Origin of the sequence: Streptomyces sp. NPDC056479 (genome assembly GCF_042795335.1) — a bacterium.
Classification (GTDB): Bacteria; Actinomycetota; Actinomycetes; order Streptomycetales; family Streptomycetaceae; genus Streptomyces.
In genome coordinates this window covers 406702-463532 of the sequence record NZ_JBHTRZ010000002.1, presented here as the reverse complement: position 1 = coordinate 463532, position 56831 = coordinate 406702, and the positions used below count along the sequence as shown (strand labels likewise).

The following is a 56831-nucleotide window of genomic DNA, read 5'->3' as shown; positions in this document are numbered from 1 at the left end:
GACCGTCGGCCGTACCAAGGCCGAGAAGGAGCCGTTCAGCGCGCCCTGGCAGGACAACGCGTTGCAGATCTCCAAGGCCCTCGGCAAGGCTGACGAGGGCGAGAAGATGATCTCGGATGTGCAGGAGCAGCTCGACGCCGCCAAGAAGGCACACCCCGAGTTCGGGAAGGAGACGGCCGTCTCCCTGTCCTGGTACGAGAACTCGGTGGCGCCGTTCACCTCGACCGACGTGCGCGGACGGCTGGTGTCGGGCATCGGCTTCAAGTACCGGACCGAGATCGACAAGGTCGCCGACGGCAGCTTCTACACCAAGCTCTCGCCCGAGCGCATCGACCTGGTCGACGTCGACCGCATCTTCGTGATCAACGACAAGGCGGACACGGAGGCGCTGAAGAAGTTCAAGCTGTTCACCAACCTGGACGCGGTCAAGAACGGCAAGGTGTCGTACCTGCTGGACAGTGAGGGCCCTGCGGTCGGCGCGGCCATCTCCCAGGGCACGCTGCTCTCCATGCCGTACGCGATCGACGAACTCGTCAAGTCGGCTGGCTAGGTGTGAGCGCCACCGACACGCGCGTCGCCCCGGCGACCCTGCGCACGGCGACCGGACGCGAGGCCACCCGATGGGTCGCGGCGCACTGCCGCGAAGTGCCCTGGCTGACGGTCGCCACCGTGCTCACCACGGTCGCGGGGGCGGCGCTCCAGGTCCTGCCCCTGCTCCTGCTCGGCCGTGTGGTCGACGGGGTGGTGGAGGGCAGGGCGCGCTCCATCCTGGTCACGATCGGGGCGTTGATGGTGGCCGCCGCACTGCTCGGCGCGGCGGCCACCGCGGTGTCGACATACCTCATCGGGCGGCTGGGCGCGGATCTGCTCGCGCGGCTGCGCGAAGGCGCCGTCCGGGCCGTGCTCGGGATGCCGAGCGCCCGGATCGAGCAGGTCGGCAGGGGAGATGTGCTGTCCAGGGTCGGAGACGACGTGGCCGTCATCTCCAAGGGCATCCGTACGGCCATCCCCACGGTGTTCTCGGCGGGGGTGCTGGTCGTCATCGCGACGGTCGGCATGTTCGGCCTGGACTGGCGGCTCGGCCTGGCCGGCGCCGGCGCGCTGCCCGCCTACGCGCTGGCCCTGCGCTGGTATCTGCCCCGGTCCGCCCCGCTCTACCAGAAGCAGCGGGCCGCCCAGGCCGACCGCGCGCAGGCGCTGATCAGCGGCCTGAACGGCATCGACACGGTCCGGGCGTACCGCTTGGAGGGTGCCGTCCGCGAGAAGGTCACCGAGGAGTCGTGGCGGGTGCGCGAGCTCGGGATCGAGGTCTTCCGGTTCTTCGGCCGGTTCGTCGGCCGGGAGAACCGCGCCGAGTTCATCGGGCTGACCCTGATCCTCATGGTCGGATACGCCCTGCTGGAGACCGATGCCGCCAGCCTGGGCGAGGTGTCGGCGGCGCCGCTGCTGTTCCACCGGCTGTTCGTCCCCCTCGGCGCCATCATGTTCACCTTCGACGAGGCACAGAAGTCGGGCGCGAGCCTGACCCGCCTGGTCGGAGTGCTGGAGGAGCCCACGGAGGAGCGACTCGTCGGCGACACGGCCGTAGCGGCGGCTCGCGCCGGGTCGTACCCGGTGGCGGTCGATGGCCTGACGTTCCGTTACCCCGGCGGCGAGGAGCCGGTTCTGCGGGACGTCACCCTGACGATCCCGGCCGGCGGTTCGCTCGCGCTGGTGGGGGCGACGGGTGCGGGCAAGACGACCCTTGCCGCGCTGATCGCGGGCATCGGGACCCCGGAGGCCGGGTCGGTGCGTGTCGGGTCGACCGACCTCGCCGGACTGGACGAGGCCGGGGCGCGTGCCCTGGTGAGCATCCTGACCCAGGAGACCCATGTCTTCTCCGGGCCACTCGCCGACGACCTGCGGCTAGCCGCGCCGGACGCGACCGACGACGGGCTGATGGACGCGCTGCGCACGGTAGGCGCCGACGGCTGGGTCGAGGCGCTGCCCGACGGGCTGAACACCCCGGTCGGTGAGGGCGGTGAGCGCCTGGACGTCACCAAGGTCGCCCAGATCGCCCTGGCCCGGCTGGTGCTGGCCCGGTCGCCGGTCGTGGTGCTCGACGAGTCGACGGCGGAGGCGGGCAGCGAGGGCGCCGCCGAACTGGACCGGGCCGTGCTGGCGGCCTGTTCGGGCCGGACCACGCTGTTCGTGGCGCACCGGCTGACCCAGGCGATGGCGGCGGACCGGATCGCGGTGCTGGACGCGGGACGCGTGGTCGAGCAGGGAACGCACGAGGAACTGGTGGCTCTGGGCGGCCGGTACGCACGACTGTGGCGGGCCTGGCGAGAGGGCAGTTGAGCAACCTCTGATCTGAGTTGGGCCGACTTTCGTACGGTGGAAGGAACGCGGAGTCTTCGATGATGGAACCGAGCGCTCGTCACGTACTGCTGTCCCCCGAGCAACTGGCCGCCGTACGCAGGCGCATCGGCGACCATTCCGACCGGACCGTCGCCGCAGCGTGCGCCATCGGGCTGTCGTACTGGGCGACCGGTCTGGGGCCCGACGGTATCGACCTCACGCCCGGCACCCTGTTCACCGAGGTTCTCGGATGGGTCGACAACGGCGGTGACGGGCCCGGTGGTTGGGAGGTCGGGGAGGACGGCCGGGCCATCGCCGTCCCGGAGCCGGTGGCGCCCACCGACGCCCAGCTCGCGCTGGACGATCTGGCCGACTTCCCGGACCGGCCTCTCGGGACGATCGGCCCGTCGAGTGTCGCCGCGAGGCTCGAGGCCCTGGCCGGGTGGAACGACACCGAGGCCAACCGGGTGCGCCCGACCATCGTCGAGCTGTTCCGCGAGCAGGCCCGGATCCGACCGGACGCGGTCGCCGTCGTCGACGAGCGCCGGTCGCTGACGTACCGGCAGGCGGACGAGCTGTCCGGTCAGTTGGCCCACCATCTGGTCGCACGCGGACTCGCCGCCGAACAGGTCGTCGGTATCTCGCTCGGCCGCTCCGCCGACATGGTGATCGGACTCCTCGCCGTGCTCCGGGCGGGCTGTGCGTTCGTACCGCTCGATCCGCAGTGGCCCGCCGCGCGACGGGCCGTCGTCGTCGAGGACGCGCGGGTCGTGCTGCAGCTCAACGACTCGGGGGAGCACGACTCCGATGAACCGCAGGCCGTGGCCGTGGACTTGGGCGACTGGCGGTTCGGCTCCTACGCCACCGAGGGACCCCAGGTCTCCGTCCTGGGCGACGCCCTGGCGTACGTGATCTTCACGTCCGGGTCGACCGGGCGGCCCAAGGGCGCGATGATCCGGCACGAGGCGATCAGCGAGCGTCTGCTGTGGCAGGTCAACGAGATCCTGCGCTTCGGCCACGACGACGCGTCGCTGTTCAAGGCGCCGTTGTCCTTCGACATATCCATCAACGAGATCTTCCTGCCGCTGGTGAGCGGCGCCCGGCTGGTCGTCCTGCGGCCCGGCGGCGAACGCGACCCGCACCACCTGCTGAGCGTGATCGCCGAGCGGCGCGTCACCTTCACGTACCTGGTGTCGTCCATGCTGGACGTGCTGCTGGAGATGGCGGCCGACTCCGGGAAGCTGGACAGCCTGCGGCACGTGTGGTGCGGCGGCGAGGTGCTGACCCCGGAGCTGTACGAGCGGTTCCGCACCAAGCTCGACATCCCCATGTACCACGGCTACGGCCCCGCCGAGACGACGATCGGCGTCTCGCACGTCATCTACCGCGGCGCGGCGGAACGCCTGTCGACGTCCATCGGCAAGGCCAACCCCAACACCCAGCTGTACGTACTCGACGACGAGCTGCGCCCGGTCCCGGTCGGCGTCGGCGGCGAACTCTACGTAGGCGGATTCCTCCTGGGGCGCGGATATGTCGGCGCGCCCGGCCTGACGGCTTCCCGGTTCGTCGCCAACCCCTTCGCCGACGACGGCTCCCGGCTGTACCGCACCGGTGACCTGGCGCGATACGCCCCCGACGGTTCGCTGGACTTCCTCGGCCGAGCCGACAACCAGATCAAGATCCGCGGAATGCGGCTGGAGATCGAGGACGTCGAGGTCGGTCTCGCGGAGCACCCCGGCGTACGGCACACCTGCGTCGTGGCGAAGAAGAACACGGCGGGCGGCACCTACCTCGTGGGGTACGTGATACCGGCCGCCGGGAGAGAGGACCTGCGAGCCGACGAGGTCAAGGCGTGGGCCGGCGAGCACATGGTCGAGTACATGGTGCCCGCGCACATCGTCGTCATGACGGAATTCCCGCTCACCGCGAACGGCAAGCTCGATCGGAACGCCCTGCCGGAGCCGGTGGTCGCAGCGGGTTCGCTGACACAGCCCACGACCGAGAAGGAGCGCGCGGTCTGCGCCGCGGTCGCGGCGGTGCTGCGGCTCGAAGAGGTGGGTGTCGACCAGGACTTCTTCCAGCTCGGCGGCGACAGCATCCTCGCGATCTCGCTGCTGAGCGCGCTGCGTGACGCCGGGCTCTACGTCACGGCACGGCAGATCTTCACCAACAGCACCGTGGGGGCGCTGGCGGCGGTGGCGAGCCGTGAGGACACCTCCACGGTGGACCGCCGTGATGTCGCGACCGGTTCCGTCGTGGGCTCGCCCATCGTGCAGTGGCTCGGCGAGACCACGGACGCGATCGACGGCTTCGTGCAGTCGGTGGTCCTCAACACCCCGGCGGACCTGACCGCCGACGCCCTCGACGAGATCCTCTCCGCCGTGGTCCGGCGGCACGACATGCTGCGCGCCAGACTGGTGCGCGGCGAGCGCTGGAGCTTCGACATACCGGGGGCCGACGAGGCCGTCGCCGGGTGGCAGGAGAGCGACCGGCCCCTCGACGCGTGCGTCGCACTCGCCACCGACGGGCTGGACCCGGCGTCCGGAGCGATGCTGCGGGCCGTCTGGCGCCGCGGGGCACGGCAGCTGGTCCTGGTCGCCCACCACGTGGTGATCGACGGCGTGTCCTGGCGGGTCCTGATGGAGGACCTGGCCACGGCGTGGCGGCAGTTCACCGCGGGAGGGCCGATCGAGCTGCCCCCGGCGGGCACGTCCTTTCGGCGCTGGACGCAGTTGCTGGAGCGTGCCGCCTTCGACGCGGACAGCTCCTACTACTGGCGTGCCCTGCCGGGAGAGGACGAGCAGCTCGGCAGGCGCCCGCTCTCCGCGGCCGACACCGTCGCGCGGGAGCGGATACGGACCGTCTCGGTCGGCCCCGACGTCACGGCCGCGCTGCTGGGTGAGATCCCCGCCAAGTTCCACACGGGCGTCAACGACGTCCTGCTGACCGCGCTCGCCGTCGCCCTCGCCCGCCTGCGCCGGGACCTCGGACAGACGCAGACCTTCGCGCACATCGAACTCGAAGGCCACGGCCGCGAAGGACAGTTCGTGGTGGGCTCCGCCGGCTTCGACCCGGAACTGTCGCGGACCGTGGGCTGGTTCACCACCCTCTTCCCGGTGACCGTGGACCCCGGCGCGGCGCCCGACTTCACGGCGCCGGGGTACCTGGCCGCCGCGCTCAAGGCGGTCAAGGAAGACCTCGCGCAAGTGCCGGACAACGGCGTCTCCTACGGCGCTCTGCGCTATCTGACCCAGACAGCGTTCGACGCGCCCGCACCGCAGGTCCTCTTCAACTACCTCGGCCGTTTCGACGCGGGCGCTGCGGGCGACTGGCAACTCGCGGGCACAACAGGTCAGTTGGGTGAAAAGCGCGACCCGAGGATGCGTCTGCCGCGCGCCTTGGAGTTCAACGCCATCGCCGAGCCGGGACCCGCCTCCACCGGCGAGTACGAACTGGTCACCAACATCTCCTGGCCCGACGGCATGTTCACCGACGAGGACATCACGACCCTCGGCGAGTACTTCCGAACGGCCCTCACCGGCCTGGCCACGCTCGACGAGGGCGGCCACTCTCCCAGCGACTTCGCCCTGGTGCCGCTCACCCAGGCCGATGTCGACGACCTGGACGGCCCGGCACTGCGGCACATCCTGCCGTTGACCCCGTTGCAGGAGGGCCTGTACTTCCACTCCGTCTTCGACGACGACTCCGCGGGCGCCTACGTCGAGCAGCAACTCCTGACGCTGGACGGCGACGTGGACGCCGACCGGCTCGCGGCCGCGGCCACCCGACTGCTCGTGCTGTACCCGAACCTGGCCGCGCGGTTCGTGGCCCTCGCCGACGGTCGCGTGGTCTCCGTACTGGACAGCGCCGTGCGGGCGCCCTTCACCACACTGCACCGCCCCGGCATCACCGACGCCGAGATACGCGACTACGCCGAGAGTGACCGCCGAGCCGGGTTCGACCTCGCCACCGGCCCGCTCATGCGGTACACGCTCATCGACGCGGGCTCACGGCACGTCCTGGTGCAGACCGTGCACCACATCATCGCCGACGGCTGGTCGGTGCCGCCGATGCTCCGCGCCCTGCTGGCCGAGTACCACGCGCCCGGGACCGTGTTCCCGGTCGGCGGCTTCCCCGACTACGTCGGCTGGCTCGCAGGGCGCGACGACGACGAGAGTGACCGCGTCTGGGGTGAGCAACTCGCCGAGCTGCCCGGCCCCACGCTGGTCGCCGAGGGGCATACCCCGTCCGACCGGTTCACCGACATCGCCGTGGAGCCGGAGGCCGACATCGACGCCGCCGCCCGGTCCGCCGGCGTGCCGCTGAGCGTCGCCGTGCACAGCGCCTGGGCGGTGACCCTGGGCGGCATCCTGCACGGCACGGACGTCGTGTTCGGCTCCACGGTGTCCGGCCGCGATGCCGAGGTGCCCGGCATCGAGGACATGGTGGGGCTGTTCATCAACACGATTCCCGTGCGGGCCGGTTGGGCCCCCACGACCACGGCGGGCGCCCTGCTCGCCTCGGTGCGGGAACACCAGAGCGCGGTGCTGGCGCACCAGCACGTCTCACTGGCGGGGATCGGCCGTCAGACCGGCTCCGGCTCCCTCTTCGACACACTGGTCGTCTTCGACGTCGCGACCGATGTCGACGGTCTGCGGCGGCCCGGCGACACGCTGGTCATCTCGGAGATCATGAACGAGGGTGCCCCGCACTACCCGTTGACGCTGGTGGTGGAACGCGCGCTCGACGGCCGTCCGCGCTTCAACCTGATCTACGACGGTGAGCTGCTGCGGGAGACGACCGCCCAGGCGATCCTGCGCACGTTCTCCTCGACCCTCACCGGCCTGCTCACCCGCCCGGACACCCTGGTCGACGACCTTGCGCCCGAGAGCGACCGGCTTCCCGCGCGGATCACTCCGACGACCCTGGGCGAACTGTTCGACGCCGCCGCACACCGTGACCCGGCGGCCACCGCCGTCACCCAGTGCGCCCTCGACGGCGGCACCCGGTCCCTGACATACGGCGAACTGGCCGCAGCGAGAGACCAGTTGGCCTCGGCCCTGCGCGCGGCCGGGGTCGGGCCGGGCAAGCGGGTCGCCGTCGCGGTGCCGCGCTCCGTCGAGCAGGTCGTCGCCCTGGTCGCAATCGTCAGCGCGGGCGGCGCGTACGTGCCGCTGGACCTGGCGTACCCGGACGAACGGCTGGAGTACATCCTCGCCGACGCCGCTCCGCAGGTCGTCCTCGTCGACCGTGAACAGCGGGACCGCTTCACGGGGCTGCTGGCCAGGGCAGGTGTGCCGGCCCGGGTGCTCGTGCGGGGAGACGAGCCGCCGGCCGGCGACGTCGGGGACGCCACGGCGCCCGAGGTGAGTTGGCACGACCCGGCCTACGTCATCTACACGTCCGGCTCCACCGGCCGGCCCAAGGGCGTCGTGGTCCCGCACTCCAGCGTGGTCACGCTGCTCGCCAACACCCAGCCCGACATGGACTTCGGCCCGCACGACGTGTGGGTCCAGTTCCACTCCTTCTCCTTCGACTTCGCGGTCTGGGAGCTGTGGGGAGCGCTCGCGTACGGCGGTGGGCTGCTGGTGCCGGAGTACGGGCTGACCCGTTCCCCGGTCGACTTCCACCGGCTGGTCCGCGAGCGCGGGGTGACCGTGCTCAACCAGACGCCGTCCGCGTTCTACCAGTTCATCGAGGCCGACCGGCACGCCGGAGAACCGCTCCCCGCACTGCGTCGGATCATCTTCGGCGGCGAGGCACTGGAGCTGGGGCGCCTGCGCGGCTGGGTCGAGCGGCACGGCACCGGCTCGCCCGAACTGGTCAACATGTACGGCATCACCGAGACCACCGTCCATGTCACCCACCGGGTGCTGACCGACGAGGACTTCGCACACGGCGACGACGTCAGCCCGATCGGCGGCCCCATACCCGGCCTGGTCACCTACCTGCTCGACGACCGGCTCCGGCCCGTACCGCCGGGGCGTGAGGGCGCCATCTACGTCGCAGGCGACCAGGTGTCCCTCGGCTACCTGGGCAGGCCGGGGCTCACCGCGGGCCGGTTCGTGGCGAACCCCTTCGCGGGCGACGGCTCCCGCATGTACCACACCGGTGACCTCGCCCGCCGCACGCTCGACGGTGAGCTGGAGTTCACCGGACGGGCCGACGACCAGGTGCAACTCAAAGGGTTCAGGGTCGAGTTGGGCGAGGTGGAGTCCGCGGTCAGGGAACTCGACGGCGTGGTCGACGTGGCCGTAACCGTGGCGGACAGCGGCGATCACCTGGTCGCGCACGTCGTGGGCGCGCTGTCGGGCGACTTCACCGAGCTGCTGTCCCGGAAGCTGCCGGTGCACATGGTGCCGGGCCGGGTGCTGCCCCTCGACGCACTGCCGCTGACGGTCAACGGCAAGCTGGACCGCAAAGCCTTGATCGAGCGTGCGGCCGCGCCTCATAGGGGCGCGGGGAACTGCGCGACCAGCCATGAGGCACCCGCGGGTGGAACCGTCGCCCTAGCCGCACTCATCGGCGTCTTCACTCAGACGCTGCCCGTCCCCGAAGCGGACGCCGACACCGACTTCTTCCGCGCCGGAGGCGACAGCATCATCGCCATCACGGTCGTGAACAGGGCCCGAACACTCGGCCTGCCCATCGCGCCCCGCGACGTGTTCCTGCTCAGGACCCCCCGCGCGCTCGCCGATCACCTCGCGGCGAGCGCCCCGCAGGCCGCCGCGCCCCCTGCCGCCCGCCGCGAGGACGGCCCGCTGCCCCCGACCCCGATCATCCTGCGCCAGCGCGAACTGGGCGGATCCCTCACCCGGTTCGCCCAGGCCAGGACACTGCCCGCCCCCGAGGGCACCGACTTCGCCGACGCCCGGCGCGCCGCGAACGCCGTGGTCGCCACGCATCCGGCACTCCGGCTGCGCCTGCGCGTCGAGCACGGGGTCTGGGCCCTGCGCACCGAACCGGCCCGCGGGGTCACCGTCGTCAGGCCGGACACGACCGACGCCACGACGGCGGCGAACGAGGCCGCCGGACGCCTCGACCCCGAGTCCGGGGAGGTCATCGCGTTCTCGTGGCTGGAGGCGACCCGAACCCTGGTGGTCACCGTCCACCACCTCGCCGTCGACTCCGTGTCCTGGCTGGTCCTGCTGGACGACCTGGCCACCGCCCTGCGCGGGGAGCCCCTCGCACCGCCGACCACGTCCTACGCCGAGTACGCCGAAGCGCTGACGCTCCGGTCGGCCCACGCGATCGACGGCCTCGGGCACTGGATCACCACGCTTCAGGCGCCCGCGCTGCTGCCCGCCGTCGACGGGCTGCGCGAGACCACGGTCGTCCTCCCGCCCGAGGTGAGCGACCTCGTCACCCGCACCGCGCCCGCCGCACTCGGCGTCGGACTCACCGAGTTGCTGTGCGGCGCTCTGCGCACGGCGCTGACCCGTATCCAGTCGACGCCCACCGATCTCGCGATCGAGCTGGAGCGACACGGCCGGGTCCCGGCCCTCGACCACCACGACTACACCCGCACCGTCGGCTGGTTCACCTCCATCGCGCCCGTACGGCTCACCGCGCACACCGACCCCGTCGCGGCGGCCCGCGAGATCGCCGACCGGCAGCCGGACGAGCGCGCTCACGTCGCGTACGGCCAACTCCGGTACCTCGACCCGCAGACGGCCCCGCTGCTCACCGCCCGCCCGCAGGTGCTGTTCAACTACCTCGGCCGGGGCAGCGAATCCCAGGCGCTGCACATCACGGGCGGCGACCAGGGCAGCCCGTATGCCGTCGAGGTCAACGCATGGCTCGACGAGGCCACGGGGAGCCTGCACGCGGCCTTCACCCTCGCCGAGGGCATCCCCTACGAGATAACCGACCACTGGCACGGCGCACTGGAACGCATCGCGGACGCCTCCGCGACGGCCGAGCGCACCGCGCCCGTCACCCCGCTCCAACGCGGTCTGTTCTTCCAGGCCCAGATGGCGGGTTCGGCGGGACACTACGTCGCCCAGAGCTGGTTCACCTTCGACCGGCGACTGGACACCGATGCGCTGGCCGAGGCGATGGCGTACGTGATCGCCCGGCACCCGGTCGTAGGTGCCGGCTTCACCACCGACGACGACGGCAACCCGGTCCAGACCCTCGCCGCGGGCCGCCGCGTCGGCGTCCGGACGATCGCCCTGTCCACGGACGCGGAGGTCGACGCCCTGCGCGCCCGCGACCGCGACACGGGATTCGATCCCGGCGAGCCGCCGCTGATCAGGATGACGGTGGTGCGGCTGCCCGACGACCGCGACGGCCTGCTGCTGAGCTACCACCTGCTGCTGTGGGACGGCTGGTCCCGCGAGATCGTGCTGAGGGAGCTGTTCGACGCCTATCAGGCCGTCCTCGCGGGCGAGTTCCCGGCACCGACTCCGGCCACCCCGAGCTTCGAGGAGCACGCCCGGGCGCTCGACGCCAAGGACCCCGCCGTATCGGAACGTTTCTGGGCGGACCAGCTGGCCGGCCTCCCCGGCCCGACGCTGCTGGCCGGACCGGCGCCCGCCCTCTCGGACGACCTGCCACTCGCGCTCGTGCACACCCTGTCCGCCGAGCAGTCGGACCTGCTGAGGGAAGCTGCCAGGGCGCACGGCGTCACTCTGAACTCGCTGCTGACGGGGGCCTTCGGCCTGCTGCTGGGCGCCCGCACGGGCCGCAGTGACGCCGTGTTCGGTGTGACCGTCTCCGGCCGGGAGGGCGAGGGGCTGGCCGACATCGTCGGCGTGCTGCTCAACACCGTGCCCATGTGGACCCGGGCGAGGCCCGACGACACCGTCCGTGAGTACCTCTCGGCCGTGCAGGCCGCCAGGGTCGCGGCGATGGAGCACGAGCACATGGGGCTCGGTGAGATCCAGCGGGCCAGCGGGCACGACACGCTGTTCGACAACCTGTTCGTGCTCCAGAACTTCCTGGACATGGACGCGTTCGCCGAGATGAACGCCCGGCACGGCATCACCTCGGTGAAGGCAGACGACTCCACCCACTATCCGTTCACGTGGGTCGTCACGCCCGGCGACCGGCTCACGGTCAAGCTGGAGTACCGCGACGAGGACACCGGCAAGGCCCGTCGTCTCCTCGACGACTACCTGCGCGTACTCGAAGACCTGGCCCGGGCGACCGGACCGGTCGGCGCATTGCGGGGGCTGGGGTCGCAGCCCGCGCCGGGCGAGCGTACGGACGTCGGCACGGACACCGTGGTCGACCGGTTCGACCAGGCCGCGGACCGTGACCCGCAGCGGGTGGCGCTGGTCGCCCATGGCTCGGCCATGACCTTCGCCGAACTGCGGGACCGCAGCCGTGCGGTCGCGGGGGTGCTCGCCGCGCGCGGCATCGGCCCCGAGACGACCGTGGGGCTCGCGATCCCGCGCTCCCTCGACTGGATCGCGGCGCTGTTCGCCGTCCTGCGCGTCGGCGCCGCGTATGTGCCGCTGGAGCTGGACCATCCGGACGAGCGGATCGCCGCGATCGTCGAGGACGCCCGCCCGGACGTGATCCTCACCGTGAGCGCCGTTTCTCCGCGCCTGACGGGCGAGTTGCTCGAGTTGGACCGTCCGCTGCCGGACGCCGAGCCGTTCGTGACGTTCACGCCGGACGACCCGCACCGGCTGCGGCATCCCGCGTACACGATCTACACCTCCGGATCGACCGGGAAGCCCAAGGGCGTGGTGACCGAGTACGCCGGGCTCACCAACATGCTGATCAACCATCAGCGCCGGATCTTCGAACCGGTGCTGGCGGAGCACGGGCACCGGGTCTTCCGGATCGCCCACACCGTGTCGTTCGCGTTCGACATGTCGTGGGAGGAACTGCTGTGGCTCGCCGACGGGCATGAAGTGCACATCTGCGACGAGGAGTTGCGACGCGACGCGCCCCGCCTGGTCGAGTACTGCCTGGAGCACGCCATCGACGTCATCAACGTGACGCCGACCTACGCCCAGCAACTGGTCGCCGAGGGTCTGTTGGACAACCCCGGTCGGCGTCCGCCGCTGGTGCTCCTGGGCGGCGAGGCCGTCACCCCGACGCTGTGGCAGCGACTCGCCGAGACCGGGGGAACCGTCGGCTACAACCTGTACGGACCGACCGAGTACACCATCAACACCCTGGGCGTCGGCACCTTCGAGTGCGAGGACCCGGTGGTGGGGGTGGCCATCGACAACACCGACGTGTACGTGCTGGACCCGTGGCTACGGCCCCTGCCGGACGGCGTCCCCGGCGAGCTGTACGTCTCGGGCATCGGCATCGCGCGCGGCTATCTCGGGCAGCCCGCCCAGACCGCGCACCGCTTCGTCGCCTGCCCCTTCGGCGAACCCGGCGAGCGCATGTACCGCACCGGGGACCTGGTGCTCCGGCGGTCCGACGGGAACCTGATGTACCTGGGCCGCACCGATCAGCAGGTCAAGATCCGCGGTCACCGGGTCGAACTCGGCGAGGTCGAGGCGGTGTTCGCGGCGCACCCGGCGGTGCGCTTCGTCGCCGCGGTCGCCCAGCCCGACCCCCAGGTCGACGGCGCGTACCGGCTGGCCGCCTACCTCGTGCTGGACGGCGCGGATCTGGCGGAGGTGGCCGCCGAGGTGGGCGCCGGGCTGCCGGACTTCCTGCGCCCGACGCACTACGCTCAGGTCGACGGCATCCCGCTCACGGTGAACGGGAAGGCTGACACGAAGGCCTTGCCGGAGGCCAAGCCGCTCGGCGCGCTGACCACGGCGGGGGAGCGCCCTCCCGTGACCGAGACCGAGACCGTGGTGTGCGAGTACTTCGCCGAGGCACTGGACCTGGACGACGACGAGGTGAGCGCGGTGAGCGACTTCGTGTCCCTGGGAGGCCACTCCATGCTGGCGGTGCGTCTCATCGGACTGCTCCGCCGCGAGTACGGTCCGGTGATCACGATCCGAGACCTGTTCACCCTGCGAACCCCGGAAGCGATTGCCCGCCACCTCGATGACCACTCCTGACACGCAGCGGCCCCGCCCGGGGTCCTACATCCTCCGGACCGCTCTGCGCCGCAACCGCGCCGCCATGGCCTGGGGCACCGTCCTCATGGGCCTGTACCAGGCCGGCGAGACCGCCTTCCCGATCGCGCTGGGACTCATCGTCGAGCACACGATGCAGAACCGGAGCCTCGGCTCGCTCGGCCTGTCCATCGCCGCGCTGGCCGTGATCATCACGACCGTCTCGTTGTCGTGGCGGTTCGGGATGCGCGTCCTGCAGAAGGCCAACACGACCGAGGCGCACCGCTGGCGGGTGAAGGTCGCGGCCTGCGGCCTTCAGCCGGTGGCCAGGGACGTCGACCTCAAGTCCGGCGAGATACTGACGATCGCCACCGAGGACGCCGACCAGACCGCCGACATCATCGAGGTGGTGCCGCTGCTGATCAGCTCGCTGGTCGCGGTGGTCGTCGCGGCAGTCGCGCTGGGCCTCGCCGACATCCGGCTCGGTCTGCTGGTGATCGTGGGCACCGTCGCGATCATGTCGATCCTGAGCGTGCTGTCCAGGCGGATCGGCTCCAGCACCCAGGAGCAGCAGGCCCGGGTGGCGCGGGCGGGTGCCAAGGTCGCCGACCTGATCACAGGCCTGCGTCCGCTGCACGGCTTCGGCGGCAACCACGCGGCGTTCCGGTCCTATCGGAACGTCAGCACGGAGGCGAAGCTCCAGGCGATCACGGTCGCCAAGGTCAACGGCGCGTACGCGGGCGCCGCGCTGGCCCTCAACGCGGTCCTCGCCGGCGCCGTGACCCTGACGGCGGGCTGGCTGGCCTTCGACGGGCAGATCAACATCGGGGAACTCGTCATGGCCGTGGGGCTGGCGCAGTTCATCATGGAGCCGCTCAGACTGTTCTCGGAGATGCCGAAGTACGTGATGATGGCGCGCGCCTCGGCCGAGCGGATGGCGCTGGTCCTGACCGCGCCGCCGGTCACGACGCCGGGGCCGGAATTCCCGGTCGCGGGCGGCGACCTGGAGCTCGACAGCGTCCGATACGGAACGTTGCGGGACCTGAAGTTCCGGGTGTCCGCCGGGGAGTTCGTGGCGATCGCCGCCTACCAGCCGCGCGTGGCGGCCGACCTCGCGTCGGTCCTGGCCGTGAACGTCCCGTCCGACGCGTACGAGGGAGCGGTGCGGGTCAGCGGGCGGGAGCTCGCGGACCTGTCGATCGACGCGGTCCGCGCGCACATGCTGGTGAACCCGTACGACGGCGAGATCTTCGCGGGCACCCTCCGCACGAACATCGACCCGTCCGGCACCAGCCGGTCGGTCCCCGAGGCCGTCGATGCGTCCATGCTGACGGACGTCGTCGCCCTTCACCGCGACGGACTCGACTACGGCGTCCGCGACCGCGGCGCGAACCTCTCGGGCGGACAACGGCAACGGCTGTCCCTGGCCCGGGCGTTGGCGGCCGACAGCGACGTCCTGGTCCTGCACGACCCGACGACCGCCGTCGACGCGGTCACCGAACAGCTCATCGCGCGCAACGTCGCGAAGCTGCGCCGGGGCCGCACCACCGTCGTGATCACCAGCAGCCCGGCCCTCCTGGACGCCGCCGACCGGGTCCTCGTACTCGACGACGGGGTCGTCACGGCCGAGGACACGCATCGGAACCTGCTCGCCACCGACGAGGACTACCGTCTGGCGGTGGCTCGGTGACGCGCCCCGTCGGCAGCACACATCGCCAACTGGTCGGCCATCCGCGTGAACGGCTCGACGGGATCGGTACGATGCCGGCTCACCGCCGCCGGGGCGGAATCTGCGTTGCCGAGGGGACTCGCCGCCCACGATGCTGAGGCCATGAGGCACTCCGTATGCGGCTGAGGCTGCAGCAGTTCCGGCCCAGGATCGGGCCGCACGAACACCGTGTCGTCCAGCCGCGCCAGCCCCTCCGTCACACTTCCCTGCGCCCCCCCGAGCCCATCGGCCTGCTGCTCGGCGACCACGACGGGCTGAACCGGCTCGCGGGCCTGCTCTCCTTCGCCGCCTACTCCCGGCACACGATCGTCCATGTACCTCTGCGCGACGGCCTCCCGCCCGACGAGGGCGTTGGCGAACCGGTCGACCTCGTGGTGGCCCACCACACGCTCGGCCTACGCCCCAGCAAGTGGCCCGAGTTGCGGCGCAAGCTGGTGAACGGCACTTCGCTGACCGTCCGCACCGACGAGGCACGCACCGCCCGGGACGCCGCCGCCTGGCGAGAACACTGGGAGCGGCCCGACTCCCGGGACGGGCTGCGGCACGCCACCCACGCCCGAACCTTCTTCTTGTTCGGCAGCAGGGACGTCTTCGCAGAGACGGCTGCGTGCTTCGCCTACGCGGCGGGCTGGGGCCCGCAACACAAGCGTGTCGTCGAAGGACGCTCGGCGTTGATGACAGCGCTCCCGACGCTGGTCCAGGAACCCGGCGGCGGGCACCCCCTTGAGGTGCTGATCTGCTTCAAGTCGTATCCGCCCTACGCCCACTTCAGGCGCCCTGGCGCCGAGTCGCGCCTGGGCGCCGAGTGAATCGTCACCCTGCCCCCGGCTGAGCGCCCAATGCCCAGGCGACACCCCTGAGCAGTGCGTGCCGCCAGCCCGCCCGGTCGTGGCCCGACGCCGACCTTGAGATCCGTACGGTCGCGCCGGCCTGCTCGGTCAGGGCCTCGGCCAGCTCGCAGTGGGGCAGCATCCGCTTCTCGTGTTCCCCCACGTCGAACGCGATCCGTAGCCCGGACAGGTCGGGACGCTGTTCCCGCAGGCGCGCGGCGACGGCTCCGCCGACCGGTCCGCCCAGGGGGTCGGCCGAGGGATCGGCCGGGTCGATGGCGGCGGGCGTCCACCAGAACGACCCCGACTGGCAGGCGACACGGGAGACCAGATCCGGGAACTCCAGCGCCGCGTACATGGCGCTCAGTCCGCCAAGGCTCTGACCCGCGACCACCAACCGGTCCAGGTCGGCGGGTACTCCGGAGTCCCTCACCAGCGGCAGCAGCTCGTCCCGGACCGCTTCCCACAGTTCGGGCCTGCACGTGAACTCTGCGGCCCTGTCCTTGGCCGGGAGGAAGACGAGCGTGACCGGGGGCAACTCGCCACTGGCGACGGCCGAGTCGAACGCGGTCATGGCAGGGTGCAGGTACAGCCAGTCGTCCCCGTCGAGCAGCAGGACCACCGGTCCACCGCCCCCGGCCGGGTGGACGCGTACGGTACGGCGCCCGCCGAGCCGCTCACTGGCCCAGCGGATCCGGGTGCGGGGGAGGGGCAGGACGTCGGCGGCGCCGATGACGGGCCAGTGGGGCTGTGCCGGGGCGTCCGGGGTCGCCGCGATGGACCGGTCGGCGCCCGCACCGACCGGGTTGAGCGGGTCGGCGTACGCCGCGTCGCCCACGAGGAACTGGTACGTCACCCGCAGCCGCGCGGGCATGCGGACTTCGGCGTACCAGCAGTCAGTGTCGCCCCAGCGGCGCAGGGGTACCGAATCCGACCAGCTCTCGAAGCCGATGCTCGCCGCTTCGGCCCCGCGCCGGAGGAAGAGGGTCATCCAGCCGCCGTCGTCGGCGGGCACCGACGCGGGTGCCCCTGCCGCCGCCCAGAATTCGTCGGTGCCGGGTTTGCCGGGCATTCCGAACTCGGCGAAGGCGTTCTCCATGTCGGCCGTGACCGGGCGCATGAACGTCTCCTTGTGACGGGGAAGCGACGACGGCTAAGCTCCTGTCAATTAGGCCAGGCTAACCTAATGTTGCCGTTCCGAGGAGGCACTCACCATGAGCACCAACCCCTTCGACGACAGCGAAGGCCGTTTCCTGGTCCTTGTGAACGACGAGGGCCAGTACTCCCTTTGGCCTTCCTTCGCGGCGGTGCCCGGCGGGTGGAGGATCGTCGTCGACGAGAACACCCGGGAGGCGTGCCTGGAGTACATCGAGGCCCACTGGACCGACCTGCGCCCCCGGTCCCTCTCGGTGTCCATGGACGGCTGACCTCAATGCCTGAAGCCACCCCGCCTCACTCCGGGAGCTCAAGGCGGACTTCGTAGCCGCCGTCGGCCGTGGGTCCGGAGGTGATGGTGCCACCGAGGAGCTCGGCGCGCTGGCGCAGTCCGACCAGGCCGTGGCGGGAGCCGGGCAGGCCGAGCGGGGGCCGGGTGGGAGCGGTGTTGGTGACGGTGGCGTGCACGGTGCCGTCGGCGTGCTGGACGCGAATGGTCGTTCTGGCCCCTGGGGCATGTTTGCGCACATTGGTCAGCGCCTCCTGCACCGTACGGAACACGGCACGCTGGAGGGGCGGCGCCAGGCCGTCGGGCAGGTCGGTGTCCAACTTGGCATCGAGGCCGCTGTCGACCACCAGCCGTTGCAGATCGGCGAGGGACGGTTGCGGGGTGAGCTCCGTCGGGCGGCTCCCTGAGGCGCGCAGCACGCTCACCATGTGCCGCAGCTCGTCGAGAGTGCGCACGCTGAGCCGCCGGATCGCGGACGCCGTCTCCCGGGCCTCCGCGTCACGGCTGCGCATCTGCAGCGCCCCGGCCTGCACGGCGATCAGGCTGACCTGATGGGAGACCACGTCGTGCATCTCCCGGGCGAGCTGTGTGCGTTCCTTGGCCAGTACCGTCTGCGTGATGAGCTGCTGCTCACGCTCGCGCACCTTGGAGATCTCGGCCAGCCGAAGCGACAGGTCACGTCGGGCCTGGACGAGCTGGCCGAGGAAGACGGGTGCGACCGCTTCCGCCAGGCTGTAGCTGACCGTGATGAGGGTGGAAGAGGTGTCCGGAAGATCGGCGAACTCCGGTGACGGCCAGGACCAGACGGTGATGTTGCAAACGGTGAACACGGCGGCGCAGAACCCCAGCAAGGTGCGGTGGCGGCTGAGGGAGGCCAGCGTGTACAGCGCGGCCAGCGAGGCGAACACGGCGTCGGTGACCAGGACGCCGGGCAGCGTGAGGGCAAAGGTCGTCAGCGGCAGCCGACGGCGCAGCGTCAGTGCGAAGGCGCCGAGCAGCGCACAGGCCAGAGCCGGTCGCTCGTCGCCCTGAACATTGACCCAGACGTCCAGCAGCGACACTCCGACCAGAGCAACGTCGATCAGCGGGGCGGGCACGCGGCGTGATCTCATCAGCCCTCCCGTTCTCCCGGCTGCCGGAGCAGACCCGCGCGTTCGGCGAGCAGGGCGGCTTGGACCCGGCTGCCCACCTCCAGCTTGTTGAGCACGGTGCTCACGTGATCCTTGACCGTGCCGGTGCTCAGGTGCATCCGCAGGCCGATGTCGGCATTGGACAGTCCCTCGGCGATGAGGACCAGGACTCCGCGCTCGCGCTCGGTCAGCCGGGTGACCGCCTGGACGGCGGGTTCCAGGTGGCTGTGGTCCAGATAGCCGTCCACGACGGTGCGGGTGACCGAGGACGACAGCACGGCACCGCCGTCGGCCAATGTGTGCACCAGATGGGGCAGCTGCTGGGGATCGGTGTCCTTGAGCAGGAAGCCGGCGGCCCCAGAACGCAGCGCTGCCGCCACGTACTCGTCCATGTCGAAAGTCGTGAGCATGGCCACCACCGGTGGATCCGGCAGTCGACGCAGATCGGCCAGAACGGTGAGACCGTCGACGTCCGGCATGCGGATGTCGAGCAGCACCACATCGGGACGTGACTGCCGAACGGCGTGGACGGCCTGTCCGCCGGGGACGGCCGCCACGACCTCGATGTCGTCCGCGCTGTTCAGAATGTGCTGGAAGCCCGTACGGATCAGGGCTTCGTCGTCGACCACCAGTACCCGGATCACTTGTGTTCCACCCCGTCGTCGGACCGACGCCGGATTCCCACGACGTCCTGCGCGACTTTTAGGTTACTTTGAGGCGTTTACCGGCACATAGCGGGGGAAGTACCGCCGATCGGCGGGGTGGCTCCGGACGATCGACGGGTGCCATGCGGCACGTGCGCTGCGGATGCTGAGGCACATGACCGGCAACGCATCCTCGGCCCTACCGTCGACGGTGAAACCCGCCCTGGGGCCCGGTCCTCCCGCGGCCGCCCCTGCCCGGGCGCCGTCGGCCGGCCGGCTGATCGGCATCGACCTCGCCCGCGGACTCGCGGTCTTCGGCATGTACGCGACCCACGTCGGCCCCGATCCGTCGGTCGGCGGGCCAGTGGGCTTCCTGTTGGAGCTGGCGCGCGGCCGTTCCTCCGCCCTGTTCGCCGTGCTCGCCGGATTCACCCTCGTCATCATCAGCGGCCGCCCGACCCCACGGACCGGGCGCGCCGGGCGGCAAGCGGCCGGCCGGGTCGTCATCCGGGGCATCGTCCTGATAGCGCTGGGCTTCGCACTGACCGCCCTGGACACCTCGGTCGCCGTGATCCTCTCCTTCTACGGGCTGATCTTCCTCACCGTGCTCCCGCTGTACCGGCTGCGGGCCACGACGCTCGCGGTGATCGCCGCCGCGGGAGCCCTCGTGCTGCCCCAGGTGCTGTACGTCATTCAGCAGTCGATCTACGACGGAACCTGGTCGGACACGGTCATCGCCTGGGATCCACTTGCCCGGATCGGCGACTCGGACGGATTCGTGGAGCTGCTGTTCACCGGCGAGTACCCGGTCCTCACCTGGGCATCGTTCATGATCGCCGGCATGGCGCTGGCCCGGCTCGACCTCATCGATGCCAAGGTCCGCACCCGCCTCGCGCTCACCGGCGGCGCGCTCGTCGTGGCCGGCTACGGCGGCTCCTGGCTGGCCCTGCACCTCGTAGCGCGGGCCCGTACCGTCATCACCGGCGCCACGGACGGGGGTTCGGCATCCTCTGCCTGGTGGTCCGACAGCGTCGGTGACATCACGGACAGCACCCCGCCGGAGTGGCTGCTGGTGGCCGCACCGCACAGCCAGACGACCTTCTCCATCCTCGGCAACACCGGTGTCGCCCTCGCCATCGTGGCGGCCTGCGTCACCGCCGTGCACCGAACACCGCACGTCATGCGCCTGTTGCGACCTGCCGCAGCGGTGGGCATGGTGTCGCTCAGCGCCTACGTGCTGCACATCGTCGCTCTTCGTATCTTCGGCAGTGAGGACGACTCGATGTCCGTTCTGCTGGTGCTGTCCGGCTACATCGCAGGCGCCACGGTGTTCGCCATGCTCTGGACCCGCCTGTTCCGCCGGGGCCCGCTGGAGTACCTCCTGCACATGGCGACCCGGCCGGCCCGCCGCATCAGGTGACGACGTGCGCCAACGCGATGGGCGGGCTGGTGAGTTGAGCCGCGGATACGGCGCTGCGACGACTTGAGGAGAATTGAAACGCGGCGCCCCGCTGGGAACGGGGCGCCCATGCCGCCGGTGGGCTCAGAGGATGAAGACGCTCTGGGCTGTTTCCGTGTGGTACGTCTCGCCCGGGTAGACCAGCCACTCGACCGGCCCGGAGCAGTCCGGTCCGGAGTGGACCTCGGCGATGGCGTCGGTGTAGTTGTCCACCGAGGACGGGTACCGATCGATGGCGTAGCAGCCACTCGGGTTTTCGTATGCGTTGCCGTTGAGTACCAGGACGCCTTCCGCCGCGTACGCCGATCCCGGCACCGTGACCGCCAAGGTCGCGGCGGCCGCCAGCGCCCCCAGGGCCACGGCCATGCGTCGTCGCATCATGTTGAGGTCCCCTCGTAGAGCGGACCGCGCATGATGCGACCCGCCGAGGTCACTCAAGGTATTGGATCGAGTGCTGTACGTATTCAGCGTGCGGAGGCAACCTCTCCGTCGCAGGAGTGCGCCGCCAGGCTTCGGTTGTGACCAAAGCTGGGTTTGCGTCGGGGGCGATGTCGGTCGGGTAGGGCTCCGGGGTGAGGCGCGCGCAACTCACGGGCGGAGAGTCGGAGTTCATCGGACGTCCTGCCCCAGCCGCTCCCTCCGTGAAATTGACCCTTATGAGAAGTTTATGGATTTGGGGATCCGTCCGCGTCCCGGCGTCGAATCAAGTGCATGGATGGTTCCGGCCACAGCCCGCGTCGTTCGCACTCGGTAGCGACCCGAAACCGGTATGCAACGCCGGCCGGTCAGTGCCGGTCGGTGCTTCCTCGGCGGCTTCCAAGGAGCTGAGATGGTGGACAAGCCGGTGGAAATGTTGCCCACCGCTCGGGAGGAGACCACGGTCCTCCTGGACGGTGGCGGTGAACCGACCGCAATCGAGAGAACCCTCGCCGCGGTGCTGGCCGGGGTCGTACGGACCGAACAGGTACCGGTCGACGGTCACTTCTTCAATGACCTCGGTGCCGACTCCCTGGTGATGGCGCACTTCTGCGCGCGCGTCAGGAAGCGGGCGGATCTGCCGTCGGTGTCGATGAAGGACGTCTATCGGCACCCGACGATCAGGAGCCTGGCGACGGCGCTCGTGGATGCCCCGCCCGTTCCCCGGGCGGAGCCGGCGGCCGCGACCCCGGCGGCGGAGCCGGTCCCACCCCCGGCCCAGTCCCCGCCGAGCAGGCGCCAGTACGTCCTGTGCGGCGCCCTGCAACTTCTCGCCTTCCTCGGATACGTCTATCTCCTCGCCCTCGGCACCGCCCGAGGCTACGAGTGGATCTCCGCCGGATCGGGTGCGCTCGACGTGTACCTGCGGTCGGTCCTGTTCGGCGGGGTGGTCTTCCTGGCCCTGTGTGTCCTTCCCGTCCTGGCGAAATGGACCCTGGTCGGCCGGTGGAAGCCCCACCACATCCCCGTCTGGAGCCTTGCGTACGTCCGCTTCTGGATCGTCAAGACGCTGGTGCGGTCGGATCCGATGGTGCTGTTCAGCGGCTCCCCGCTCTACCTGTTCTACCTCAGGGCACTGGGCGCGAAGGTCGGGCGGGGCGCCGTGGTCCTGTCCCGGAACGTGCCCGTATGCACCGACCTGCTCACCATCGGCGACGGCACGGTCATCCGCAAGGACTCGTTCTTCTCCTGCTACCGGGCGCACGCCGGACTCATCCAGCCGGGCCCGGTCACCCTCGGCCGGAACGTGCTGGTCAGTGAGGCCACGGTGCTCGACATCGGCACATCGCTCGGCGACGGGGCGCAGCTCGGGCACGCCTCCTCGCTGCACCGCGGGCAGGCGGTGCCCGAAGGCGAGCACTGGCACGGGTCCCCGGCACAGCGGACCGACGTGGACTACCAGGTGGTGGGGCAGCTGCGCTGCGGTGCGGTGCGCAGAGCCACACACAGCGTTGTGCAACTGCTGCTCGCGCTGGTCGTGTACGTACCCCTGGCGGTCGGCGGCGCGGCCGCACTGCTCGTCGAGGTCCCGCAGCTCAGCACGGCTCTGGAGCCGGGGCCCGCGGTCTTCTCCGACGGGACGTTCTACCTCGAGGCCCTGGCGATGTCCTTCGTGCTCGTCTTCGGCGCCGTGCCCGCAGGTCTCCTCGTCCTGACCGCCGTTCCCCGTCTGCTCAGCCTGGCCATCACACCGGGCAGGACCTACCGTCTCTACAGCTTCCACTTCGAGGTGCACCGGACCATCACGCTCCTGACCAACTGGAAGTTCCTGAAGCGCCTGTTCGGTGACAGCTCCGCGATCGTCCACTACCTGCGAGGCCTCGGGTACGACCTGTCCCGCGTCCAGCAGACCGGGTCGAACTTCGGCACGGAGATGAAGCACGAGACGCCGTATCTCAGCTCCGTCGGGCGCGGCACGATGATCGCGGACGGCCTGTCGATGATGAATGCCGACTTCTCCAGTACCGCGTTCCGCGTGTCCCACGTGTCGATCGGGCCGCGCAACTTCCTCGGCAACAGGATCGCGTACCCCACACGCGGCAGGACCGGCGACAACTGTCTCCTGGCGACGAAGGTGATGGTGCCGGTCGACGGGGAGGTCCGCGAGGGCGTCGGGCTGCTGGGCTCGCCCAGCTTCGAGATTCCGCGTTCGGTCCTGCGGGACAGCACCTTCGACCGGCTCAAGGGCCGTACGGAGCTGCGGCGCGGCCTTGCCGCGAAGAACAGGCACAACGTGGGCACCATGGCGTGGTACCTGCTGACGCGTTGGGTCTATGTCTTCGCCCTCACCCTGCTCGTCACCTTCGCCGCGGAGCTGTACGGGCCGCTCGGCGTGGCGGGGATCATGCTGGCCGACATCCTGGCCGTGCTGTTCACCATCGCGTACTTCGTGCTCGTCGAACGCGTCGTCACAGCGGTCCGTCCCCTGAGGCCGCTGTTCTGCTCGATCTACACCCCGGACTTCTGGCAGCACGAGCGCTACTGGAAGGTGCCGTCGGAGACCTACCTGAAGATGCTCAACGGCACCCCGTTCAAGAACGTCGTCTGGCGGTTGCTGGGGGTGCGGCTCGGCCGCATGGTCTTCGACGACGGCTGCTTTCTGACGGAACGGGCCATGGCCGCCATCGGGGACGGCTGCACGCTCAACCTGGGCAGCGTGGTCCAGTGCCACTCGCAGGAGGACGGCGCCTTCAAGTCCGACCGGATCACGATCGGCTCCGGATGCACCCTCGGGGTCGGCGCCTTCGTGCACTACGGCGTGACGGTCGGCGACGGCGCGGTGCTCGGCCCCGACTCCTTCCTGATGAAGGGAGAGGTGGTCCCACAGGAGGCCTGGTGGGGCGGGAATCCGGCAAGGCCCATCCGCCCGGACAGCGAGGGCGAGGGGAGGCTGGCTCCATGACATCCGTGACATCCATGACCGCGACCGCTGAGGCCGGCCGGGAGTTCTGGCAGGGCGTGCTCACCGCCGGTGGGGTCACCACGGTCCCCCGGTGGACCCTCGACCCGGTAGCCGGCGTCGCCGAGCACGAGACGACGCTGCCCGGCGAACTGACGGACGCGTTGAGCCGCCTGGCGGACGAGCTGGCGGTCCCCCTCCGCTCGGTGTTGCTGGCCGCGCACGCCAAGGTGCTGGCCGCTCTGTCCGGCGAGTACGAGGTCACGACCGGCTACATCGCCGTATCGGCCGGGCGGCCGCTGCCGTGCCGACTGGCCGCCGAACCCGACTCGTGGCGGATGCTGGTGCTTCACGCCCACCGGGCCGAGTCGGAACTGCTGCTGCACAAGGACTTCCCCGTCGAGGCCCTCCGGCGTGAGTTGGGCCTGCCCGGACCGTCCAGCGAGGCCGTGTTCGATCCGATCGGCGACGGCGGCGCACTCGCCGAGAATGCCGTACTGCGGCTGGAGATCCCGCGACGCGGCGATCGGCGCACACTGCGGCTGCGGTACCGGACCGACGCGCTCGACGCGGGCTGCGCCGCGAGGATCGTGGGCTACCACCTCACCGCACTCACGCTGATCGCCGCCGATCCGGACGCCGCGCACGACCGGCAGAGCCTGCTCTCCGCCGAGGAACGCCGCTTCCAGCTCGAAGGACTCGCCGGACCCCGGCGGGAACTGCCCGACCGGCGCTTCCACGAGCTGTTCGAACAACGCGTCAGGACGCACCCGGACGCCGTGGCGGCCGTATGCGGCGACCGGCGGTGGACCTACCGGGAACTCAACGCGCGGGCCAACCGGCTGGGGCGGGCCCTGCTGGCGCGAGGGCTGGGCAGGGAAGGCGTCGTCGCGGTGGTGACGGAGCGGAACCTGGACTGGGCGGCCGCCGTCCTCGCGGTCTTCAAGAGCGGTGGGGCGTATCTGCCCGTCGAGCCGCACTTCCCGGCCGAGCGCATCGCGAACATGCTCACGCGTGCCGGGTGCCGGCTCGTGCTGACCGAGCCGGGCAGCACCACGATGCTCGACCGGGCCCTCGACACGCTGCCCGCGGTCCAGGCGCTCTCCGTCGACGCGGCCTACGCGGAGGGCCACCCGGACTCCGACCTCGGCGTCGGCGTCGCGCAAGACCAGCTCGCCTACATCTACTTCACGTCGGGCTCCACCGGCGAGCCCAAGGGAGCCATGTGCGAGCACGCGGGCATGCTCAACCACCTCTACGCCAAGATCGACGACCTGAGGATCGGGGAGCGGCAGGTGGTCGCCCAGACCGCGCCCCAGTGCTTCGACATCTCCCTGTGGCAACTGGTCTCCGCACTTCTGACCGGTGGGCGGACCCTGCTCGTCGAACAGGACGCGATCCTGGACGTCCCGCGGTTCGTCGACACGATCGCCCGCGGCGGGGTCAACGTGCTCCAGGTCGTGCCGTCGTACCTCGACGCCGTCCTGTCCTACCTGGAGCGGCAGCCACGCGCGCTGCCGGATCTGCGGTGCGTGTCGGTCACCGGCGAGGCGCTGAAAGGGGAGCTCGTACAGCGCTGGTTCGCGGCCGAGCCCGGTGTCGGGCTGGTCAACGCGTACGGCCTGACCGAGACTTCGGACGACACCAACCACGAGGTGATGGGCCGGGCGCCGGACAACGGACGGATCTCGCTCGGCTCGCCCATCGGCAACGTGCACATCTACGTCGTGGACGAGTACCTGTCACCGGTGCCGCTCGGCGCCCCAGGTGCGATCGTCTTCTCCGGGGTCTGCGTCGGCCGTGGCTATGTCAACGACCCCGAGCGCACCCGGCAGTCCTTCATGGCGGATCCGCATCACACGGGCCGACGGCTCTACCGGGGCGGCGACTACGGCCGCTGGACGCCCGGGGGCAAGATGGAGTTCCTCGGCCGCCAGGACACCCAGGTCAAGATCCGCGGATTCCGGATCGAGATCGGCGAGGTCGAGAGCGCCATGCTGCGGGCACCGGGTGTCCGCGACGGCGCGGTGGTGCCCGTCGAGGGGGCCGGCCAGGGCGGGCGCCTGGTGGCCTTCTACTCCGGTCGGAGCCCGCTTGAGGACGGCGTCCTCAGGGACAGGCTGGGCCGGTCGCTGCCCGCGTACATGGTCCCCTCGGAGTTCCACTGGCAGGAGAACCTGCCGGTCACCGCCAACGGCAAGGTCGACAGGAAATCGCTGACCGCGCTCGCCGCACAGTTCGGTGCAGTGGCGCAGAACGTCGGACCCGAAGGCAGCGAACCGGACCTGGCCGAGGAGGGCCGCGACACGCCCCGGACGCCGACCGAACGGCGGCTGGCCGCCTTGTGGGCTCAGGTGCTCGACATACCGGAGCACACGATCCGCCGGCACGACCACTTCTTCGACCGGGGCGGCACCTCTCTCGCGGCGGTGCGGCTCGCGATCGCCCTGGACCGTGCGGTGGACATCAAGGACCTCACGCGCCACCCGGTCCTGGCCGACCTGGCCCGTGTCGTCAACGGCAGATCCCGAGCGGCCGCGCCCTCGGCCTCCGCGGCCGGCGTCGGCCCCGGCCCCCCGGCTTCCTCCTGAACCGCGACCGAAAGGAGACCGAGATGTCGTCCTCGCTCCCCGTGTCGACGCTCGACGCCGACCTGCAGCCCGGCAAACCCCCGATCCTGCGCGCCGACTCCAGCGGTGACGCGGCGAGTTGGGCCGCCGAGCACCGGGACGCGGTGCGCGCCATCGTCGCCGAGCACGGTTCGGTCCTGGTCCGCGGCCTCGGGCTCGGCGACCAGGCAGAGACCGCGGGCGTCTTCCGGCGGCTGGCCGCCGGTCTGATGACCGAGAAGGAGGCTTTCGCACCCCGGCGCACCTACGCCGACGGCGTGTACTCCTCGTCGAAGTGGCCGCCGCACCAGCCGATGTGCATGCACCATGAGCTCAGTTACACCCTGGAATTCCCCGGCCTCATGATGTTCGCCTGCCTCAGTGCCCCCGACGTCGGCGGGGCGACCGCGCTGGCCGACGCACCGACCGTGCTGAACGCGCTGCCCACCGAACTCGTCGAGCGGTTCCTGACGGAGGGCTGGCTGCTCACCCGCAACTACAACGAGGAGATCGGGGCGTCCTTGGCCGATGCCTTCGGCAGCGAGGACCGCGGTGCGGTCGAGAACCACTGCCGGGCGGCCGCCATCGAGTTCGAGTGGCAGCCCGACGGCGGACTGCGGACCTGGCAGCGCCGCAGCGCCGTAGTGCGGCACCCGATCACGGGCCGGCCATGCTGGTTCAACCAGATCGCGTTCCTCAACGAGTGGACGCTGGCCCCCGAGATACGTGAGTACCTGGTGGACGTCTACGGCGCCGACGGGCTGCCGTTCAACACCCGCTACGGGGACGGCGCACCGATCGGCGAGGACACCGTGCAGCTGCTGAACGAGGTCTATCAGTCCCATACCGTGCGCGAGCCATGGCAGTCCGGCGACCTGATGCTCGTCGACAACGTCCGCACCGCCCACAGCAGGGAGCCGTACGAGGGGCCGCGCGAGGTGCTCGTCGCGATGACGGACGCGGTGCGCCTGGCCGACTGCTCGCCGACCGTGGAGGTGATCACCGCATGACCACCACCCATTCGACCACCTGGGAGTCCGCACCCTCCGGGCAGGTCGCCGTGCCACCGTTCGCGGTCGTGTCCGGCGGCCAGGTCCAGCAGGCGCTGCAGGGGCGCGAGAAGCAGATCGTGGAGGTGGTCGAGGACACCTATCGGCTGCACAGCGCCGGTGATTCGGTGAACCCGCCGTCCCACTTCCTGCGCTTCCCCGACCGCCCGTCGTCCCGGATCATCGCCCTGCCCGCCTCGATCGGTGGGGACGCCGGGGTGGACGGCCTGAAGTGGATCTCCAGCTTCCCGCAGAACGTGGCGGCCGGGATCCCCAGGGCCTCGGCGGTGCTCATCCTCAACGACCGCCACACCGGCTACCCGTTCGCCTGCATGGAAGCCTCGATCATCAGTGCCACGAGGACGGCCGCGTCGGCGGCACTGGCGGCGGACACGCTCAGCCGCGGCCGACGGCGCCCGACGCGCATCGGATTCGTCGGGACGGGCCTGATCGCCCGCTACATCCACACCTTCCTGGCCGGTACCGGCTGGTCGTTCGACGCCATCGGCGTACACGACGTGTCCGCCGAGAGCGCGGCCGGTTTCCGCTGCTACCTGGAACAGTCCGGCGCCACCGGCTGGATCGCCGTGCACGACAGCCCAGAGGAGCTGATCCGCCAGAGCGACCTGGTCGTCTTCGCCACGGTCGCCGCCCGGCCGCACGTCCGCGATCCGTCGTGGTTCGCGCACCATCCGCTCGTGCTGCACGTGTCGCTGCGCGACCTGGCTCCGGAGGTCGTGCTCGCCTCGGACAACATCGTCGACGACATCGAGCACTGTCTGCGGGCGGAGACCTCCGTCCACCTGACCGAACGGCTCACGGGCAACCGCGACTTCCTGATGGGCACGCTGGCGGACGTGATGGCCGCCCGCGTGACTCCGTCGGCGGAGCGGACGGTGGTGTTCTCGCCGTTCGGACTCGGGGTGCTCGATCTGGCAGTCGGCAAGTACGTCTACGACGAGGTGGTCGGCTCCGGAGAGCTGCACGTCGTCGACGGCTTCTTCCATGAGCTGCGCCGGTACGGATGAAGACCATCCGGCCGGGCCGTCTTTTCAATCCGCGGAGGCCATCGTGTCAGTCATATCCGCTCCCTACACCTTCAACGAGGAGGATCTCTACGTCGACCTCCAGTCGATACTGGGGCGCAGGCTTTTCCTGAAGTGCGAGGGCTTCAACTTCGCCGGCTCGATCAAGCTGAAGCCCGCCACCGAGATGGTGGAGGCCGCCGAGCAGGTTGGAGTCCTGACTCCGCAGTCGGTCCTGCTCGAGTCCTCTTCGGGGAACATGGGCGTAGCCCTCAGCATGATCGCGGCGAGCAAGGGCTACCGGTTCCTGTGCGTGACGGACTCCCGCTGCAACCTGTCCACCCGGCTGGTGATGGAGGCCCTGGGAGCCCAGGTGCACGTGGTCACCGAGCCGAGCGCCCACGGCGGCTTCCTCCGTGCGCGGCTCGAGTACTGCCGCGCGCTGTCCGACCTCGACGACCGGTATGTGTGGCTCAGCCAGTACACCAACCCGGGCAACTGGAGAGCGCACTACCTCAGGACGGGGCCGGCGATCGCCCGTTCGTTCCCGGGACTGGACGTACTGTTCGTCGGAGCCGGCACCACCGGGACACTGATGGGCTGCGCCCGCTATTTCCGGCAGTGGCACCGGCGGGTCCTCATCGTCGCGGTGGACACCGCCGGCTCGGTGACCTTCGGCGACACCCCGCGCCGCCGCATGCTTCCCGGCCTGGGCATGAGCGTCAGCCCGCCGCTGCTCGACGACTCCTACGTCGACGAGGCGGTGCACGTCGAGGAGGCGGACACCATCCGCGCCTGTCACCACCTGGCCCGACGCGGCTTCCTCTTCGGCGGCTCCACCGGCACCGTCGTCAGCGGCGCCATGCGCTGGCTGGCCGCGCACGACTCGGCCGGCCTCACCGCCGTGGCCATCGCCCCGGACCTGGGAGAGCGTTACCTCGAGACCGTTTACCAGGCCAACTGGGTCCAGGGCCTCTACGGCGAGGACGTGCTCCGCCCGGGCGACTCGGCCAGCACCGACTCCGAGGCCGCCCGCACCGCACCGCCGGTGCCCGCGCCTGGGCCTTGGATGCACCACCGCCACCAGGAGGACGAATCCTGGGCCGGGGACACCACGACCGTAAGCCCGAGCCGGCCGTCACCGGGATCATGGACATCCGAATCCGCCCCCCTGCGGGATGCGGACGACGGCCGGGCCTCGGACACTGTGGAAGAGGGCGGGTGACACCCACCATGACGGATTGGGGCAGACACACAGGCGGGAGAGGGTGTGGCGAAGCGGCAGGCGCCCGGTGCCGGGCACATCGGCACATCCGAGACGGACCGGCTCTTGCTGTCCGTCGCTGCCGGCAGTCAGGACGCCTTCAGTCGGCTGTACGACGCGGCCGTCGGCCCGGTCTACGGCATCGCGTGCCGGGTCCTGCAAGACCCGGCCCGCGCCGAAGAGGTCGCGCAGGAGGTCATGCTCGAGGTCTGGCAGAGCGCCCCGCGCTATCGGCCCGAGAGCGGGCACGCCATGACCTGGATGATGACCATCGCCCACCATCGCGCCGTGGACAGCGTCCGCACCCTGCGGAGGTCCGCTGAACGCGAGCGCGCCGTCTCCCAGCAGGAGTCGACTCTCGCCTTCGACGACGTCGTGGAGACCGTGGAGTCGCTCGGAGAACGCGAACAAGTCCGCTCCTGTCTGAAGGAGCTCACCGCCGAGCTGCGGCAACCGGTAGTGCTCGCGTACTACCAGGGCCTGACCCATACGGAGATCGCTGCGGCGCTGTCCCTGCCGCTCGGCACCGTCAAAGGCCGTCTGCGCAGGGCACTGACCCGCCTGCGGCAATGCCTGGGAGCTCCGCCGTGATCACAGTCGACCCACACGACCTCGCGGGGGCCTATGCGGTGGACGCCCTCACCCAGGAGGAGCGGGAGGCGTTCCGGCGGCACCTCGCGGACTGCCCTGACTGCGCGCGTGAGATCGCACGTCAGCAGGAGGCGGCGGCCTGGCTCGCCCTCGCTGCCGCCCGTACCCCGCCACCGGGGTTGAAAGAACGTGTCCTCGCCGAGGTGGCGCGGACCTCCCAGATTCCGGTGACGCCCCCCGGGCGGGCCGATGAGGGCCGCAACCGACGATCCACGTCACGTCTGCTGCAGCTCGCGCTGGCCGCCAGTGTGGCCGCGGCCGCCGCGCTCGGCGGTCTGGCGGCCTGGCAGCACCAGGAGGAGCGGCAGACACGCCAGGAAGCCGCGACCAATGCCTCCGACATCGCTCGGCTCATCGCGGCCCCCGACACCACATTCGTCAGGAAGGGCGTGGCCTACGGCGGCTCCGGCACCGTCGCGGTTTCACGCCACCTGGACCAGGCCGCCTACTTCTGCCAGGACCTGGCTGCCCTGCCCCCGAACAAGACCTACCAGTTGTGGTACGTCGCCGCCGGGGACGAAGTCCGCTCCGCCGGGCTCATCCCGGGCAAGGCCGCTCTCCAAGCGGTGTCCCTGCCCCCGCCCGGCGCCGCGGCCTCCCTTGCCATCACAGTCGAACCAAGCGCAGGCTCCCCCGAACCCACCTCCAAGCCCCTCGCCACGTGGCTCCTCCCCACGTCCTGATCCCTCCGTACGACTCAGGACGTCTTCGCAGCGGACCGCTTCGTGCTCCTGTTTCTGCCGGTGCCCGTGCTGCTGCGCCGTGGCTTTGCGGGAGCGGTCTTCCGCGTCGTGGCCTTCTCCGTGTCTCCGGCCGTCTGCGACGGCTCTGTCCGGGTCTGCACGGTCGCCCACTTGAACTCGATCTCCAGCTCGATCTCCCCATTGCCGATCTCGACCTCGATCTCGCTGCGAAGGTCGTCGGGGATCCGCAAGCTCAGTGTTCCGGCGCCGAGTTTGAACTCGGCCTCGTCACCTTCCCTCAGCGCATCCGCGAGTGCTGTGAGCTGGTCAGCCGCCTCAAGGCGTGACAGCGAGCGCTTCTGCTCGAACTTGAGGTCCTTCATGGGGGCGCCTCCGCGTTCGGCCGGTCGGGCTACTTCCAATCTCGGCCCACCGGGATCACTCCGCACCTCGGCGTGAGCACCTCCCGTGCGCGAGGCAGGAGGCGGTTCTAGGGTTGATGGAGAGAACCAAACTCACCAGGAGGGCATGCGACATGTCCACTGCATCTCAAACCCCTGTCCTGGACACACTTGCCGCCATGACGGTCGACTCGATCGAGCGATGCGGCATGCCTCCGGACATGCTCATGCTCACTCGGATCGCGGCTCTCGCCGCCTCGGACGCCCCGCCGATCTCGTACGTGGCGCACATCGACCCCGCCCTCAAGGCCGGCATGACCGCCGACCAGCTGCAGGACGTCCTGGTCGCCATCGCGCCCATCGTGGGCACGGCCCGCGTCATGACGGCGGCGGGCAACATCGCCACGGCGCTCGGCATCGCCATCGCCGTCGCCGATGCCGAGATCCAGGCCCAGAGCTGACGGCAAGGTGCGGCTCACGCAGCCGAGTTGAGAGCGGGAACGACCTTCCTACATCTCACCCACCTGCGCCGACACCTCACCCAAGGCCTCGCGGGCGGCTTCCAGCGCCGCCACCCGGTCGGCCGGCACCAGCCCGATGCGGGTCCGCCGGTCGAGCAGGTCGGACTCGTCGAGGGCGCCTTCGTGGCGTACGGCCCACAGGAGTTCGGCGGCGGTGACGGGATGTCCCGGAAGCACGGGCTCGCCCAGCCTGGAATCGCGTGTGCCCAGCGCCTGGATCGCCGGTGCCTCGGTGCCGTAGCGCTGGACCAGACGGCGCGGCGCCCTCAGGGAGCCCAGCGCGTCGGGTGACGCGGCACCGACGAGGGGGAGGGAGGCGGTGGGGGAGGGCCCGGCCGTGAGGCGGTGGGCGGCGACAGCGGTGTCCACGGCGTCCTGCGCCATCCGGCGGTAGGTCGTGAGCTTGCCGCCGACCACCGTGATCACGCCCTCGGACGAGGTGAGGACCGCGTGTCGGCGCGAGATGTCGGAGGTCCGCGGCGCCCCGCCGGAGCTCGCCGTCGACGTGGTGTCGAGCAGGGGGCGCAGGCCCGCGAACGCGCCGACGACGTCCTCGCGTCGGACGGGGACGTCCAGGACGGAGCCGAGGACGTCGAGCAGGAAGCCGATGTCCGTCTCGGGCACCTCGGGGACGTCGGGGATGTCTCCCTCGACGGGCTCGTCGGTGAGGCCGACGTAGACCCGGCCGTCGCCCTGGGGCAGGACCAGGACGAAGCGGTTGGTCTCGCCCGGGACCGGGACGTGCAGTCCCGCGGGCAGCGGGCCCAGGTGCTCGGAGCGCAGGACGAGATGAGTGCCGCGCGAGGGGCGGATCCGGATGCCGTCCACCAGGCCGCCCGCCCAGACGCCGGAGGCGTTGATCACGACGCGGGCCCTGATCTCGCCCTCCTCGCCGGTGAGTCCGTCGCGTATCCGGGCGCCGGACGCGGTCAGTTCCAGCGCCTTGACGCGGGTCAGGATCCGCGCGCCCTGCGCGGCCGCGGTGCGGGCGATCGCCGTCACCAGGCGGGCGTCGTCGGTGAGCCGGCCGTCCCAGGACAGCAGACCGCCGCGCAGGCCCTGGGTGCGCAGGGCGGGGGCGAGATGCCGGGTCTCCACCATGGAGAGGCGGCGCGGCGCGGGCAGGGTGGCGCGGGCCGTGCGGGCCGCCAGGCGCAGGGCGTCACCGGCTCGGAACCCGGCCCGGGCAAGGGTCGACTGGGCACGCGAGACGAGGGGCGTCAGGGGCAGCACGAAGGGCTGGGCCCGCACCAGATGCGGTGCCGTGCGCTCCATCAGCACCCCGCGTTCGACGGCGCTCTCATGCGCCACGTCCAGCTGCGCCGAGGCGAGATAGCGCAGCCCGCCGTGGATGAGCTTGCTGCTGAAGCGCGAGGTGCCGAACGCCAGGTCGTGGGCGTCGATCGCGGCCACCGTCAGCCCCCGGGCGGCGGCGTCCAGTGCGGCTCCGGCGCCCGTCGCGCCCAGCCCGACGACCAGGACGTCCACGGCCGGACCCCCGACGGTCTCGGCCAGTTCGCGCGAGCGCCGGGCCGCGGACAGCGACGATCCGGGAACCGGGGGAGTGGCAGGGGTCATGGCGTGAGGGTCCTCTCCAGGATGCTGCGCAGTTCCGCCAGGAAGGCCTCACTGCTCAGGTCGGCGTCGTCCTCGTCGGTCATGGTCCGCAGGGACAGGGTGAAGGACTGCACGATCAGCAGCAGGGCCCGCGCCTGCCGTTCGACATGCGCGTGACGTACGGATCCGTCCTCGTGCCCCTCCCGCAGGGCTTCGGTGAGCAGGGCGAGGAGGGCCTGCTGACTCGCGCCGCGGCGGTCGAGGACGTACGGGAGCAGCAGTTCCGGATCGACGTCGATGATCTTCATGAAGAGCGGATGGACACGGAAGGCCGCCACACCGGCCACCAGCCCGTCGACGATCAGTGCGCGCGTGGCCGTGCCGGGCCGCCGTTCGGGCATGGCGCCGGTGGCGACCGCGACCCACTCGCGGGTCATCAAGTCACCCACCAGAGAGCGCACATCGGGCCAGCGGCGGTACAGCGTCATCCGGGAGACACCCGCGCGGCGGGCCACGTCGGTCAGCGTCGTACGGCGGACTCCGACGGCCAGGACACAGTCGCGCACCGCGTCCAGCACCGCGTCACTGTCCGAGTGGTTGTGACGAATAGGCGTCATGTGTCACAGTGTAACGCCTGCGGGGCCGACGAGAACACGGCATCGCTCGAATCGACCGGTGAGGACGAGATCCATGGACATGCTGTGGAGCGGCTGGGGCGACCCGGCCAAGGCGGCGCCGCTGCCCGAGACAGTGATCGGCCTGCTGCGCGATCTGCTCGGGGTCAAGCCGCTCACCACCGGGCCGGTCGCCCTGGAGGACATCGCCGTACCCGAGCCGGGACTCGAACCCGCCGTACACCAGGCCCTCTCCGCCGCGGTCGGTGGCGAGGCGCACGTCCGCACCGACGCGGAGAGCCGCATCCGGCACACACGCGGCAAGTCCACCCCCGATCTGCTGCGGATCCGTGAGGGCGAGGTCGACGACATCCCCGCGGCCGTGGTGCTCCCCGCCGGCCACGACGAAGTGCTCGCCGCGCTGCGGGTGTGCGCCGAACACGGCCTGGCCGTGGTGCCGTTCGGCGGTGGCACGTCCGTCGTCGGCGGCCTCGCCCCCGCCCGCCGCGGCCCCTTCGTCGCCCTGGACCTGCGCCGTATGAACCGGCTGCTCGCCCTCGACCCCGTCTCCCGCACCGCCACCCTGCAGCCGGGCCTGCGCGCGCCCGACGCCGAGGCACTGCTGGCCGAACAGGGCTTCACCCTCGGCCACTTCCCCCAGTCCTACGAGTGGGCCAGCATCGGCGGGTTCGCCGCCGCCCGCTCCAGCGGCCAGGCGTCCGCCGGCTACGGCCGCTTCGACGAGATGGTCCTGGGCCTGACCCTTGCCACCCCCGAGGGCACCCTCGACACGGGCCGCGCACCGCGCTCGGCGGCCGGCCCCGACCTGCGGCAGCTCGTGCTCGGCTCGGAGGGCGCGTTCGGCGTCATCACGTCCGTCACCGTGCGGATCCGGCCCGTCCCCGCGACCTGTGTGTACGAGGGCTGGCGCTTCGACTCCTTCGAGGCGGGCTCCGCCGCGCTGCGCCGACTCGCCCAGGACGGCCCGCGACCGACGGTGCTGCGCCTGTCCGACGAGACCGAGACGCTGATCGGCCTCGCCCAGCCCGACGCCATCGGCGCCGGACAGCGGTCCGCGGGATGCATGGCGATCACCGGTTACGAAGGCACCGACGAGGACACGTCGTATCGCAGGGAGCGGGCGGCGGCCGTCCTGCGGGAGTGCGGTGGAACCCCACTGGGCGAGGAGCCGGGCCGGCGCTGGGCGCACGGCCGCTACTCGGCGCCGTACCTCCGGGACTCCCTGCTGGACGCGGGGGCGTTCGTCGAGACGCTGGAGACGGCGGCCTTCTGGTCACGCGTGCCCGAGCTCTACGCCTCCGTGCGCGACGCGCTCACCGGCACGCTCACCGAGGCCGGCACTCCGCCGCTTGTCATGTGCCACATCTCCCACGTCTACGAGAACGGCGCCTCGCTGTACTTCACCGTCGTCTCGGCACAGGGCGACGACCCGCTCCCGCACTGGGAGAAGGCCAAGCACGCCGCCAACGAGGCGATCCTCGCGGCGGGCGGCACGATCAGCCACCATCACGGTGTGGGCACCGACCACCGGGACTGGTACGTCCGCGAGGCGGGCCCTCTGGGCATCGAGGCACTGCGTGCCGTCAAGCGCCGCCTGGACCCGGCCGGACTGCTCAACCCGGGCGTCCTGCTGCCCCTCGACTGACCGGCTCACGCACCTGCGAGTCCGGCTCCCGCACCACTCCCGCTCATCCACCACCCGCCCGCCTCCGGCAGCGCCCCCGTCGGCCTGAAAGGCACACCGATGCGACAGTTCACCGCCATCGTCAACCCCACGGCGGGCGGATCCGCCACAGCGGCCGCACTGCTGGACGTCGCCCGGCCGTTGCGGGAGGCCGGGGCCGACCTGGAGACCCAGTACAGCCGCAGCCTGGTCCACGCCCAGGAACTGGCACGGGACGCCGGAGAGCGGGGCCGGGTGGTGCTGGCCGTCGGCGGCGACGGGATGGCCGGCGGCATCGGCGGCGCCCTCAGCGGCACCGACGTCCTGCTCGGCCTCGTCCCGGCCGGGCGCGGCAACGACTTCGCCCGTGCGCTGAACCTGCCCACCGACCCGACGGCCCTCGCCGAGGTGCTGCTGCACCACGAGCCCCGCAAGGTCGACACCATCGAGGTCGAGTCCGCCGTCCACCAGCGCACGGTGGTACTCGGCAGCGTCTACGCCGGCGTCGACGCACTGGCCAACCGCCACGCCAACAACGCCACCCTGCTGCGCGGCGCGGCCTCCTACTACGCGGGCGGACTGCGCGCCGTCACCACCTGGCGCGCCGCGCGCTACCGGGTCACCGTCGACGGCCAGGAGCACCTGCACACCGGGTACACGGTCGTGGCCGCCAACTCCGGCTACTACGGCTCCGGTCGGCTCATCGCCCCAGAAGCCCGCGTGGACGACGGCCTGCTGGACGTGGTGATGATTCGCGAGGCACCGCGCCGCCTCTTCTTCGCCCTGATGAACGAGCTCAAGACCGGCGCCCACGTCCGGCGCCCCCAGGTACAGATCCTGCGCGGCAAGGAGATCCGTATCGCCGCCGACCGCGAGGTGCCCTACGGCGCCGACGGCGAGGTCGAGGCGACCCTCCCGGTCACCGTCAGAGTCCTGCCTGGAGCCCTGCGCGTACTGAGCTGAGGCCGGCTCACTCCTGCCGCGAGCACGCTCCGGTGTGGTGCCGCCTCATGAGCCTTCCACGGGGATCCGCGGACGGGCAGCCCTGAGCTGGTCGTGGGCGGTGCCGCGATCGGCCTCGTCCTGGATGAGCAGCGAGAGCAGCGCGGCCACCGGCAGTCCGGCCTCGGCGGGGTGCCGCAGCAGCTTGCCGGGCTGGATCCGGTAGGTGTTGGTGCGGCCCTCGCGGACATGGGACAGATAGCCGTCCCGCTCCAGGTCGGAAATGATCTTCTGCACCGCCCGTTCGGTGAGCCGGCAGTGCGCCGCGATCTGCCGGATACGAACGTCCGGATTGTCGGCGATCGTCGCCAGTACGCGGGCGTGGTTGGTCAGGAATGTCCATCCGGTGTGCGGCTCAGGCACTGCATCCATGACCCAAGACTACGACTGAGCGTTCACGTATACAAAAACACGCACTGCATTTCATGTATCTGTTGACGTGTTCGGTGGTTCGGGTCAGTCTTGTACGGAGACGGGGAGCATCTGTGGGAGAGAGGCGGTCATGCCGGAGCTCACGTCCTTCACGCAGCCCTCCGGGGGCGCCGACGACCGTGCGAACACCGCGGGAGCACCGGCGGCGAGGTCGCCGCGCGCGCTGACCACCGCGTTGCGCCCGGACGGCGACCGGGTCGGCGTGAAGGTGTGCGGAGAACTCGACCTCGACACCAGCGAGCGGTTCCGCAGCGCGTTGCGCGAGGCGCTGAGCCGCTCGGTCCGTGGCGTCGATCTGGATCTGGGGGGCGTCTCGTTCTGCGACTGCGCCGCCCTCAACATCCTGCTCGCCCTGCGCCAGCAAGCGTTGAAGCAGGACAAGACCGTGGCCATCCATGTGAGCAGTACGGCGGTCGATCGCCTGCTCGCCCTGACCGGTACACAGGCGCTGTTCGCCGACCCGGACGGGGAGAGTCCGGCGGCCGAGGACACCCGGATCACGGGGGACTTCGACGAGGAACTGCGGATCGAGGTCGCCCAGCTGCGCCGGGCCATGCGGACCCGGCCGACCATCGACCTGGCCCGGGGCGTCCTCATGGCCTCCTTCAACCTGAGTCCCGCGGACGCCTGGACGGTGCTGGTCACGGTCTCTCAGCACACCAACACCAAACTGCACACCCTGGCCGGGGATCTGGTCACGGCGGTGCAGGGCGAGGCGCTGCCGGAAGAGCTGCGCGAGCAACTGTCGACCGCGGTCGCCAAGGTCAACTCGGTGGACGGAGAGTCGCGGTTGCGTTGACCGGCGGCGCGACGGCAGGGTTCGGGGTGTGCCTACCTTGCTGATCGTCCATCACACACCCTCGCCCAACTGCCAGGCGATGCTGGAAGCCGTCGTCTCGGGCGCGACCGCGCCCGAGATCGAGGACGTCGAGGTCGTGCGGCGACCGGCACTGTCGGCCACGGCCTCGGACGTACTGGACGCCGACGGCTACCTCCTCGGCACCCCGGCCAACCTGGGCTACATCTCCGGTGCCCTCAAGCACTTCTTCGACCAGATCTACTACCCGTGCCTGGACGCGACCCGAGGCCGGCCCTTCAGTCACTTCGTGCACGGCGGCAGCGATGTGACCGGCGCCGTGCGAGCGATCGACTCGATCACGACCGGCCTCGCCTGGCGAAGCGCCGCGCAACCCGTGACGGTGACGGGCGAGCCCGGCAAGGCCGACATCGAGGCCTGCTGGGAACTGGGGGCGACGCTCGCCGCCGGTCTGATGGACTGAGCACGGGGCGATCGCCCACGTGAGCAGCGGCTCCGACCTGGATGCTCGGACGAGGTTTACGGAGCTCATAAGATATTTCTGTGAATTCGCGAGGCGGTTGAACACCCTGGGGTCGGCCTCCGTATAGGGGCAAGGGATTTTCATGCCCTGACCGACCACGAGGCGTAGGAGTACTTCCTTGGGACGCAGCACGCGAAGACGCCCAACGGGCGCACGGCGCGCGACTTTTGCAGCGGTCGCGCTGATGTTGGGCGGCGGCGGCCTCGTGGGGGCCAACGTCTATGCCTCGGCGACCGAAGACGGTGGAACGGACTCCGCTGAGACGTTGTCCTCCCCGGCCGGCACCATCGACTGCCCGGACGTCGGCACCAAGCTGACGGCCGTGCCGGACGACGCGAAGGAGGACGTCGCCAAGGAACTCGCTCTCCTGGACCAGCAGATCGCCGACGCCTACCAGCGTTTGACGGAGTCGGCGCAGGCGATCCAGCAGGACGCCGGCTTCGCCGACAACGCGATCATGAACCCGCTCAAGGAGAAGCGCGGCGCGACGATCGAGCGGATCGCCATCGCCGTGGACCGCACCGGCGATCGGCCGGAGGGCCTGGAGGCCCTCGCCGCCTGCACGCTGCGCCCCGCCGAGAGCGCCAGCGGCGACCAGGCGACCGGTGACGAAGGCGGGGACGGCGCCCAGGACAACGGCGGCGACAACCAGGACGACGCCGGCCAGGGCGACCAACAGCAGGGCGACGGCCAGCAGCAGGGCAACGGTGGACAGGCCGGCAACGGTCCCGCGGTCGCGGACTACGTGGACATCAAGTCCGTACAGCCGAACGTCCAGAACCCGGCGCTGACGTCCGACGCCTCCCGCGGCACCTTCGCCACCAGCTGCGGAGTCAACGAGAACGGCCTGTTCAACTCGGACAACGTCATCGTGGCCCCCGGCGTCTCCAACGGTGCCCACCACTTCCACGACTACATCGGCAACCAGTCCAACGACGCCTTCGCGAGCGACGAGGACCTGGCGAACGCCGAGACGAGCTGTGTGAACCAGGGCGACAAGTCCACCTACTACTGGCCCGTGATCCGTCTCCAGAACGGCAGCCAGGAACAGGACGCCAACTCGCCCGGCGGCGGTATCGAGGGCAACGCCGGTGAGATCGTCACTCCCAAGGAAGTGACGCTGAACTTCGTGGGCAGCCCCCGCAGCAAGGTCACCGAGATGCCGCGCCTGCTGCGCATCATCACCGGTGACGCCAAGGCGTTCATCAACGGCACCGCCAACGCCAACGCCTCCTGGAGCTGCACCGGGTTCGAGGACCGGCAGCTGAAGGACAAGTACCCGCTGTGCCCGCAGGGCAGCGACGTGGTGCGCACCTTCAAGTTCCAGAGCTGCTGGGACGGGACGAACATCGACAGCGCCAACCACCGCACCCACGTGGCGTTCGCCGCGGCGGACGGCAGCTGCGCGAACGGCTTCAAGGCCATTCCGCAGCTGGTGCAGCGGATCGTGTACGACGTCGACGCGCCGAGCCTCCAGGACGGCGGCAAGACGACCCCGCTGTTCGCGGTGGACTCCTTCCCGGAGCAGCTGCACAAGCCGGTCACCGACCACGGCGACTTCATCAACGTCTTCAGCGAGGACCTGATGGGCGAGATGGTCGACTGCATCAACGCGGGCCGCGAGTGCGGCGTCGGAGCCGACGAGGGCGACGACCCGGGCCAGGAGGAGCCCACGCAGCCGCCGACCGAGGATCCCACTACTCCGCCGGCCGACGAGGACCCTGAGCCGGGTGACGGAAACGGCAACGGAGGCGGCGAGCAGACGGACCCGCCGGCCAACGAGGACCCGGAGACCGAGGCCCCCGCGACCGAAGAGCCCGGCGACGAGGCGCCCGCGACCGACCCGGCCGACGACGACAAGCCCACCGTGTCGAGCACGGTGGCGCCCAAGTCGGACGGAACCCCGTCGGCCCCCGCGGACAACGATCAGGCACAGGGCGGCTCCGGCGACGACGCGACGCAGCCCGCCGGTGTCGGCGACGACGCCGAGGACAGTCTGGGGACCAAGCCGCAGGCGGTCAGCGGCGACCTGGCCGAGACGGGCACCACGCTGTGGCCGGCCGCGGCCGGTGCCGTCCTCCTCATGGGCGGCCTCCTGCTGCTGATGCGCACCAGGCGCGGCTCCCGACGAGGGTGACGACGCCGCGGAACGGTGCATGACGCGCCGACGTTCCACAGGGGCCCGGACCGGCCTACCCGGTCCGGGCCCCTCGCGTTGACTAGTCCACGATGGCGCCGCAGGAGATGTTGACGTCCGTCGCGGTCAGCGTGCGGGCCCGGTCGGAGGCGACGAAGGCGGCCACGTCGCCCACGTCCGCGAGCGTCGCGCCCCGCCCGAGCTGTGTCGAGGCGACCAAGCCGTCGACGATCGCGTCCCGGCCGGGGAACCCCTCCGGCAGGGTCTCCGGCACGCCGCCGGACTTCAGCGTCACGACGCGGATGCCGTGTGGGCCCAGCTCGATGGCCCACTGGCGGCGCAGCCCCTCCAGCGCGTCCAGCGCGATCTTGAAACCGCCGAGGCCGGGCAGGGTCTGCGGACCGCCGCCGCCGAAGGTGAGGATCACCCCCGCACGGCGGGCGATCATGTGCCGCGCCGCCGCCCGGGTCGTCAGGAACTGCGAGCGCATGGCGGTCACGATGGGCTGGAGGAAGTCCGCCTCCGAGATCTCCATCAGCGGTTTCTGGACATCTCCGTAACCGATGGCGTTGAACGAGGCATCGATCCGCCCCGTCCGGGCGACGACCCCGTCCACGAAGGCGTCCACGGCCGCCGCCTCCCGCGCATCGACCACGGACGTCTCCACCGTCCGGCCGTCGGCGCGCATCTCCTCGGCCAGCTTGTCCAGCGCTGCCGAGCTGCGCGCCGCGAGGAAGACCCGAGCCCCCTCGCGGGCGAATGCGCGCGCCGCCGCCCCGCCGATGGGGCCGCTCGCGCCATACACCACCGCGACCTTGTCCTTGAGCAACATGATCTCGATCTCCGTTCCGATCGGGCTGCCGACCGTCCGGCCACGCGGCGCGGCCCCAGCCCTCATCCGATACGTCGGCGCCGAGACCCGGGATTCGACACGCCCGCGCGGATCACGGCGTCGGGATACCCGCAGGCCGCGCCGGACGGCCGAGGCGCACCGGTACGCCGGGGGAGTACAGGACGCTGACGGGCGCGGCGCTCGGGGCGGGCAGTCCCGCCGCGGTGATCAGGTTCTCCTCGCAGGTCAGCAGCTCGGCCCGGTACAGCGGCCACCGAGGGTGGTGGTTGGGCAGGTACGCCAGCGGCGTGGGCTGGCCGAAGAAGGCGTTGTGCATTCCCCAGCGGGCGGTGAGGAAGTGCTCCAGCTCGGTGGGCTCCTCGATGCGTTCGCCGGTGCGTACGGTGATCCGGCTCGACGCGCCGCGCGGGCCGGGCCAGCGGCGGGAACTCGTGTAGGTGACGGTGTCGCCGTCCGCGCGGACGGTCATCCGGGACCACAGATACGGCAGCCGGAAGCCGACCCGCCCCATCACGACCGGGATCAGCCGTGACGCGTCCATCGACCGGAAGACGACGCCACGCCGCCCGTGCTCGTCCACCGAGTACAGACGCACATTGGTCTCCGGAAACGTCCCGAGATACGGCACGCCGGGCAGCCGCAGCCAGCCGACCCGGTGCATCCGGAACGCGACCAGCCCGACGTAGGTGACGCCGTCGTGCGTGTCCGGCACCGTCCCCCTGGGCAGCAGCCCGGCCACGACCTCCGGTTCGACGGCCCAGTGGATGAAGGCGAGGTCGAGCCACTCCTGGGTGAGGAGCGGGATGGGTATGCGGCGGGGCGCGTCCGGGGTGACAGGAGTGGGTTGCAGCACGAGGACAGGATGACAGAGCCCGCATCCGTCCCGCTGCGGGAGAGCCCCGAGCCCGCCGTCAGCGGTAGCGCGCGGCGATGGCGGCGAGGTACCCGCGCAGCATGAGCCTGGCCTCGTCGAGGATCCCCGGATCGCCCTCGGGGTCCCGGCGGAACGCCTCCTGGGAGAGGGCGTCGGCGGCGAGGACCGCGGCGTGACAGGCACGGGCGAGTGCCTCGTCGTCCCGGACGAGACCGAGGGCGAGCAGGACGCGCCGGATGCCGTCCGCCATCCGGCGCTTGTGCTCCCGGTCCGCCGCGCGGGTCTGCTTGGTGAGGCTGCTGCCGAACCACAGGGCCCTGAATCCGTGCTCGGTGCGGTAGATCGCGGCGTGGGCATCGATGAGTACGCCCACGGGGTCGTCCCACTGCTCGGCCGCCGCGGCGCGGACCAGGTCGTCCATCGTGTCCTCGAGCCGGGCGAAGTAGCCGGCCGCGAGGGCGTCGATGACGGCGTCCCGGTCGGGCAGGTACTGGTACAGCGAGCCGACCGAGACCTTGGCCTCCGCCGCGATCCGGGTCGTCGTCAGCGCCTGGACGCCCTCGCGGACCAGGACGCGTTCCGCGGCCTGAAGGACCCGGGCCAGGCGCGCCTTGCTGCGTGCCTGCTGCGGAGTACGGCGCAGGGGGACCTGCCAGGTGCCGCCGGGCTCCGGCGTGGGGTCGCCCATGGATACGGCCTCCGAACATGAACGTGACATTGTTTCAGGTTTAGGCTAGCGTCGCGCACATGACAGGCTCAAGCTCGGCGCTGGGTCAGGAGCGTGCCGCAGTGGCCGAGGCGTGCCGTCGACTGGGGGCCGAGGGGCTGCTCATCGGTACGGCGGGGAACGTCAGCGTGCGGGTGGAGGACCGTGTCGCGATCACGGCCACCGGCGCGGTACTGGCCGAGCTCTCGCCGGACCAGGTGACCGTGGTCGATCTCGACAGCAAGGTCGTGGCGGGGACGTACCGGCCCACCTCCGAACTGGACCTGCATCTCGGCGTCTACCACCGCTACGGCGCGGGCGCGGTCGTCCACACCCACGCGCCGATGGCCACCGCGCTGTCCTGCGTTCTCGATGAACTGCCCTGCATCCACTACCAGTTGCTGGCTCTGGGCGGCTCGGTGCGCGTGGCGCCGTATGCCACTTTCGGCACACCCGAGCTCGCCGAGTCCGTCCTGACGGCGCTGGAAGGCCGTGGCGCCGCACTGATGGCCAGCCATGGCGCACTCACCCACGCCCCGACACTGAGCAAGGCCGTCGAACACGCGCTGCTGCTGGAGTGGGCGTGTGGTGTGTACCAGCACGCGGCGGCCCTCGGCACGCCCCGGGTTCTCGACGAACACCAGCAACTCGCCGTCATCGAGGCCGCGCTCACCCGGAACTACGGCACCACCCACCCCGTACCACCCGTGCAGGAGGGAAACCGATGAAGGTCGTCACGCTGGGCGTGCACGTGCTGGACGTACTGGTGCGGCCGGTGGAGGCCATACCCGAGGGCCAGGGCGCGACCTTGGTCGAGGACATCAGGATGACCGCCGCCGGGACGGCCGGCGGCACCGCGCTCACCCTCGCCAAGCTCGGAGCCTCGGTGCACAGCGCCGGGGCCATCGGGTCCGACCCCACCGGGGACATGCTGGTCCAGCTGCTGGGCGCGGCCGGCATCGACACCACCCACCTCGTCCGCCGCACGGACACCCCGACCTCCGCGAGCGTCCTGCCCATCCGCCCCAACGGCGACCGCCCCTCGCTCCACCTCCTCGGCGCCAACATCACCTACGGCCCCGACGACGTGCCCTGGGACGCGATCGCCGACGCGGACCACCTCCACCTCGGCGGCCCCGAGCTGATCGGCGTCGACACCGCCACGCGGATCCTGTCGTACGCCAAGGAGCACGGCGCGGCCACCTCGGTGGACCTGCTCGCCCCCGGTGTGCTGGGCAGCTTCGAACAGATCGAATCGGCGCTGCCGTACATCGACCACATGCTGCCCAACGAGGACCAGGTCCTCGGATTCACCGGCGAGCCGGACCTGGTCGCGGGCGCGCACAAGCTGCTCGCCGCCGGGACGGGCCTGGTGGCGGTCACGCGGGGCGGTGACGGCGCCCTGCTGGTGACCCCGGACGGCACCGAGAAGGTCCCCGCCTTCGCGATCGACGTCGTCGACACGACCGGTTGCGGCGACGCCTTCTCGGCCGGCTTCGTACGTGGCATCGGGCTGGGCCGCAGCCCGTACGACTCCGCCGTCCTCGGCTGCGCCGCGGCCGCACTGGTGGCGCAGGGGCTCGGAAGTGATCACGGGGACTTCGACCTCGCGGGCGCGGACGCGTTCGCGGCGACGAACAAGCCGCGCGCCTGATTGCGCCCCCTTCAGTCGTCCCGGTGGCTGACGATGTTGAGGACGTTGCCGTCGGGCGCGCGGACGAGGAAGCGGCGCAGACCCCACGGTTCATCGGTGAGCGGGTGCACGATCTCGTACCCGCGCCGCAGCGCCTCGGCGTACGCCGGGTCGACCCCCGCGCCGACGCGGACCGAGACGGCGGCCGGCTCCGGCGCGGAGGCGTCGCGCGTCACGAGCTGGATCTGCGCCCGCCCGTCAGGTGACTGATAGCGGGCGACCCAGCCCAGGTTCATGGCCTCGTCGCGCAGGCCGAGGTAGCCCATGTAGAACTCGCGTGCGGCCGCGATGTCCGGGACGTAGAGGTTGGCGGTGATGCCGGTGGGTTCCATCGTGACTCCCTTCCGAGCCTGCCTGCCGCTTCCCGACGTTACTGCGTTCCCCCGCCCGCCGAGCGGACCGCCGCGAAGGCCGACGTGGGTCAGTTGAGGGCGTCCTCCATGTCCGTCTGCCAGTAGGTGACGCTCAGCGCGCTGTCGTAGTGGACGCCCTTGGCCGGCAGGGAGGGCGTGGCCGCCGGGCCGCCGTCGCTGTTCGGGGTGCGGCCCTGGAAGCCGACCGCAAGCCTGTGGCCGGTGTTTCCGCCCGTGCCGCTGCCGTCGGCCGCGCTGAGCAGGACGCCCGCGTAACCGGAGGCGCCCGGCTCCAGCATCGTCACGGCCTGCGGCTGGGTGTCCTCGATCGCCTGCGGCACCCACTGCATCTCGTCGAAGCGGAGCACCGGGTAGTACATCAGCGCGCACCGCTTCGAGCCGGTGTTGGTCACGGTGAGCAGCATGTGGTTGAGCGGGCGGGAGACCGGCTGGGCCGTGGTCCTGGTGTTGGACCCGTTGCACATGGTCAGATCCGTTTGGGCGTCGTCGTCCTTCGCACCCTTGCCGGCGCTGCCGCCGGTGTTGCTCTGCGCCGACTTGCCCGGCGCGGCGTTCTGGTCCGACGACTGCGTTGACCCGGTGCCCTGCCCCGATCCGGTGCCCTGTCCGGTCTGCTGCGACGCCTGGTCCTGGGCCGGCTTCGACGCGCTCGTGCTCGGCGACCCGGACTGCGCGGCGCCCTCGTCACGGGTGCCGGAACCGCTGTCGCAGGCGGTGAGGGCGAGGGCGGTGAGGGCGGCGCCGGAGGCGGCGAGCAGGCGGGTGTGGCGGAACGTACGCATGGCTGAATCCTTGTCCGTGCAAAGGAGATGAGTGCATCCGCTCGACCCGTCGAGGGAGCGGCGTGCTTGGATGACCAGAGCTTGATCCGGTTCCCGTCCCAGCCGCCACGCCTTGCGGGCGATCAGGGACGCTGGAACGGCTGGACTGGGTCTGACCTGGAGAAACGCCCGTCCCCTGGAACGGGGGAACGGGACACGGGGGAGGGAGGAACGGTGTCGGAAGGCACTGCGGCGGCCGCGGGGAGCACCGATTTCGCGGCGTTTCTGCGGCAGTTGAAGGACCGCTCGGGGCTCAGCTACGGAGTCCTCGGCAAACGACTGCACATGAGTACGTCGACGCTGCACCGGTACTGCAACGGGGATGCCGTCCCCACCGACTACGCGCCCGTCGAGCGACTGGCCCGGCTGTGCAAGGCCTCGCCGGACGAGCTGATGGAGCTGCATCGGCGGTGGGTGCTGGCGGATGCGTTGCGGGGGAGGAAGGGGGCGGGGGAGGGCACCACCGTCGTGCCGGACGCCCCGGAGGCCGAGTCCGTTCCTGCCGATGCCGCGGAGCCCGTGCCCGCTCCCGCCGACAGCCCGGGTTCCCTACCGCCGACCCCCGCCGTACATCCGCGCCGCCTCCGCAGTCGTACCGCCGTCCTGGCGGGTGTCGGTGCGGCGGTCGTGCTCGGCGCCGTCGCGTTGGCCGTCGGCCTGCCGTCGGACGGGAAGCAGGGGGACGACGGCCGGGGCAGCCCCATCGGTGCCGCCGCCCCGAAGGACGCTTCCGCTCAGCCGACGAAGGACGAGCCGAAGGCCTCGGCGTCCCCCACGAAGGGCGGGACGAACTCCCCGTCCCCCTCCCCGTCACCGACTCCGAAGAAGAGCGAGGGCGGTGCCGGGACCGGAGCAGGCAGCGCCGACAAGCCGGACGCCAAGCCTCCGCTCACCGTCAACACCCGTCCCTACGGCTGGGAACACCCGTGCTCCCAGCACTATCTGATCGACCGGCCGGCGACGGGGGTCGGCCCGCCCCCGGTGGAGCAGGACGCGCCGGGCTGGGTCGGGGCGTACAAGGCCGTGTCGGCCGGGGAACAGTTGGTGACGCTGACCGTTCAGGGCACGGGGCACGAGACGGTGGTCGTCGACAGCCTGAAGGTCCGGGTGGTCGGCAAGGACACGCCCCTGGCGTGGAACGACTATGTGATGGGCGTTGGGTGTGGGGGAAGTGTGCCGACCCGGCCCTTCACCGTGGCGCTCGACGGGGCACGGCCGACCGTCGTTGCCGGAGCCGGGCAGCGGACCTTCCCGTTCAAGGTGAGCGAGTCGGATCCGGAGGTCTTCAAGATCACGGCCGACGCGTCGGCGTACGACGTGACCTGGTATCTGGAGCTCGCCTGGTCCAGCGGTGACCGGCAGGGCACGCTGGTCGTCGACGACGACGGCAAGCCGTTCCGCACGAGTGGCAACAACGGGCGTCCGGCGTACGAGTTCCCACTCGGCGGCCAGAAGTGGCTGAAGTCGATCGGCGGATGACGTTGGGCCCCCGGCGGGCGGTCCGTGCCGACCTTGCCGTCTCCCCGCCCCTCAGACGGACCGCCCCTCGCCCGCCGTCGTCATGTCCTGGCTCCCGACGACGGCGAGCAGTTCCAGACGGGCCGCGCCCTCCGTGCCCGGCGGCGCGGTGAACCACAGCAGCCGCTGATGGCCGTCCTCGCTCAACAGGCTGTGGCAGTCCACCTCGATGACGCCGAGCGTGGGGTGGACGATCCGCTTGTGGTCCGCCCGGCGCACGGCCACGTCACGGGTGTCCCACAGCGCCGCGAACTCCTCACTGGAGTGCCGCAGCCGGGCCACCAGCCGGGCGACGTCGGCGTCCCGGCCGCGCCGGGCGGTCACCGCCCGCAGGTCGGAGACGAACACGACGGAATGGTGGGGGTGGTCCTCGGGCGGATAGATGGAGCGCGAGGCGGGATCGGTGAACCAGCGGTAGAGGAACCCTGTCGTGGCACCGCCCGCCGCGGGGCCGCCGCCCACCGCGTGCGCGCCGAGCAGGGCGACGGCCAACGGGTTCTGCGCCAAGGTCTCGTGCAGCGCGGTGATGACCATGGCGGGTGTCGTCGTGAGCCGGTCGAGGAGGCTGAGCAGGCCGGGCTCGACGTGGGCGGCGGGACCGTGCGCGGCCGGGGGTACGCGGCGGTCCGCGAGGTGGAAGAGATGGTCGCGTTCGTCCCTGGTCAGCCGCAGCGCACGGGCCAGGGCGGCCAGCGTCTGGTCGGAGGGCTGGGCGCCACGGCCGCGCTCCAGCTCCGTGTAGTAGTCCGCGGACAACCCGGCCAGCTGCGCCACCTCCTCACGGCGGAGACCGGGCACACGGCGCCGGGGCCCGGCCGGCAGGCCGACATCGCGGGGCCGGACGCGGGCGCGCCGGGACTTGAGGAACGCGGCGAGTTCGGGAAGGTCCACAGGCCCATCCTGCCTCCGACCGCCCCGCTCACCCAGGGGACGGCAACCCCAGGGTGAGCGCAGCCCTGGTCGGGGGCGTGGCATCGGACGAGGGTTGAGCCCGCAAGCGCCGTATCCCGAACCCGAGCCGAAGGAGCACATCCGTGCCGTTCGCGAACTTCAAGGTCCCCGCCGGGACCCTGACCACCGAGCAGATGACCCAGATCGTCACCACCGCCACGGAGCTGTACGTCGACATCTACGGCGAGCGCGCCCGGGCCACCACCCTGGTGCTCGTCGAGGAGGTCCCCGACGGCGGCTGGGGCATCGGCGGTGACGTCCTGACCCTCGCCAAGCTTCAGCAGGCGCCGGGCAGTTGACCGGCCGGGGAGGCGTCACCCCTGAGACGCCGCACCCGGTGGCTCACGCGGTCGCGAGCGAGACCTCGGTGGCCTTGAACAGGACGGTGACGGCGGAACCCGCGGCCAGGGCGAGATCGGCCACCGCGTCCTTGGTGATCGCGGCGGTCACTTCGCCGCCGTCGACCGAGACCCGCACCGAGGCCATGGCGGCGCCCGTCGCGACCTCGCGCACGGTGCCGGGCAGCCGGTTGCGGATGGACAGGCCCTCCACGGGGCCGGTGGCCAGCGAGACCTCGGTGGCCTTGATCAGGGCGCGCACGGCGGAACCCTCCGCGAGGCCCAGGTCGTTGACCCCGTCGAGCGTGATGGCGGCGGTGACGTCCTGGCCGCCGTCGAGGTGGACCCTGACCGTCGCCATGGCCTCTCCCGGGGTGACGGAGGTGACGGTGCCGGGGATCTGGTTGCGGATGCTCAGGCTCATGGTCGTACGCCTCGCAGATGGTGAGTTTTGCCCCCATCAGGGGTGCTGTGGGACCCACCGTAATCGGGCGGAGTCCTGCCCCGCGGGAACTCAGGCGGGGTACGCGTGTGTCTGGGCCGCCTTGACCGTCGCCCAGACCGTGGCTCCGGGGCGCAGGTCGAGCTCGGCCGCGGCGATGGTCGTGAGGTCGGCGGCCAGGGGCAGTTCGCCGGTGAGGTCGGCGCGGATCTGGTCGCCGTGGGTCTCCAGGCCGGCCACCTCGCAGCGCCACAGGTTGCGGGCGCTGGAGCCGGTGGGGCGATCGCGGTGCAGGGTGACCGCGCCGGGCGGGAACGCGACGAAGACCGGGCCGGTGAGGACCTCGGTGGTCGTGATCGCGGGGCCGCCGTCGATGCGCACCGTGTGCCCCTGCGCCTCGCCCCGGTAGAGGTTCAGGCCGACCAGGTGCGCGATGTAGTCGGTGCGCGGATGGCGGGCGATGTCGGCCGGTGTGCCCTCCTGGACGACGTGGCCGTCCTCGACGACGACCAGCCGGTCGGCCAGCACCATGGCGTCCAGCGGGTCATGGGTGACGAGCACGGCGACCGCCTCGAAGTCGGCCAGATGGTGGCGGAGCTGGGCGCGCACATCGAGGCGGGTGCGGGCGTCGAGGGCGGCGAGCGGTTCGTCGAGGAGCAGCAGGCGCGGGTGGGTGGCCAGGGCGCGGGCGAGGGCCACGCGCTGGGCCTGGCCGCCGGAGAGCTTGCGCGGCTTGCTTGCGGAGTGGTCGGCGAGCCCCATGCGCTCCAGCCATACGGCGGCCTGGGCGCGGGCCTCCGCCTTGGTGGCGCCGTGACAGCGAGGCCCGAAGGCCACGTTGTCCAGCGCGCTGAGGTGGGGGAAGAGCAGGTAGTCCTGGAAGACGACGCCGACGGGGCGGGTCTCTGGGCGCGTACGATCCAACTCCGCGCCGTCCAGTCGGAGATGACCGCCGGACAGGGGAACGAGACCGGCGAGTGCCCGCAGCGCGGTCGTCTTGCCCGCGCCGTTCGGGCCGAGCAGCGCCACGACGTCGCCGGGCGCCGCGTGCAGTGTCACGTCGAGGCGGAAGGAGCCGCGCTCCACCACCAGGCGGGCGTCGAGCCCCGTACCCGTCGGGGCGGGGGCATCGGTGGTGATCTTCTCGAGGTCGGTCATGAGGCGGTCATCCATCGGTCACGCAACCCGGCCAGCACCGCGACCGACACGGCGAGCAGCACGAGGCTGAGGGCGATCGCCGCTTCCGGGTCGTTCTGGAGGGCGAGGTAGACGGCGAGCGGCATGGTCTGGGTACGGCCCGGGAAGTTGCCGGCGAAGGTGATCGTCGCGCCGAACTCGCCGAGCGCCCGCGCCCAGGCGAGCACGGCGCCGGCGGCGATGCCAGGGGCGATGAGCGGCAGGGTGACCCGGCGGAACGCCGTGAAGCGCGAGGCGCCCAGGGTCGTGGCGGCCTCCTCGTAGCGCGGGTCGGCGGCCCGCAGGGTGCCCTCCACGCTGATGACCAGGAACGGCATCGCGACGAACGCCTCAGCCACCACCACACCCGCCGTCGTGAACGGCAGCGTGACCCCGAACCAGTCGTCCAGCCAGCGCCCCACCACGCCGTTGCGGCCCAGCGCCATCAGCAGCGCCACGCCGCCGACGACCGGCGGCAGGACGAGCGGCAGGGTGACCAGGGCCCGGACGATCCCCCGCCCGGGGAACTCGACCCGGGCCAGCAGCCAGGCCAGCGGCACGCCGATCACCAGGCTCACCGCGGTCGCCGCCGTCGCGGAGACCAGGGACAGCTGGAGCGCCTGCCACACCTCGGAACTGGTCAGCAGGTCGGGCATGCTGCGCCAGGGGGCACGGATCAGCAGGGCGACGAGCGGGAGAACCAGGAAGGCCAGGCCGATCAGTGCGGGCAGGAGCAGCGGCAACGGGGCACCCCCGCGCCCTCGAAGAGCTCTGCGGGAGTCCCCGCGGACGCGGCGGCGCCGCGGGCCACCCGTCAGGGTGTCCGCGGCGCCGGCCTTGTCCATGGCGGAGTTCACGGCTTCAGGAACCCGGACTCGGTCAGGACCTTCTGGCCCTCGGGCGACTGCACCAGCGCGATGAACGCCTTGGCCGCGTCGGTGTTCTGCGACTCCTTGAGCAGGGTGATCGGGTAGTCGTTGATGGCGTCGGCCGACTCGGGGAACTCCACGCCCTCCACCTTGTCACCCGCCGCCTTCACATCGGTCTTGTAGACGACCGCCGCGTCGGCCTCCTTCAACACCACCTTGATGAGGGCGGATTTGACATCCTCCTCGTAGGAGACCGGCGTGAGCTTCAGCTTGCTCGCGTCGAGGGCCTTCTGGGCGGCGGCACCGCACGGCACCGTCTTGTCGCACAGCACCACCTTGAGGCCGGACTTGGTGAGGTCCTTGAGCGAAGCGATCTTGTCCGGGTTGCCCGGCAGGGTCGCGATCTCCAGCTGGTTGCGAACGAAGGTCGCGGGCGTGCCCGTAGCGTCCCCGGCATCCGTGACGATCTTCATTGTCTTGGGGCTGGCCGAGGCGAACACGTCGGCGGGCGCGCCGCCCGTGATGCTCGCGGCGAGGGCGTCGCTGCCGCCGAAGCTGAAGGTCACCTTCGTGCCCGGGTGCTCCTTCTCGAACTTCTTGCCGAGCTTCGTGAAGCTCTCCTTGAGCGAGGCCGCCCCGAAGACGATCACCTCGCCGGACAGCTTGTCCGCGGCGGAGGCCGACGCGGAGGAGTCCGAGTTCGTGGCGGAGTCCGACTCGGAGGACGAGCAGGCGCTCAGGGCCAGCAGGGCGGCGGCGCCTGCGCCGGTCACCTTCAGCATCCGGCGGCTCCTGCGCACGGAACGGGTCATCACGGGTCCACTCCCTCTGGTCCTGAACGGACGCACTCTGGTCCGGTACGGACCCTGCTACGGTCTTGCGACCTTGTTCACGGTCCGTCGACGCCCGCGGTCTCGCGGCGTCCACGGCCCTTCGATGTCCTGCGGTCTTTCGACGACCACGTTGGTCGACTTGATCACGGCGGTGGCCGGAACGCCGGGCTCCAACCCGAGCTCCTCAGCCGACTCGCGGCTGACCATCGCCACCACCCGGAACGGCCCGGCCTGGATCTCCACCTGGGCCGACACATCCCCGAGGGTCACCTCGGTGACGATGCCGGAGAGCCGGTTGCGGGCCGAGGAGCCGGTGGACTCCCGTTCGGCCCGGTGCAGCCGCCGGGCGTAGGACGCCAGGGCCGGGCCGGGGATGATGCGGTGGCCCAGCCCGTCGCGTTCGGCGGTGAGTTTCCCGCCGTCCACGAGTCGCCTCACGGTGTCGGCGCTGACTCCGAGTAATGCGGCAGCGTCACCGATCCGGTAGGTGTGCATGCGTCGATGATAATGCCGCAAGTGCGAGGCGAAAGTCTCCTGTCGCATCGCATGAGCCGGATCCTTCATCCACTGGCCTGGCATGTGCGTTTGTACGGGAGTGGTGTTCGGGTACGGTCATCCGGGAGGTGGTAGCCCGTGAGTCAGTCCCTCGCAGCTGCCCGTACGACCGCCGGAGCGGCGGCGGAACTCATCCTCGCCGGAGACCTGGACCGCCCGGCCCGGCTGACGGTGGCCGACCTTCTCGGCTGGGCTCAGCACCGCGCCGAGGTCGCCTTCGAGTGCGCGACCAGCGGCATCCAACGCCACCGCTTCACCGGCCCGCTCCTGCACGACGTCCTCATGGACGCCGGCCCCGCCTTCGACCCCGCCCGCCGCAAGGACCGCCTGCGTTTCCTGATCGCCGTGCGCGGCGCCGACGGCCACCGCGCCCTGCTCTCCTGGGCGGAGATCGACCCGGACTTCGGCCGTGCCCCGGTCCTGCTGGCGGTCACCCTCGACGGCACACCCCTCGACCGCGCCGGCCCTCAGCTCGTCCTGCCCCAGGACCGGTGCGGCGCCCGGTACATCAGCGGTATCGAGGCGATTCAGGTGGACGGCGGGTACAGCGCCTGGAGCTGACCGACCGCGAGCGCCAATTCGCCGACCGCCTCCTGGCCGATGCTGTACCTGGGCACACCGAGGCGCTAGGGGGCCGCGCATGCTGCTGCGCCAGCTGGAGTACCTCGTCGCGCTCGCCCGGGAGCGGCACTTCGCCCGCGCGGCCGCCGCCTGTTACGTCTCCCAGCCGTCGCTGTCCGCCGCGATACGGCGGCTCGAACGCGAACTCGACGTGCCGATCGTGCGGCGGGGGCGCCGGTACGAGGGGCTCACCCCGGAGGGCGAGTTGGTCCTGGCGTGGGCGCACCGCATCCTCGCCGAGCAGGACGCGCTGCGACAGGAGCTGTCGGCGCTGCGCGGAGGTCTGACCGGCACCCTGCGGCTGGGTGTCGTACCCACGGCGCTGCCGGTCGCCTCCCTCCCGACCACCCCTTTCTGCGAGCGCCATCCGCGCGCCGCGGTGGCCCTGGAGTCGCTGTCCTCGGCGCAGATCACGCACGGCCTGGCGGAGTTCGAACTGGGGCGAAGATCGTCGATCGCGACGCGGTCGACCGCGCCCTGCGCAGCGGCCGGTTGGCGGGCTACGCGGGCGACGTCTGGTACCCGCAGCCCGCCCCCGCCGACCACCCCTGGCGCACCATGCCGCACCACGGCATGACCCCGCACATCTCGGGCTCCTCCCTCTCCGCGCAGGCCCGCTACGCCGCAGGCACCCGCGAGATCCTGGAGTCCTGGTTCGCGGGCCGCCCGATCCGTGACGAGTACCTGATCGTGGACGGGGGTGCTCTCGCCGGAACCGGCGCCCTTTCCTACTCGGTCAGCCGGTGACCGTGGGGACCACCGCCCGCCGCGCTCACACGCGGTCGATGTGCACGTTCGTCGACTTCACCCGGGCGGTGGCCTCCATCCCCACTTCCAGTCCCAACTCCTCCACGGCCTCCCGGGTCAGCAGCGACACCAGCCGGTGCGGCCCGGCCTGGATCTCCACCTGCGCCGCCACGTCACCCAGCTTGATCGCGGTGACGATGCCGGGAAAGGCGTTGCGCACCGAGGTGTAGGAGGCGTCCTCCTCGCCGCTGCCGCCCTTGGCCAGCTCGACCGAGAAGGCGGCCAGGTCCTTCCCGTCGATGAGCCGCCTGCCGCCCTCGTCCCGGTGGGTCGCCACCCGCCCCGCGTCCGCCCACCGCCGCGCGGTGTCCGGGCTCACGCCGAGCAGCCGTGCGGCCTGGCCGATCGTGTATGCCTGCATGCAGGCCAAGATAGGTCAGGCGTGGGGGCGGGAAGCACACCAGGCCTGCCTCGTTCGGCTAGCCGTGCAGCTCCCGATACGCCACCACCGCCCCGGGATGCAGCGGCACGGCGCCCGTCGAGATCAGGCTTCGGGCGTCGAGGAACTGCGTGCCCAGGGACGTCGTCGGGACGAGATGGGTGGCGCGGCGCACCAGAACGTCGGTGAGGGCCGCGGCGACGGGGGACGGCAGGTCGGGGCGGCACAGCAGGAGGTTGGCCACGCCGATGGTGGTCACTTCGGGTGTGCCCCGGTATGTGCCCGCCGGCACCGTCACCGCCTCGAGACCCGATCCGTAGCGATCCGTACCGGCGCGCAGACGGGGGAGCAGGTCGGCCAGGGGCAGCAGGCGGATGCCGCGCCGGGTGTCGAGGGCGGAGAGCGTCGGCAGCGGAATGCCGCCCGACACCAGGAGGGCGTCGATCGTCCCGTCCCGCATCGCCCGGGCCGCCCGCGGCAGCAACAGGTGGCGGACGAGGACGTCGGTGCCCGGGGTCAGGCCCGCGGCGCTCAGCAGGCGGTCGCCGAGCACGGCACCGCCGGATGCGGGCGCGCCCAGCGAAACGGTGCGCCCCGCCAGGTCGGCGACGGTGTGGATCGGTGTGTCGGCGCGCACGGCCAGTTGAAGGTAGTTCTCGTAGACCCGGCCGATCGCCCGCAGCGGCACCGGGCGGCCGAACGGTGCCGAGCCCGCGTGCGCGGCCCACGCGATGTCGGCCAGGGCCAGCGCCACCTCGGCCCGGCCCGTCTGCAGCAGCCGTATGTTGGCGACGCTGGCCTCGCTGTTGATCACCTCGCAGGACAGCCGGGGGTAGGCCGCCCGCACCTGGTCGGCGAGCAGTCGCCCGAAGGCGGCGTAGAAGTTGCCGGACTCGCCGGTCGCGATCCGCAGCCTGCCCTGCGGGCCTCGGTCCGCGTGCCGTGCGTCGGCCGTCCCGGCGGCCGCGAGCACTCCGGTGCACGCCGCCGCGAGGGCCGCGCGCAGGGCGGTGCGGCGAGCCGGGCCGGTCATGGCGTACGGCCCTTCGACGAGGGTGGTCGTGGTGTGCGGTCCTTCGCCGAGGGTGCCTCGTCTCCGGCGCGCGGGAGTATGACCTGGACCCGCAGGCCGTGCGGCCGCGCCGACGCGAACTCGACGCGCCCGCCCCGGCCGGCCGCCAACTGCTCGGCGATCGCCAGACCGAGTCCGCTGCCGCGTACGTCCCGGTGGCGCTCCGAACGCCAGAAGCGGGTGCCCGCCTGGCGGAGTTCGGCCGTGACGAGGCCCGGACCGTCGTCCCGTACCTCGAACACCGCGTCCGGGCCGTCGGTGAAGCAGCGAGTGGCGACGCGGGCGCCGCGCCCCGCGTACTTGATCGCGTTGTCGAGCAGGATGTCGGCGACCTGGGCCAGTTCGGCCTCCGAGCAGGCCATGGGGACGCGGGGACCGGGCACGGAGTCGAGGCGGACTCCGGCCTGTTCGGCCACCGGGTGCCACAGCTGTGCCTGGGCGACGGCGACCGTCGTCGCGTCGCAGCACGCTTCCGGCGCGTCCGTCACGGCCAGCTCTCCGGCGCGGTGCTCGGCGTTCGCGAGGGCGAGCAGGTCGTCGAGAAGGAGCTCCATGCGTTCGAGTTCGGCCGTGACGCCTGTGTAGGTGCGAGTGGCGGAGTCGGGCAGGCGGAGCTGGAGGGAGTCGATGCGCAGGCGCAGCGCGGCGAGCGGGTTGCGCAGCTGGTGGGAGGTGTCGGCCACCAGACGGCGCTGCTGTTCCAGCGCGGTGGTCACCGCGTCGGCCATCCGGTTGAAGCCCGTGGCCAGCTGCCGCAGTTCGGGCGGCCCGCCGGCCCGCGCGTGCTCGGCCGGCAACCCGGCCGCCAGCGTGCCGACCGCCCGGTCCAGGTGATGCAGGGGGCGTACGACCCACCGTGTGGCGGCGCGGGCGAGCAGCACGCAGGCCACCGCGAACAGGCCCGCCCCGGCCAGGACCAGCGCCCAGCGCAGCGCGATGTCGTCGGCGGCGGCCCGCACCGAGGCCCGCAGCACCACGGCGCCGGACACCCGGGTGCCGGTGCCCACCGGGCGGGCGAGCAGTGCGGTGCCGCGCGACCAGGGGCG

At 71.3% G+C, this 56831-nt stretch carries 47 protein-coding genes and 2 pseudogenes (2 of these 49 only partly in view); 27 read left to right on the top strand and 22 right to left on the bottom strand.

Annotated features, from left to right (window positions below):
* The 5 genes from ACFQ6S_RS08375 to ACFQ6S_RS08355 form a co-directional block, all read left to right on the top strand.
* A protein-coding gene (locus ACFQ6S_RS08375; protein ID WP_383405079.1) for an iron-siderophore ABC transporter substrate-binding protein crosses the window boundary here: on the top strand, window positions 1–550 show its 3' portion. Its footprint begins 509 nt before the window's first position; the window shows 550 of its 1059 coding nt (coding positions 510–1059); its start codon lies beyond the left edge, outside the window; it ends in the stop codon at window positions 548–550.
* Window positions 551–552: 2 nt separating this feature from the next.
* On the top strand, window positions 553–2340 hold the full coding sequence (locus ACFQ6S_RS08370) for an ABC transporter ATP-binding protein (RefSeq protein WP_383405077.1): 1788 nt from the start codon (window positions 553–555) through the stop codon (window positions 2338–2340).
* 59 nt (window positions 2341–2399) lie between these two features.
* Complete coding sequence (locus ACFQ6S_RS08365; RefSeq protein ID WP_383405075.1) at window positions 2400–13325, top strand: amino acid adenylation domain-containing protein; 10926 nt, start codon at window positions 2400–2402, stop codon at window positions 13323–13325.
* Window positions 13312–15012, top strand: a complete 1701-nt coding sequence (locus ACFQ6S_RS08360) for an ABC transporter ATP-binding protein (RefSeq protein WP_383405073.1) — start codon at window positions 13312–13314, stop codon at window positions 15010–15012. The genes ACFQ6S_RS08365 and ACFQ6S_RS08360 overlap by 14 nt, the downstream gene beginning before the upstream one ends.
* Before the next feature lie 155 nt (window positions 15013–15167).
* Window positions 15168–15860: a hypothetical protein gene (locus tag ACFQ6S_RS08355; RefSeq protein ID WP_383405071.1), complete on the top strand. Its 693-nt coding sequence runs from the start codon at window positions 15168–15170 to the stop codon at window positions 15858–15860.
* 4 nt (window positions 15861–15864) lie between these two features.
* Here ACFQ6S_RS08355 and ACFQ6S_RS08350 read toward each other — a convergent pair whose 3' ends face one another.
* Complete coding sequence (locus ACFQ6S_RS08350; protein ID WP_383405069.1) at window positions 15865–17001, bottom strand: alpha/beta hydrolase-fold protein; 1137 nt, start codon at window positions 16999–17001, stop codon at window positions 15865–15867.
* Window positions 17002–17095: 94 nt separating this feature from the next.
* On the opposite strand from ACFQ6S_RS08350, the gene ACFQ6S_RS08345 reads away from it, so the two are divergent.
* Complete coding sequence (locus ACFQ6S_RS08345) at window positions 17096–17308, top strand: MbtH family protein (protein WP_383405067.1); 213 nt, start codon at window positions 17096–17098, stop codon at window positions 17306–17308.
* A 25-nt stretch (window positions 17309–17333) separates the two neighbouring features.
* Here ACFQ6S_RS08345 and ACFQ6S_RS08340 read toward each other — a convergent pair whose 3' ends face one another.
* A complete protein-coding gene (locus ACFQ6S_RS08340) occupies window positions 17334–18437 on the bottom strand; it encodes a sensor histidine kinase (protein WP_383405065.1) in 1104 nt (367 codons plus the stop codon).
* Window positions 18437–19099, bottom strand: a complete 663-nt coding sequence (locus ACFQ6S_RS08335; protein ID WP_383405063.1) for a response regulator — start codon at window positions 19097–19099, stop codon at window positions 18437–18439. The genes ACFQ6S_RS08340 and ACFQ6S_RS08335 overlap by 1 nt, the downstream gene beginning before the upstream one ends.
* A gap of 175 nt (window positions 19100–19274) precedes the next feature.
* Here ACFQ6S_RS08335 and ACFQ6S_RS08330 point away from each other — a divergent pair, with 175 nt between their 5' ends.
* Window positions 19275–20519: a DUF418 domain-containing protein gene (locus ACFQ6S_RS08330; protein WP_383405061.1), complete on the top strand. Its 1245-nt coding sequence runs from the start codon at window positions 19275–19277 to the stop codon at window positions 20517–20519.
* A 123-nt stretch (window positions 20520–20642) separates the two neighbouring features.
* Here the strand turns inward: ACFQ6S_RS08330 and ACFQ6S_RS08325 are convergent, their stop codons facing one another.
* The gene (locus ACFQ6S_RS08325) at window positions 20643–20939 is read right to left on the bottom strand and encodes a hypothetical protein (protein ID WP_383405059.1); all 297 of its coding nucleotides are present in this window, start codon (window positions 20937–20939) and stop codon (window positions 20643–20645) included.
* A gap of 448 nt (window positions 20940–21387) precedes the next feature.
* Here ACFQ6S_RS08325 and ACFQ6S_RS08320 point away from each other — a divergent pair, with 448 nt between their 5' ends.
* The 7 genes from ACFQ6S_RS08320 to ACFQ6S_RS08290 are packed head-to-tail and all read left to right on the top strand — an operon-like array spanning window position 21388 to window position 31215.
* On the top strand, window positions 21388–23937 hold the full coding sequence (locus tag ACFQ6S_RS08320; RefSeq protein WP_383405057.1) for a Pls/PosA family non-ribosomal peptide synthetase: 2550 nt from the start codon (window positions 21388–21390) through the stop codon (window positions 23935–23937).
* A complete protein-coding gene (locus ACFQ6S_RS08315; RefSeq protein WP_383405055.1) occupies window positions 23934–26525 on the top strand; it encodes an amino acid adenylation domain-containing protein in 2592 nt (863 codons plus the stop codon). Before ACFQ6S_RS08320 ends, ACFQ6S_RS08315 begins: the two co-directional genes overlap by 4 nt.
* 23 nt (window positions 26526–26548) lie before the next feature.
* Window positions 26549–27553 (top strand): TauD/TfdA family dioxygenase, encoded by a 1005-nt coding sequence (locus ACFQ6S_RS08310; protein ID WP_383405053.1) that lies wholly within the window; start codon window positions 26549–26551, stop codon window positions 27551–27553.
* Window positions 27550–28620, top strand: coding sequence for a 2,3-diaminopropionate biosynthesis protein SbnB (sbnB, locus tag ACFQ6S_RS08305; protein WP_383405051.1), 1071 nt, complete (start codon window positions 27550–27552; stop codon window positions 28618–28620). Before ACFQ6S_RS08310 ends, sbnB begins: the two co-directional genes overlap by 4 nt.
* A gap of 43 nt (window positions 28621–28663) precedes the next feature.
* Window positions 28664–29842, top strand: coding sequence for a 2,3-diaminopropionate biosynthesis protein SbnA (sbnA, locus tag ACFQ6S_RS08300; protein ID WP_383405049.1), 1179 nt, complete (start codon window positions 28664–28666; stop codon window positions 29840–29842).
* Between the two features lie 45 nt (window positions 29843–29887).
* On the top strand, window positions 29888–30472 hold the full coding sequence (gene sigK, locus ACFQ6S_RS08295) for an ECF RNA polymerase sigma factor SigK (protein ID WP_383405047.1): 585 nt from the start codon (window positions 29888–29890) through the stop codon (window positions 30470–30472).
* Complete coding sequence (locus ACFQ6S_RS08290; protein ID WP_383405045.1) at window positions 30469–31215, top strand: anti-sigma factor domain-containing protein; 747 nt, start codon at window positions 30469–30471, stop codon at window positions 31213–31215. Before sigK ends, ACFQ6S_RS08290 begins: the two co-directional genes overlap by 4 nt.
* Before the next feature lie 14 nt (window positions 31216–31229).
* Here ACFQ6S_RS08290 and ACFQ6S_RS08285 read toward each other — a convergent pair whose 3' ends face one another.
* On the bottom strand, window positions 31230–31598 hold the full coding sequence (locus ACFQ6S_RS08285) for an amphi-Trp domain-containing protein (RefSeq protein WP_383405043.1): 369 nt from the start codon (window positions 31596–31598) through the stop codon (window positions 31230–31232).
* A 152-nt stretch (window positions 31599–31750) separates the two neighbouring features.
* Here ACFQ6S_RS08285 and ACFQ6S_RS08280 point away from each other — a divergent pair, with 152 nt between their 5' ends.
* Window positions 31751–32077, top strand: a complete 327-nt coding sequence (locus ACFQ6S_RS08280) for a carboxymuconolactone decarboxylase family protein (protein ID WP_383405041.1) — start codon at window positions 31751–31753, stop codon at window positions 32075–32077.
* Between the two features lie 48 nt (window positions 32078–32125).
* Here the strand turns inward: ACFQ6S_RS08280 and ACFQ6S_RS08275 are convergent, their stop codons facing one another.
* The gene (locus tag ACFQ6S_RS08275) at window positions 32126–33715 is read right to left on the bottom strand and encodes a glycerol-3-phosphate dehydrogenase/oxidase (RefSeq protein WP_383405040.1); all 1590 of its coding nucleotides are present in this window, start codon (window positions 33713–33715) and stop codon (window positions 32126–32128) included.
* On the bottom strand, window positions 33712–34311 hold the full coding sequence (locus ACFQ6S_RS08270) for a TetR/AcrR family transcriptional regulator (protein ID WP_383405038.1): 600 nt from the start codon (window positions 34309–34311) through the stop codon (window positions 33712–33714). The genes ACFQ6S_RS08275 and ACFQ6S_RS08270 overlap by 4 nt, the downstream gene beginning before the upstream one ends.
* Before the next feature lie 73 nt (window positions 34312–34384).
* On the opposite strand from ACFQ6S_RS08270, the gene ACFQ6S_RS08265 reads away from it, so the two are divergent.
* Complete coding sequence (locus ACFQ6S_RS08265) at window positions 34385–35974, top strand: FAD-binding oxidoreductase (RefSeq protein ID WP_383405036.1); 1590 nt, start codon at window positions 34385–34387, stop codon at window positions 35972–35974.
* Between the two features lie 99 nt (window positions 35975–36073).
* Window positions 36074–36955 (top strand): YegS/Rv2252/BmrU family lipid kinase, encoded by an 882-nt coding sequence (locus ACFQ6S_RS08260; RefSeq protein WP_383405034.1) that lies wholly within the window; start codon window positions 36074–36076, stop codon window positions 36953–36955.
* A gap of 45 nt (window positions 36956–37000) precedes the next feature.
* On the opposite strand, the gene ACFQ6S_RS08255 is transcribed toward ACFQ6S_RS08260, so the two are convergent.
* Window positions 37001–37366 carry a helix-turn-helix transcriptional regulator gene (locus ACFQ6S_RS08255; protein WP_383405032.1) on the bottom strand — a complete coding sequence of 122 codons (366 nt, stop codon included), beginning with the start codon at window positions 37364–37366 and terminating at the stop codon, window positions 37001–37003.
* 130 nt (window positions 37367–37496) lie between these two features.
* On the opposite strand from ACFQ6S_RS08255, the gene ACFQ6S_RS08250 reads away from it, so the two are divergent.
* The 3 genes from ACFQ6S_RS08250 (at window position 37497) to ACFQ6S_RS08240 (ending at window position 40903) form a co-directional block, all read left to right on the top strand.
* A complete protein-coding gene (locus ACFQ6S_RS08250) occupies window positions 37497–38225 on the top strand; it encodes an ANTAR domain-containing protein (protein WP_383405030.1) in 729 nt (242 codons plus the stop codon).
* A 28-nt stretch (window positions 38226–38253) separates the two neighbouring features.
* On the top strand, window positions 38254–38706 hold the full coding sequence (locus ACFQ6S_RS08245; RefSeq protein WP_383405028.1) for a flavodoxin family protein: 453 nt from the start codon (window positions 38254–38256) through the stop codon (window positions 38704–38706).
* A gap of 244 nt (window positions 38707–38950) precedes the next feature.
* Window positions 38951–40903 carry a DUF1996 domain-containing protein gene (locus ACFQ6S_RS08240; RefSeq protein WP_383405026.1) on the top strand — a complete coding sequence of 651 codons (1953 nt, stop codon included), beginning with the start codon at window positions 38951–38953 and terminating at the stop codon, window positions 40901–40903.
* Between the two features lie 82 nt (window positions 40904–40985).
* On the opposite strand, the gene ACFQ6S_RS08235 is transcribed toward ACFQ6S_RS08240, so the two are convergent.
* The 3 genes from ACFQ6S_RS08235 to ACFQ6S_RS08225 all read right to left on the bottom strand — a co-directional run bounded on the left by ACFQ6S_RS08235 (window position 40986) and on the right by ACFQ6S_RS08225 (window position 43318).
* Window positions 40986–41735 (bottom strand): SDR family NAD(P)-dependent oxidoreductase, encoded by a 750-nt coding sequence (locus ACFQ6S_RS08235; RefSeq protein WP_383405024.1) that lies wholly within the window; start codon window positions 41733–41735, stop codon window positions 40986–40988.
* A 112-nt stretch (window positions 41736–41847) separates the two neighbouring features.
* Complete coding sequence (locus ACFQ6S_RS08230; RefSeq protein ID WP_383405022.1) at window positions 41848–42609, bottom strand: YqjF family protein; 762 nt, start codon at window positions 42607–42609, stop codon at window positions 41848–41850.
* A 58-nt stretch (window positions 42610–42667) separates the two neighbouring features.
* On the bottom strand, window positions 42668–43318 hold the full coding sequence (locus tag ACFQ6S_RS08225; RefSeq protein WP_383405020.1) for a TetR family transcriptional regulator: 651 nt from the start codon (window positions 43316–43318) through the stop codon (window positions 42668–42670).
* A 59-nt stretch (window positions 43319–43377) separates the two neighbouring features.
* Here ACFQ6S_RS08225 and ACFQ6S_RS08220 point away from each other — a divergent pair, with 59 nt between their 5' ends.
* Together ACFQ6S_RS08220 and ACFQ6S_RS08215 are read left to right on the top strand one after the other, a co-directional pair.
* A complete protein-coding gene (locus tag ACFQ6S_RS08220) occupies window positions 43378–44064 on the top strand; it encodes a class II aldolase/adducin family protein (RefSeq protein WP_383405018.1) in 687 nt (228 codons plus the stop codon).
* The gene (locus ACFQ6S_RS08215) at window positions 44061–44990 is read left to right on the top strand and encodes a carbohydrate kinase family protein (protein WP_383405016.1); all 930 of its coding nucleotides are present in this window, start codon (window positions 44061–44063) and stop codon (window positions 44988–44990) included. The genes ACFQ6S_RS08220 and ACFQ6S_RS08215 overlap by 4 nt, the downstream gene beginning before the upstream one ends.
* A gap of 11 nt (window positions 44991–45001) precedes the next feature.
* On the opposite strand, the gene ACFQ6S_RS08210 is transcribed toward ACFQ6S_RS08215, so the two are convergent.
* Together ACFQ6S_RS08210 and ACFQ6S_RS08205 are read right to left on the bottom strand one after the other, a co-directional pair.
* Window positions 45002–45361, bottom strand: a complete 360-nt coding sequence (locus tag ACFQ6S_RS08210) for a VOC family protein (RefSeq protein ID WP_383405015.1) — start codon at window positions 45359–45361, stop codon at window positions 45002–45004.
* An 89-nt stretch (window positions 45362–45450) separates the two neighbouring features.
* A complete protein-coding gene (locus tag ACFQ6S_RS08205; protein ID WP_383405013.1) occupies window positions 45451–46185 on the bottom strand; it encodes a DUF4232 domain-containing protein in 735 nt (244 codons plus the stop codon).
* 213 nt (window positions 46186–46398) lie between these two features.
* Here ACFQ6S_RS08205 and ACFQ6S_RS08200 point away from each other — a divergent pair, with 213 nt between their 5' ends.
* Complete coding sequence (locus ACFQ6S_RS08200; RefSeq protein ID WP_383405011.1) at window positions 46399–47703, top strand: helix-turn-helix domain-containing protein; 1305 nt, start codon at window positions 46399–46401, stop codon at window positions 47701–47703.
* 51 nt (window positions 47704–47754) lie between these two features.
* Here ACFQ6S_RS08200 and ACFQ6S_RS08195 read toward each other — a convergent pair whose 3' ends face one another.
* Window positions 47755–48633: a helix-turn-helix domain-containing protein gene (locus tag ACFQ6S_RS08195; protein ID WP_383405009.1), complete on the bottom strand. Its 879-nt coding sequence runs from the start codon at window positions 48631–48633 to the stop codon at window positions 47755–47757.
* Window positions 48634–48776: 143 nt separating this feature from the next.
* Here ACFQ6S_RS08195 and ACFQ6S_RS08190 point away from each other — a divergent pair, with 143 nt between their 5' ends.
* The gene (locus ACFQ6S_RS08190; RefSeq protein WP_383405007.1) at window positions 48777–48992 is read left to right on the top strand and encodes a tautomerase family protein; all 216 of its coding nucleotides are present in this window, start codon (window positions 48777–48779) and stop codon (window positions 48990–48992) included.
* Window positions 48993–49035: 43 nt separating this feature from the next.
* Here the strand turns inward: ACFQ6S_RS08190 and ACFQ6S_RS08185 are convergent, their stop codons facing one another.
* The 5 genes from ACFQ6S_RS08185 to ACFQ6S_RS08165 all read right to left on the bottom strand — a co-directional run bounded on the left by ACFQ6S_RS08185 (window position 49036) and on the right by ACFQ6S_RS08165 (window position 52846).
* On the bottom strand, window positions 49036–49455 hold the full coding sequence (locus tag ACFQ6S_RS08185; RefSeq protein WP_383405006.1) for a molybdopterin-binding protein: 420 nt from the start codon (window positions 49453–49455) through the stop codon (window positions 49036–49038).
* Between the two features lie 90 nt (window positions 49456–49545).
* Window positions 49546–50631, bottom strand: coding sequence for an ABC transporter ATP-binding protein (locus tag ACFQ6S_RS08180; protein ID WP_383405004.1), 1086 nt, complete (start codon window positions 50629–50631; stop codon window positions 49546–49548).
* A complete protein-coding gene (locus ACFQ6S_RS08175) occupies window positions 50628–51494 on the bottom strand; it encodes an ABC transporter permease (protein ID WP_383406493.1) in 867 nt (288 codons plus the stop codon). Before ACFQ6S_RS08175 ends, ACFQ6S_RS08180 begins: the two co-directional genes overlap by 4 nt.
* An 8-nt stretch (window positions 51495–51502) precedes the next feature.
* Window positions 51503–52330, bottom strand: coding sequence for a molybdate ABC transporter substrate-binding protein (gene modA / locus ACFQ6S_RS08170; protein ID WP_383405002.1), 828 nt, complete (start codon window positions 52328–52330; stop codon window positions 51503–51505).
* Window positions 52331–52387: 57 nt separating this feature from the next.
* Window positions 52388–52846, bottom strand: coding sequence for a molybdopterin-binding protein (locus ACFQ6S_RS08165; RefSeq protein ID WP_383405000.1), 459 nt, complete (start codon window positions 52844–52846; stop codon window positions 52388–52390).
* A gap of 138 nt (window positions 52847–52984) precedes the next feature.
* On the opposite strand from ACFQ6S_RS08165, the gene ACFQ6S_RS08160 reads away from it, so the two are divergent.
* The 3 genes and pseudogenes from ACFQ6S_RS08160 to ACFQ6S_RS08150 all read left to right on the top strand — a co-directional run.
* Complete coding sequence (locus ACFQ6S_RS08160; protein WP_383404998.1) at window positions 52985–53467, top strand: molybdopterin-dependent oxidoreductase; 483 nt, start codon at window positions 52985–52987, stop codon at window positions 53465–53467.
* Between the two features lie 79 nt (window positions 53468–53546).
* Window positions 53547–53720 (top strand): annotated as a pseudogene (locus ACFQ6S_RS08155) (LysR family transcriptional regulator); the annotation flags it as partial.
* A 248-nt stretch (window positions 53721–53968) separates the two neighbouring features.
* Window positions 53969–54274, top strand: a pseudogene (locus ACFQ6S_RS08150) (NAD(P)-dependent oxidoreductase); the annotation flags it as partial.
* A 25-nt stretch (window positions 54275–54299) separates the two neighbouring features.
* Here the strand turns inward: ACFQ6S_RS08150 and ACFQ6S_RS08145 are convergent.
* The 3 genes in view from ACFQ6S_RS08145 to ACFQ6S_RS08135 are tightly spaced (at most 58 nt apart) and all read right to left on the bottom strand, a layout consistent with a single transcriptional unit that may run on beyond the window.
* Window positions 54300–54695 carry a molybdopterin-binding protein gene (locus ACFQ6S_RS08145; protein WP_383404996.1) on the bottom strand — a complete coding sequence of 132 codons (396 nt, stop codon included), beginning with the start codon at window positions 54693–54695 and terminating at the stop codon, window positions 54300–54302.
* A gap of 58 nt (window positions 54696–54753) precedes the next feature.
* Window positions 54754–55746: a TAXI family TRAP transporter solute-binding subunit gene (locus ACFQ6S_RS08140; protein ID WP_383404994.1), complete on the bottom strand. Its 993-nt coding sequence runs from the start codon at window positions 55744–55746 to the stop codon at window positions 54754–54756.
* Window positions 55743–56831: the 3' portion of an ATP-binding protein gene (locus tag ACFQ6S_RS08135; protein WP_383404993.1), read on the bottom strand. 360 nt of this gene lie beyond the right edge of the window; the window shows 1089 of its 1449 coding nt (coding positions 361–1449); its start codon lies beyond the right edge, outside the window; the stop codon is at window positions 55743–55745. Before ACFQ6S_RS08135 ends, ACFQ6S_RS08140 begins: the two co-directional genes overlap by 4 nt.

What these genes read in the sequence shown, in the direction of transcription:
- ACFQ6S_RS08320 (WP_383405057.1), top strand. Translation starts at nt 21,388, where the DNA reads ATGGTGGACAAGCCGGTGGAAATGTTGCCCACCGCTCGGGAGGAGACC.
- ACFQ6S_RS08145 (WP_383404996.1), bottom strand. Translation starts at nt 54,695, where the DNA reads ATGCAGGCATACACGATCGGCCAGGCCGCACGGCTGCTCGGCGTGAGC.
- ACFQ6S_RS08260 (WP_383405034.1), top strand. Translation starts at nt 36,074, where the DNA reads ATGCGACAGTTCACCGCCATCGTCAACCCCACGGCGGGCGGATCCGCC.
- ACFQ6S_RS08220 (WP_383405018.1), top strand. Translation starts at nt 43,378, where the DNA reads ATGACAGGCTCAAGCTCGGCGCTGGGTCAGGAGCGTGCCGCAGTGGCC.
- ACFQ6S_RS08270 (WP_383405038.1), bottom strand. Translation starts at nt 34,311, where the DNA reads ATGACGCCTATTCGTCACAACCACTCGGACAGTGACGCGGTGCTGGAC.
- ACFQ6S_RS08140 (WP_383404994.1), bottom strand. Translation starts at nt 55,746, where the DNA reads ATGACCGGCCCGGCTCGCCGCACCGCCCTGCGCGCGGCCCTCGCGGCG.
- ACFQ6S_RS08325 (WP_383405059.1), bottom strand. Translation starts at nt 20,939, where the DNA reads ATGATGCGACGACGCATGGCCGTGGCCCTGGGGGCGCTGGCGGCCGCC.
- ACFQ6S_RS08205 (WP_383405013.1), bottom strand. Translation starts at nt 46,185, where the DNA reads ATGCGTACGTTCCGCCACACCCGCCTGCTCGCCGCCTCCGGCGCCGCC.
- ACFQ6S_RS08215 (WP_383405016.1), top strand. Translation starts at nt 44,061, where the DNA reads ATGAAGGTCGTCACGCTGGGCGTGCACGTGCTGGACGTACTGGTGCGG.
- ACFQ6S_RS08285 (WP_383405043.1), bottom strand. Translation starts at nt 31,598, where the DNA reads ATGAAGGACCTCAAGTTCGAGCAGAAGCGCTCGCTGTCACGCCTTGAG.
- ACFQ6S_RS08165 (WP_383405000.1), bottom strand. Translation starts at nt 52,846, where the DNA reads ATGCACACCTACCGGATCGGTGACGCTGCCGCATTACTCGGAGTCAGC.
- ACFQ6S_RS08180 (WP_383405004.1), bottom strand. Translation starts at nt 50,631, where the DNA reads ATGACCGACCTCGAGAAGATCACCACCGATGCCCCCGCCCCGACGGGT.
- ACFQ6S_RS08355 (WP_383405071.1), top strand. Translation starts at nt 15,168, where the DNA reads ATGCGGCTGAGGCTGCAGCAGTTCCGGCCCAGGATCGGGCCGCACGAA.
- ACFQ6S_RS08330 (WP_383405061.1), top strand. Translation starts at nt 19,275, where the DNA reads ATGACCGGCAACGCATCCTCGGCCCTACCGTCGACGGTGAAACCCGCC.
- ACFQ6S_RS08235 (WP_383405024.1), bottom strand. Translation starts at nt 41,735, where the DNA reads ATGTTGCTCAAGGACAAGGTCGCGGTGGTGTATGGCGCGAGCGGCCCC.
- sbnB (WP_383405051.1), top strand. Translation starts at nt 27,550, where the DNA reads ATGACCACCACCCATTCGACCACCTGGGAGTCCGCACCCTCCGGGCAG.
- ACFQ6S_RS08340 (WP_383405065.1), bottom strand. Translation starts at nt 18,437, where the DNA reads ATGAGATCACGCCGCGTGCCCGCCCCGCTGATCGACGTTGCTCTGGTC.
- ACFQ6S_RS08345 (WP_383405067.1), top strand. Translation starts at nt 17,096, where the DNA reads ATGAGCACCAACCCCTTCGACGACAGCGAAGGCCGTTTCCTGGTCCTT.
- ACFQ6S_RS08360 (WP_383405073.1), top strand. Translation starts at nt 13,312, where the DNA reads ATGACCACTCCTGACACGCAGCGGCCCCGCCCGGGGTCCTACATCCTC.
- ACFQ6S_RS08265 (WP_383405036.1), top strand. Translation starts at nt 34,385, where the DNA reads ATGGACATGCTGTGGAGCGGCTGGGGCGACCCGGCCAAGGCGGCGCCG.
- ACFQ6S_RS08350 (WP_383405069.1), bottom strand. Translation starts at nt 17,001, where the DNA reads ATGCGCCCGGTCACGGCCGACATGGAGAACGCCTTCGCCGAGTTCGGA.
- ACFQ6S_RS08255 (WP_383405032.1), bottom strand. Translation starts at nt 37,366, where the DNA reads ATGGATGCAGTGCCTGAGCCGCACACCGGATGGACATTCCTGACCAAC.
- ACFQ6S_RS08275 (WP_383405040.1), bottom strand. Translation starts at nt 33,715, where the DNA reads ATGACCCCTGCCACTCCCCCGGTTCCCGGATCGTCGCTGTCCGCGGCC.
- ACFQ6S_RS08250 (WP_383405030.1), top strand. Translation starts at nt 37,497, where the DNA reads ATGCCGGAGCTCACGTCCTTCACGCAGCCCTCCGGGGGCGCCGACGAC.
- ACFQ6S_RS08280 (WP_383405041.1), top strand. Translation starts at nt 31,751, where the DNA reads ATGTCCACTGCATCTCAAACCCCTGTCCTGGACACACTTGCCGCCATG.
- ACFQ6S_RS08310 (WP_383405053.1), top strand. Translation starts at nt 26,549, where the DNA reads ATGTCGTCCTCGCTCCCCGTGTCGACGCTCGACGCCGACCTGCAGCCC.
- ACFQ6S_RS08225 (WP_383405020.1), bottom strand. Translation starts at nt 43,318, where the DNA reads ATGGGCGACCCCACGCCGGAGCCCGGCGGCACCTGGCAGGTCCCCCTG.
- ACFQ6S_RS08175 (WP_383406493.1), bottom strand. Translation starts at nt 51,494, where the DNA reads ATGGACAAGGCCGGCGCCGCGGACACCCTGACGGGTGGCCCGCGGCGC.
- ACFQ6S_RS08210 (WP_383405015.1), bottom strand. Translation starts at nt 45,361, where the DNA reads ATGGAACCCACCGGCATCACCGCCAACCTCTACGTCCCGGACATCGCG.
- ACFQ6S_RS08240 (WP_383405026.1), top strand. Translation starts at nt 38,951, where the DNA reads ATGTTGGGCGGCGGCGGCCTCGTGGGGGCCAACGTCTATGCCTCGGCG.
- ACFQ6S_RS08185 (WP_383405006.1), bottom strand. Translation starts at nt 49,455, where the DNA reads ATGAGCCTGAGCATCCGCAACCAGATCCCCGGCACCGTCACCTCCGTC.
- ACFQ6S_RS08315 (WP_383405055.1), top strand. Translation starts at nt 23,934, where the DNA reads ATGACATCCGTGACATCCATGACCGCGACCGCTGAGGCCGGCCGGGAG.
- modA (WP_383405002.1), bottom strand. Translation starts at nt 52,330, where the DNA reads ATGACCCGTTCCGTGCGCAGGAGCCGCCGGATGCTGAAGGTGACCGGC.
- ACFQ6S_RS08365 (WP_383405075.1), top strand. Translation starts at nt 2,400, where the DNA reads ATGATGGAACCGAGCGCTCGTCACGTACTGCTGTCCCCCGAGCAACTG.